This window comes from Flavobacterium sp. R1_16, from assembly GCF_057652095.1.
Map to the genome: position 1 here is coordinate 57,672 of NZ_JBYFCG010000008.1, position 57,671 is coordinate 115,342.

Annotated in this window: 53 protein-coding genes and 1 tRNA gene (2 of these 54 cut by a window edge); 25 read left to right on the forward strand and 29 right to left on the reverse strand. The window is 32.5% G+C overall.

The genetic code is table 11. The features are described from left to right. Positions 1-477: the 3' end of a serine hydrolase domain-containing protein gene (locus tag AC23L6_RS11875; protein ID WP_487562651.1), read on the forward strand. It extends 864 nt beyond the left edge of the window; the window shows 477 of its 1,341 coding nt (coding positions 865-1,341); the start codon falls outside the window, past its left edge; its stop codon occupies positions 475-477. A gap of 63 nt (positions 478-540) precedes the next feature. Here the strand turns inward: AC23L6_RS11875 and sufD are convergent, their stop codons facing one another. Genes sufD through AC23L6_RS11895 form a run of 4 tightly spaced genes read right to left on the reverse strand, consistent with a single transcriptional unit; the run spans position 541 to position 4,427 of the window. Beyond that, the gene (gene sufD / locus AC23L6_RS11880) at positions 541-1,857 is read right to left on the reverse strand and encodes a Fe-S cluster assembly protein SufD (protein ID WP_487562650.1); all 1,317 of its coding nucleotides are present in this window, start codon (positions 1,855-1,857) and stop codon (positions 541-543) included. 1 nt (position 1,858) lies between these two features. Next, positions 1,859-2,605, reverse strand: a complete 747-nt coding sequence (gene sufC / locus AC23L6_RS11885) for a Fe-S cluster assembly ATPase SufC (RefSeq protein ID WP_487562649.1) — start codon at positions 2,603-2,605, stop codon at positions 1,859-1,861. Between the two features lie 33 nt (positions 2,606-2,638). Next, positions 2,639-4,087: a Fe-S cluster assembly protein SufB gene (sufB, locus tag AC23L6_RS11890; protein ID WP_487562648.1), complete on the reverse strand. Its 1,449-nt coding sequence runs from the start codon at positions 4,085-4,087 to the stop codon at positions 2,639-2,641. 10 nt (positions 4,088-4,097) lie between these two features. Then, entirely contained in the window at positions 4,098-4,427 is a 330-nt protein-coding gene (locus tag AC23L6_RS11895; protein WP_487562647.1) for a HesB/IscA family protein, read from the reverse strand. A 196-nt stretch (positions 4,428-4,623) separates the two neighbouring features. Here AC23L6_RS11895 and AC23L6_RS11900 point away from each other — a divergent pair, with 196 nt between their 5' ends. The 8 genes from AC23L6_RS11900 to AC23L6_RS11935 all read left to right on the forward strand — a co-directional run bounded on the left by AC23L6_RS11900 (position 4,624) and on the right by AC23L6_RS11935 (position 13,531). After that, entirely contained in the window at positions 4,624-5,484 is an 861-nt protein-coding gene (locus AC23L6_RS11900) for an MBL fold metallo-hydrolase (protein WP_487562646.1), read from the forward strand. A gap of 70 nt (positions 5,485-5,554) precedes the next feature. Then, positions 5,555-7,156, forward strand: coding sequence for a S8 family peptidase (locus AC23L6_RS11905; RefSeq protein WP_487562645.1), 1,602 nt, complete (start codon positions 5,555-5,557; stop codon positions 7,154-7,156). Between the two features lie 58 nt (positions 7,157-7,214). Continuing rightward, a complete protein-coding gene (locus AC23L6_RS11910) occupies positions 7,215-9,116 on the forward strand; it encodes a M1 family metallopeptidase (RefSeq protein WP_487562644.1) in 1,902 nt (633 codons plus the stop codon). Positions 9,117-9,198: 82 nt separating this feature from the next. Then, positions 9,199-9,498, forward strand: a complete 300-nt coding sequence (locus AC23L6_RS11915; RefSeq protein ID WP_487562643.1) for a nucleotidyltransferase family protein — start codon at positions 9,199-9,201, stop codon at positions 9,496-9,498. Then, positions 9,491-9,826 (forward strand): HepT-like ribonuclease domain-containing protein, encoded by a 336-nt coding sequence (locus tag AC23L6_RS11920; protein WP_487562642.1) that lies wholly within the window; start codon positions 9,491-9,493, stop codon positions 9,824-9,826. The genes AC23L6_RS11915 and AC23L6_RS11920 overlap by 8 nt, the downstream gene beginning before the upstream one ends. A 605-nt stretch (positions 9,827-10,431) precedes the next feature. Next, positions 10,432-10,833 (forward strand): ribonuclease P protein component, encoded by a 402-nt coding sequence (gene rnpA, locus AC23L6_RS11925; RefSeq protein WP_487562641.1) that lies wholly within the window; start codon positions 10,432-10,434, stop codon positions 10,831-10,833. A 245-nt stretch (positions 10,834-11,078) separates the two neighbouring features. Continuing rightward, a complete protein-coding gene (locus AC23L6_RS11930) occupies positions 11,079-12,716 on the forward strand; it encodes a S41 family peptidase (RefSeq protein WP_487562640.1) in 1,638 nt (545 codons plus the stop codon). After that, positions 12,716-13,531, forward strand: a complete 816-nt coding sequence (locus AC23L6_RS11935) for an OmpA family protein (protein ID WP_487562639.1) — start codon at positions 12,716-12,718, stop codon at positions 13,529-13,531. Before AC23L6_RS11930 ends, AC23L6_RS11935 begins: the two co-directional genes overlap by 1 nt. On the opposite strand, the gene AC23L6_RS11940 is transcribed toward AC23L6_RS11935, so the two are convergent. The 4 genes from AC23L6_RS11940 to AC23L6_RS11955 form a co-directional block, all read right to left on the reverse strand. Further along, a complete protein-coding gene (locus tag AC23L6_RS11940) occupies positions 13,532-13,978 on the reverse strand; it encodes a GNAT family N-acetyltransferase (RefSeq protein WP_487562638.1) in 447 nt (148 codons plus the stop codon). Positions 13,979-13,981: 3 nt separating this feature from the next. Beyond that, positions 13,982-14,971 carry a DUF4837 family protein gene (locus AC23L6_RS11945; protein WP_487562637.1) on the reverse strand — a complete coding sequence of 330 codons (990 nt, stop codon included), beginning with the start codon at positions 14,969-14,971 and terminating at the stop codon, positions 13,982-13,984. Between the two features lie 135 nt (positions 14,972-15,106). Continuing rightward, complete coding sequence (locus AC23L6_RS11950; RefSeq protein WP_487562636.1) at positions 15,107-17,389, reverse strand: LysM peptidoglycan-binding domain-containing protein; 2,283 nt, start codon at positions 17,387-17,389, stop codon at positions 15,107-15,109. 237 nt (positions 17,390-17,626) lie between these two features. Continuing rightward, positions 17,627-18,814: a phosphoglycerate kinase gene (locus AC23L6_RS11955; protein WP_487562635.1), complete on the reverse strand. Its 1,188-nt coding sequence runs from the start codon at positions 18,812-18,814 to the stop codon at positions 17,627-17,629. A gap of 206 nt (positions 18,815-19,020) precedes the next feature. Between AC23L6_RS11955 and AC23L6_RS11960 the strand changes: the two genes are divergently transcribed. Next, positions 19,021-20,169, forward strand: coding sequence for a DNA polymerase III subunit (locus AC23L6_RS11960; RefSeq protein WP_487562634.1), 1,149 nt, complete (start codon positions 19,021-19,023; stop codon positions 20,167-20,169). Between the two features lie 5 nt (positions 20,170-20,174). After that, complete coding sequence (locus AC23L6_RS11965) at positions 20,175-20,558, forward strand: DoxX family protein (protein ID WP_487562633.1); 384 nt, start codon at positions 20,175-20,177, stop codon at positions 20,556-20,558. 31 nt (positions 20,559-20,589) lie between these two features. Here AC23L6_RS11965 and darG read toward each other — a convergent pair whose 3' ends face one another. From darG to AC23L6_RS12005, 8 genes are all read right to left on the reverse strand, one after another. Beyond that, positions 20,590-21,624: a type II toxin-antitoxin system antitoxin DNA ADP-ribosyl glycohydrolase DarG gene (darG, locus tag AC23L6_RS11970; protein ID WP_487562632.1), complete on the reverse strand. Its 1,035-nt coding sequence runs from the start codon at positions 21,622-21,624 to the stop codon at positions 20,590-20,592. Next, positions 21,624-22,247 (reverse strand): type II toxin-antitoxin system toxin DNA ADP-ribosyl transferase DarT, encoded by a 624-nt coding sequence (gene darT, locus AC23L6_RS11975; protein ID WP_487562631.1) that lies wholly within the window; start codon positions 22,245-22,247, stop codon positions 21,624-21,626. Before darT ends, darG begins: the two co-directional genes overlap by 1 nt. Before the next feature lie 158 nt (positions 22,248-22,405). After that, a complete protein-coding gene (locus AC23L6_RS11980) occupies positions 22,406-24,679 on the reverse strand; it encodes a helix-turn-helix domain-containing protein (protein WP_487562630.1) in 2,274 nt (757 codons plus the stop codon). Between the two features lie 115 nt (positions 24,680-24,794). After that, the gene (locus AC23L6_RS11985; RefSeq protein WP_487562629.1) at positions 24,795-25,376 is read right to left on the reverse strand and encodes an OmpH/Skp family outer membrane protein; all 582 of its coding nucleotides are present in this window, start codon (positions 25,374-25,376) and stop codon (positions 24,795-24,797) included. A gap of 249 nt (positions 25,377-25,625) precedes the next feature. Then, entirely contained in the window at positions 25,626-26,480 is an 855-nt protein-coding gene (locus AC23L6_RS11990; RefSeq protein ID WP_487562628.1) for a class I SAM-dependent methyltransferase, read from the reverse strand. Positions 26,481-26,627: 147 nt separating this feature from the next. Beyond that, on the reverse strand, positions 26,628-28,499 hold the full coding sequence (gene mnmG, locus AC23L6_RS11995) for a tRNA uridine-5-carboxymethylaminomethyl(34) synthesis enzyme MnmG (RefSeq protein ID WP_487562627.1): 1,872 nt from the start codon (positions 28,497-28,499) through the stop codon (positions 26,628-26,630). A gap of 52 nt (positions 28,500-28,551) precedes the next feature. Continuing rightward, positions 28,552-28,971 (reverse strand): rRNA maturation RNase YbeY, encoded by a 420-nt coding sequence (gene ybeY, locus AC23L6_RS12000; protein ID WP_487562626.1) that lies wholly within the window; start codon positions 28,969-28,971, stop codon positions 28,552-28,554. Beyond that, positions 28,964-32,305 carry a hypothetical protein gene (locus AC23L6_RS12005; RefSeq protein WP_487562706.1) on the reverse strand — a complete coding sequence of 1,114 codons (3,342 nt, stop codon included), beginning with the start codon at positions 32,303-32,305 and terminating at the stop codon, positions 28,964-28,966. The genes ybeY and AC23L6_RS12005 overlap by 8 nt, the downstream gene beginning before the upstream one ends. A 152-nt stretch (positions 32,306-32,457) precedes the next feature. On the opposite strand from AC23L6_RS12005, the gene gltX reads away from it, so the two are divergent. After that, positions 32,458-33,969: a glutamate--tRNA ligase gene (gltX, locus tag AC23L6_RS12010; RefSeq protein ID WP_487562625.1), complete on the forward strand. Its 1,512-nt coding sequence runs from the start codon at positions 32,458-32,460 to the stop codon at positions 33,967-33,969. 10 nt (positions 33,970-33,979) lie between these two features. Here the strand turns inward: gltX and AC23L6_RS12015 are convergent, their stop codons facing one another. Further along, the gene (locus tag AC23L6_RS12015) at positions 33,980-34,639 is read right to left on the reverse strand and encodes an outer membrane beta-barrel protein (RefSeq protein WP_487562624.1); all 660 of its coding nucleotides are present in this window, start codon (positions 34,637-34,639) and stop codon (positions 33,980-33,982) included. A gap of 78 nt (positions 34,640-34,717) precedes the next feature. On the opposite strand from AC23L6_RS12015, the gene AC23L6_RS12020 reads away from it, so the two are divergent. After that, entirely contained in the window at positions 34,718-35,698 is a 981-nt protein-coding gene (locus tag AC23L6_RS12020) for an SPFH domain-containing protein (protein ID WP_487562623.1), read from the forward strand. Between the two features lie 15 nt (positions 35,699-35,713). Here AC23L6_RS12020 and AC23L6_RS12025 read toward each other — a convergent pair whose 3' ends face one another. The 4 genes from AC23L6_RS12025 to AC23L6_RS12040 all read right to left on the reverse strand — a co-directional run bounded on the left by AC23L6_RS12025 (position 35,714) and on the right by AC23L6_RS12040 (position 39,122). Next, positions 35,714-35,995 (reverse strand): DUF6327 family protein, encoded by a 282-nt coding sequence (locus tag AC23L6_RS12025; RefSeq protein WP_487562622.1) that lies wholly within the window; start codon positions 35,993-35,995, stop codon positions 35,714-35,716. Positions 35,996-35,998: 3 nt separating this feature from the next. Further along, positions 35,999-36,349 carry a competence protein gene (locus AC23L6_RS12030; protein WP_487562621.1) on the reverse strand — a complete coding sequence of 117 codons (351 nt, stop codon included), beginning with the start codon at positions 36,347-36,349 and terminating at the stop codon, positions 35,999-36,001. Between the two features lie 37 nt (positions 36,350-36,386). Further along, complete coding sequence (locus tag AC23L6_RS12035) at positions 36,387-36,716, reverse strand: YtxH domain-containing protein (protein ID WP_487562620.1); 330 nt, start codon at positions 36,714-36,716, stop codon at positions 36,387-36,389. A 303-nt stretch (positions 36,717-37,019) separates the two neighbouring features. Beyond that, positions 37,020-39,122 carry a glutamine--tRNA ligase/YqeY domain fusion protein gene (locus tag AC23L6_RS12040; RefSeq protein WP_487562619.1) on the reverse strand — a complete coding sequence of 701 codons (2,103 nt, stop codon included), beginning with the start codon at positions 39,120-39,122 and terminating at the stop codon, positions 37,020-37,022. A gap of 116 nt (positions 39,123-39,238) precedes the next feature. Here AC23L6_RS12040 and folB point away from each other — a divergent pair, with 116 nt between their 5' ends. Both folB and AC23L6_RS12050 read left to right on the forward strand, forming a co-directional pair. Further along, entirely contained in the window at positions 39,239-39,598 is a 360-nt protein-coding gene (gene folB / locus AC23L6_RS12045; protein WP_487562618.1) for a dihydroneopterin aldolase, read from the forward strand. A 107-nt stretch (positions 39,599-39,705) separates the two neighbouring features. Beyond that, a tRNA-Cys gene (locus AC23L6_RS12050) sits at positions 39,706-39,776 on the forward strand. 422 nt (positions 39,777-40,198) lie between these two features. On the opposite strand, the gene AC23L6_RS12055 is transcribed toward AC23L6_RS12050, so the two are convergent. The 5 genes from AC23L6_RS12055 to rnr all read right to left on the reverse strand — a co-directional run bounded on the left by AC23L6_RS12055 (position 40,199) and on the right by rnr (position 45,498). Next, positions 40,199-40,693 (reverse strand): hypothetical protein, encoded by a 495-nt coding sequence (locus AC23L6_RS12055; protein ID WP_487562617.1) that lies wholly within the window; start codon positions 40,691-40,693, stop codon positions 40,199-40,201. A 253-nt stretch (positions 40,694-40,946) separates the two neighbouring features. Next, on the reverse strand, positions 40,947-41,804 hold the full coding sequence (locus AC23L6_RS12060) for a hypothetical protein (RefSeq protein ID WP_487562616.1): 858 nt from the start codon (positions 41,802-41,804) through the stop codon (positions 40,947-40,949). A 120-nt stretch (positions 41,805-41,924) separates the two neighbouring features. Then, entirely contained in the window at positions 41,925-42,599 is a 675-nt protein-coding gene (locus AC23L6_RS12065; protein ID WP_487562615.1) for a LysE family translocator, read from the reverse strand. A 41-nt stretch (positions 42,600-42,640) separates the two neighbouring features. Beyond that, positions 42,641-43,312 carry a head GIN domain-containing protein gene (locus AC23L6_RS12070; RefSeq protein ID WP_487562614.1) on the reverse strand — a complete coding sequence of 224 codons (672 nt, stop codon included), beginning with the start codon at positions 43,310-43,312 and terminating at the stop codon, positions 42,641-42,643. Positions 43,313-43,317: 5 nt separating this feature from the next. Then, the gene (rnr, locus tag AC23L6_RS12075; RefSeq protein ID WP_487562613.1) at positions 43,318-45,498 is read right to left on the reverse strand and encodes a ribonuclease R; all 2,181 of its coding nucleotides are present in this window, start codon (positions 45,496-45,498) and stop codon (positions 43,318-43,320) included. Positions 45,499-45,607: 109 nt separating this feature from the next. On the opposite strand from rnr, the gene AC23L6_RS12080 reads away from it, so the two are divergent. The 4 genes from AC23L6_RS12080 (at position 45,608) to AC23L6_RS12095 (ending at position 49,974) form a co-directional block, all read left to right on the forward strand. After that, positions 45,608-45,841 (forward strand): DUF2007 domain-containing protein, encoded by a 234-nt coding sequence (locus AC23L6_RS12080; protein WP_487562612.1) that lies wholly within the window; start codon positions 45,608-45,610, stop codon positions 45,839-45,841. 655 nt (positions 45,842-46,496) lie between these two features. Then, a complete protein-coding gene (gene rpiB, locus AC23L6_RS12085; protein ID WP_487562611.1) occupies positions 46,497-46,928 on the forward strand; it encodes a ribose 5-phosphate isomerase B in 432 nt (143 codons plus the stop codon). Between the two features lie 2 nt (positions 46,929-46,930). After that, a complete protein-coding gene (locus AC23L6_RS12090; RefSeq protein ID WP_487562610.1) occupies positions 46,931-47,836 on the forward strand; it encodes a cation diffusion facilitator family transporter in 906 nt (301 codons plus the stop codon). 14 nt (positions 47,837-47,850) lie between these two features. Continuing rightward, positions 47,851-49,974, forward strand: coding sequence for a Tex family protein (locus tag AC23L6_RS12095; RefSeq protein ID WP_487562609.1), 2,124 nt, complete (start codon positions 47,851-47,853; stop codon positions 49,972-49,974). A 71-nt stretch (positions 49,975-50,045) separates the two neighbouring features. Here the strand turns inward: AC23L6_RS12095 and AC23L6_RS12100 are convergent, their stop codons facing one another. The 3 genes from AC23L6_RS12100 to tatA (AC23L6_RS12110) form a co-directional block, all read right to left on the reverse strand. Beyond that, a complete protein-coding gene (locus tag AC23L6_RS12100) occupies positions 50,046-50,651 on the reverse strand; it encodes a porin family protein (RefSeq protein WP_487562608.1) in 606 nt (201 codons plus the stop codon). A gap of 141 nt (positions 50,652-50,792) precedes the next feature. Continuing rightward, positions 50,793-50,987: a twin-arginine translocase TatA/TatE family subunit gene (tatA, locus tag AC23L6_RS12105; RefSeq protein ID WP_487562607.1), complete on the reverse strand. Its 195-nt coding sequence runs from the start codon at positions 50,985-50,987 to the stop codon at positions 50,793-50,795. A 10-nt stretch (positions 50,988-50,997) separates the two neighbouring features. Next, positions 50,998-51,189, reverse strand: a complete 192-nt coding sequence (gene tatA / locus AC23L6_RS12110; protein WP_487562606.1) for a twin-arginine translocase TatA/TatE family subunit — start codon at positions 51,187-51,189, stop codon at positions 50,998-51,000. A gap of 76 nt (positions 51,190-51,265) precedes the next feature. On the opposite strand from tatA (AC23L6_RS12110), the gene AC23L6_RS12115 reads away from it, so the two are divergent. The 6 genes in view from AC23L6_RS12115 to rfbA are tightly spaced (at most 42 nt apart) and all read left to right on the forward strand, a layout consistent with a single transcriptional unit that may run on beyond the window. Further along, the gene (locus AC23L6_RS12115; RefSeq protein WP_487562605.1) at positions 51,266-52,153 is read left to right on the forward strand and encodes a murein hydrolase activator EnvC family protein; all 888 of its coding nucleotides are present in this window, start codon (positions 51,266-51,268) and stop codon (positions 52,151-52,153) included. A 4-nt stretch (positions 52,154-52,157) separates the two neighbouring features. After that, positions 52,158-53,645, forward strand: a complete 1,488-nt coding sequence (locus tag AC23L6_RS12120) for a GH3 family acyl-acid amido synthetase (RefSeq protein WP_487562705.1) — start codon at positions 52,158-52,160, stop codon at positions 53,643-53,645. Between the two features lie 6 nt (positions 53,646-53,651). After that, entirely contained in the window at positions 53,652-54,533 is an 882-nt protein-coding gene (locus AC23L6_RS12125) for a carboxypeptidase-like regulatory domain-containing protein (protein ID WP_487562604.1), read from the forward strand. A gap of 42 nt (positions 54,534-54,575) precedes the next feature. Then, on the forward strand, positions 54,576-56,267 hold the full coding sequence (locus tag AC23L6_RS12130) for a DUF6909 family protein (protein ID WP_487562603.1): 1,692 nt from the start codon (positions 54,576-54,578) through the stop codon (positions 56,265-56,267). 10 nt (positions 56,268-56,277) lie between these two features. Continuing rightward, positions 56,278-57,264, forward strand: coding sequence for a hypothetical protein (locus tag AC23L6_RS12135; protein ID WP_487562602.1), 987 nt, complete (start codon positions 56,278-56,280; stop codon positions 57,262-57,264). A 14-nt stretch (positions 57,265-57,278) separates the two neighbouring features. Next, positions 57,279-57,671: the beginning of a glucose-1-phosphate thymidylyltransferase RfbA gene (gene rfbA, locus AC23L6_RS12140; RefSeq protein WP_487562601.1), read on the forward strand. It continues 465 nt past the right edge of the window; 393 of the gene's 858 nt are visible here — the first part of the coding sequence; its start codon is at positions 57,279-57,281; its stop codon lies beyond the right edge, outside the window.

Genomic DNA, 57,671 nt, shown 5'->3' on the forward strand with positions numbered 1-57,671 from the left:
TTATTGAGTGGGATTTTACGAAAACAATTTAAAACACATCAAGAGTATTTAGATTTTTGGTATTCGGCTTTGATTGACAAAATTGGCATGAACTCGATGGTGGTAGAAACCGATATGGCGGGAAATTTTGTGGGTTCGTCCTACAGTTGGGCAACAACTCGAGATTGGGCAAAATTTGGTTTGCTTTATTTACACAAAGGTCATTGGAACGGCGAACAATTGTTTGATGAAAGTTGGGCAAAATACGTTGCAACACCAACCAATACTTCTAACGGAAATTATGGTGCGCAATTTTGGTTAAACGCTGGAGGACAATTTCCAAATGTCCCTAAAGACATGTATTACTGCAGCGGTTACCAAGGACAAATGATAGCTATTTTGCCAAGCCATGATTTGGTAATAGTACGCATGGGATTGAGCGAAGAATTTGATTTTAACAAGCTATTGAGTGAAGTTATATCATCTATCAACAAATAGAAAAGAGCGCAAGGTTAAAACTTTGCGCTCTCAATATATTTATGCTATTCGCTCCTAATTCTTCTACAAATCAAACCCTAAACTCACACCCAATTTATCTGCAATAATCCTAGTAATTCGTTTTTTTAATTCTGGTATTTTAATGCTTTCAATCACATCGTTAGAAAACGCATACATCAACAAGGCTTTAGCCTCTTTCTTAGGAATACCGCGTTGTTGCATGTAGAACATGGCGCTTTCATCTAGCTGACCAATCGTGCAGCCATGAGAACATTTTACGTCGTCGGCGAAGATTTCTAACTGTGGTTTTGCGTTGATAGTGGCTTTGTCGCTCAATAAAATGTTGTTACTTTTTTGAAAAGCATTGGTCTTTTGAGCTTCTTTTTCAACGAAAATTTTTCCGTTAAAAACTCCCGTTGAACGATCTGAAAAAATCCCTTTATAATCTTGATGACTTTCGCAATTAGGCTGCTCATGACGCACCAAAGTATAATGGTCTACGTGTTGATTGTCGCCAATAATCGTAATGCCGTTTAAATGACTTACGATTCTTTCACCATAATGGTAAAAATTCAGATTGTTTCTAGTCAAATTTCCTCCAAAAGAAAAGGTATTTACAGAAACCGTACTTTCCATTTTTTGAGAAACATAGGTATTGTCAATCAAATTGGCCTCTAGATTGTCATTTTGAATTTTGTAATAATCAACAATCGCGCGTTTTTGAGCAAAAATTTCAGTAACCGAATTGGTCAAAACAGCATTTTCGTTCAAGCTTTGGTGTCTTTCAATAATTTGCACATGTGAATTTTCGCCCACGATGATTAAATTCCTTGGTTGCACCAATAATGCAGCTTCTTTATCTGTAGAAAAATACATAATTTCAATAGGTTTATCAGCTACTTTACTTTTCGGAATATTGATGTAAGCTCCTTCATTGGCAAAAGCCGTATTCAACGAAGTCAAACTCTCGTCTTTACTGGCTATTTGGTTGAAATAAGCATCAATAACCATTTTATATTTTGGCTTATTTAATGCCGAAGACATCAAACAAACATCAATCCCGTCGTGAGTAGTTGAAGATAAAAATGAACTAAATACGCCGTCAATAAAAACTACTTTGTAGGTATCAATTTCGTGAAGGAAATATTTCTTTACTTCTTTGAATTCAATTGCGTTTTCCTGCTTTGGGAATACCGAAAAATCATTTTTTAAAATAGCATTTAGCGAAGTGTATTTCCATGCTTCTTCTTTTTTGGTAGGGAAGCCTTTGTTTTCGAAATTTTTAAGGGCTTTAATACGAACGTCGTGCAAATCAGATTGCACATCAATTCGTTCCTCAAAAGCCATAAATGACGATACTAATTTTTCTTTCAACTCCATTTTAATTCTCTGCTTTAATCCAATCGTATCCTTTTTCTTCTAATTCATAGGCTAATTCTTTTCCGCCTGATTTTACAATTTTTCCATTGTATAAAACATGAACAAAATCAGGAACTATATAATCTAAAAGTCTTTGATAATGCGTAATTACAATCACTGCATTGTCTTTACTTTTCAATTTATTGACACCATTAGCAACAATTCGCAAGGCATCAATGTCTAAACCAGAATCGGTTTCGTCAAGAATAGCTAGTTTTGGTTCTAGCATGGCCATCTGAAAAATTTCATTTCGTTTCTTTTCACCTCCAGAAAAACCTTCGTTTAATGAACGTGATAAAAACTTACGGTCTATTTCTAATAATTCTGATTTTTCGCGAATCAATTTCAGCATTTCATTAGCGGGCATTTCTTCTTTTCCGTTGGCTTTACGACCTTCATTGATAGCGGTTTTCATAAAGTTTGTTACGGAAACTCCTGGTATTTCAACAGGATATTGAAACGAAAGAAAAACACCTTTATGTGCTCTTTCTTCAGGTGCTAAATCGGATAAATCTTCCCCTTCTAATTCAACAGAACCTTCAGTAACTTCATAATTTTCATTTCCAGCTATTACGGCTGAAAGTGTACTTTTCCCAGAACCATTAGGTCCCATAATTGCATGAACTTCTCCTGCTTTTACTTCAAGGTTGATGCCTTTTAATATCTCTTTGTCTTCTACAGAAGCGTGTAAATTTTTTATTGATAACATTTTGTAAATGTGTTTATTCTGATTTATGATTAATTATCCTACTGAGCCTTCTAGCGAAATTTCTAATAATTTCTGAGCTTCTACTGCAAATTCCATTGGCAATTTATTCAACACGTCTTTGCTGAAACCGTTTACGATTAAAGCAATCGCTTTTTCGGTTGGAATTCCTCTTTGGTTGCAATAAAAAACTTGGTCTTCGCCAATTTTACTGGTTGTCGCTTCATGCTCAATTTTTGCCGTAGGATTTTTACTTTCTATATATGGAAAAGTATGTGCTCCGCAATTATTACCCATAAGTAACGAATCACATTGAGAAAAATTTCTAGCATTTTCAGCTCTTGCGCTAACCTGAACTAAGCCTCTATAACTGTTATTGGATTTTCCCGCTGAAATTCCTTTGGAAATAATGGTTGATTTAGTGTTTTTACCTAAATGAATCATTTTAGTTCCTGTATCCGCTTGTTGATAATTATTGGTTACAGCAATAGAATAAAATTCACCAACAGAATTATCTCCTTTTAAAACTACCGAAGGATATTTCCAAGTTATAGCAGATCCCGTTTCCACTTGTGTCCATGAGATTTTTGCATTCTTTTCGCAAAGCCCTCTTTTGGTTACAAAATTATATACGCCGCCTTTTCCTTCTTTATTTCCTGGATACCAATTTTGTACGGTTGAATATTTAATTTCTGCGTCTTCTAATGCTATAAGCTCCACTACTGCCGCATGCAATTGATTTTCATCTCGACTTGGTGCAGTACATCCTTCAAGATAGGAAACATAACTTCCTTCGTCGGCTATTAGAAGTGTTCGTTCAAATTGACCTGTACCAGCTTGATTAATTCTAAAATACGTGGATAATTCCATTGGGCAACGAACGCCTTTTGGAATGTAACAAAAAGACCCGTCAGAAAAAACGGCTGAGTTTAAGGCTGCATAAAAATTGTCTTTTTGTGGTACAACGGTTCCCAAATACTTCCTCACTAAATCTGGATACTCCCGAATAGCTTCGGAAATACTCATGAAAATAATACCTTTTTCTGCTAATGTCTTCTTGAAAGTGGTCGCTACCGAAACAGAATCGACTACGATATCCATAGCGATATTGTTCATTTTCTTTTGCTCGTCGATAGAAATTCCTAACTTTTTGTACATTTCTAAAAGTTCAGGGTCTACATCATCCAATGTTTTGTTTGGATCCACTTTCTTAGGTGCTGAATAGTACGAAATGGCTTGGAAATCAGGTTTTTCATAGTGAACATTAGCCCATTCTGGCTCAACCATTTCTTGCCATGCCCAAAAAGATTCGATACGCCAATCGGTCATCCATTGTGGTTCTTCTTTCTTTAAAGAAATGGCGCGAATTATGTCTTCATTTAAACCAATTGGAAAGGTTTCAGACTCTATATTCGTGTAAAAACCGTACTCGTATTCTTTATTTTCCAGTTCGACTTTTAAATCGTCTTCTGTATATTTTGCCATAGTATTTTATTTAAAGAGAAAAACTCTCTCCACATCCACAAGTTCTGCTTGCATTTGGATTATTAAACACAAAACCTTTTCCGTTCAATCCACCAGAAAACTCTAAAACAGTTCCCACTAAATATAAATAGGATTTCTTCTCAACGGCAATTTTGACATTGTTTACCTCAAAAACTTTATCATTTTCGCCTATTTCTTTGTCAAATTTCAATTCATAAGATAATCCTGAACAACCACCGCTTTTTACGCCTACTCTAACATAGTCATGGGCTGCATCAAATCCATCGTCTTTCATCATGTCGACGATTTTTTTACTTGCTATATCTGATACTTGTATCATTTCTTATTTTGATTTTGTCTAAATTAACAGCAAAGATATTACAATTAATGCTTTTTGCCACATTCCATAACATTTTTATAACTAATAATTCAATAGAAAAAGTTTATGCTATAAGATAAAAAGAAAATAGATTTGTTTAAATTGCATGTTTGTAACTCAATTATGGATTTTTATTTCTCCATACAAAATAATCACTATGAAACTATATCCTATAGAAACTGGAAATTTTAAACTCGATGGCGGCGCTATGTTTGGCGTAGTTCCCAAAACCATTTGGAATAAAACCAATCCTGCCGATGAGAATAATTTAATAGAACTTGTCGCAAGATGTCTACTAATTGAAGATGGCAATCGTTTACTATTGATTGATACGGGAATGGGAAACAAACAATCGGATAAATTTTTCGGTTACTACTCGCTTTGGGGAACGCATTCTATGGACAAATCCTTAGCAAAATTTGGATTTCATCGAGATGACATTACCGATGTATTTATGACGCATCTCCATTTTGACCATTGTGGCGGTAGTGTACAATGGAACAAAGACAAAACAGGATATGAGGTGGCTTTTAAAAATGCAAAATTTTGGACTAACGAAAATCACTGGGAATGGGCTACAATTCCTAATGCCCGAGAAAAAGCTTCGTTTCTACCTGAAAATATTTTGCCAATGCTTGAAAGCGGACAACTTCACTTTATTAAAAGACCTGAAACCGATTTTCTTGAAAAATCTGAATTGGATTTCGGTATTTTTTTCGTTGACGGTCACACCGAAAAAATGATGATTCCTCACATCCAGTATCAAGACAAAACCATTTGTTTTATGGCTGATTTATTACCGACTGTTGGACATATTCCTTTGCCGTACGTCATGGGTTATGACACAAGACCGCTACTAACCATGCCAGAAAAATCTAAGTTTTTAAATGCTGCAGCTGAAAATAATTATTATTTATTCTTGGAACATGATGCACATAACGAAATTATAACTGTTGAAAAAACCGAAAAAGGAGTTCGATTAAAAGAAATATTCCAATCGGACGAAATCTTAAAATAGCGTTAACTTTTCGAGAAATATAACAAAATGATATAATTTAGGCCAAAATTTTAACTTTAATCTCTTTTACATGAAAATAGTACACACTTTTTGCTTGAGTGCTTTTGGTTTTTTGCTTATCACAGGTTGTGGTACATCAAAAATGGTTTCTACTAATGCGGCTAATATTGATAAAATTCCTTTAAAAATTAGCCCAATAAAAGAATCCGATTTGAAGCGTTGGAGTCATTTGGATTTAATAAAAGATACCATTCCTGGAATGAGTGTGGATAAGGCTTATGCTGAATTATTAAAAAACAAAAAAGGAGTAAAAGTAATTGTAGGAGTTGTAGATTCTGGAGTAGATATTGATCATCAAGATTTAAAGGGTGTGATATGGACTAATCCCAAAGAAATTGCAGGTAACGGAATTGACGATGATAAAAATGGCTATATTGACGATATTCATGGATGGAATTTCTTAGGAAATGCTGTAAACGAAAGTTTAGAAATGACTCGTATCGTTAAAAAAGGAGATGATGGCTCAACAACGTACAAAGAAGCTAAAGCAGAACTTGACAAAAAAATTGAAGATTATAAAGGCAAGAAACAACAGGTTGATTTTATTTTTAATGCTCATAAAACCGTTAGTGACTACCTAAAAAAAGAGAATTACACTATTGATGAAGTTAAAGCAATTACAACAACTGATCCTGCGTTAACTCAAAGTAAAAAAGTAATGATTAGCATCATTGGTCAAACTGGTCCAGAATTTATGCCAGATTTAAATGATTTCAAAGAGCAAGTGTATGACATGTTGAATTACAACTTAAATGTAGAATTTGACGGAAGAAAAGTGGTAGGAGACAATCCTGAGGACATCAATGATAAAAATTACGGAAATAATATTGTTTATGGACCCGACAAAGAAAAAGCACTTCACGGAACTCACGTAGCGGGAATTATAGCTCAAATTCGCAACAATAATTTAGGAGGAGATGGAATTACAAACAATGCACAAATTATGGCTGTTCGTGCCGTTCCAAATGGAGACGAATATGATAAAGATATCGCATTAGGAATTCGTTATGCTGTTGATAATGGTGCCAAAGTAATTAACGGAAGTTTCGGTAAAAGCTTCTCACCTCACAAACAATGGGTGTACGATGCCATAAAATATGCTGAAAGTAAAGATGTTTTAATTGTTCATGCTGCTGGAAACGATGGTCTTGATATTGATTTGGCACAAAACAAAAACTATCCAAATGATTCTGATGACAACAAAACTGAGTTTGCAAGCAACTTCATCACTGTTGGAGCTTTGAGCACAACCTATGGCTCTTCGCTAGTTGCTGATTTTTCAAATTACGGTAGCTTCAATGTAGATGTATTTTCTCCTGGTATGGAAATTTATGCAACTGTTCCTAACAACAAATACCGATACGAACAAGGAACATCAATGGCTTCGCCAAATGTTGCTGGAGTAGCTGCTTTAATTCGTTCCTATTATCCAACTTTGACTGCCAAACAAGTAAAACAAATCCTTATGGATTCTGGAACAACAACAAGTTTAACGGTAGTTCTGGGCGAAAATCAAGAAAAACGTCCTTTTGCTAATGCTTCAAAATCTGGAAAAATGGTAAATGCATACAATGCTTTGATGATGGCAGAAAAAATGGCTCCTAAAAAATAATCAAAGTTTAATTTTATAATGGAAGGACGAAAAACCCTTCCATTTTTTATATACAATTATGAGAAAATTCTTTTTATTACTCTTGGTTTTTATTGGTATAGAAACCGTTTCAGCTCAAAATGCTGCTTATTGGCAACAACATGTCGATTACAAAATGGATGTCGTGATGGATGCGAAAAACTATCAATATAAAGGAACTCAAAAATTAATTTATACCAATAATTCACCCGACACCCTAAAACGAGTTTTTTATCATTTATACAACAATGCTTTTCAGCCAGGAAGCGAAATGGATGCGCGTCTCCAAAGTATTGTTGACCCTGATGCTCGAATGGTGGTTAAAACCAAAAATGCAGAAGGAAAGGAAATCAAAGAAAGTAGAATTGCAAAGCTGAAGCCCAACGAAATTGGCTATCTCAAAATATCTAACTTCAAGCAAGACGGCATTGCTACTCATGCAAAAGAAGTAGGGACTATTCTTGAAGTAGATTTAGCCCAACCCATTTTACCAGGAAAATCAACGGTTTTTACTCTAGATTTCGACGGACAAGTTCCTGTTCAAATTCGTCGTTCAGGTCGAAATAATGCCGAGGGAGTAGAATTTTCTATGGCGCAATGGTACCCAAAAATTGCTGAATTCGATTTTGAAGGCTGGCACGCCGACCCCTATATTGCTCGAGAATTTCATGGCGTTTGGGGCGATTTTGATGTGAAAATTACCATCGACAAAGACTATGTTCTGGGCGGAAGTGGCTACTTACAAAATCCTAACGAAATAGGTCATGGGTATCAAGATGCTGGAATTAAAGTGACCTATCCTAAGAAAACCAAAACACTAACTTGGCATTTTATAGCGCCAAATGTGCATGATTTTACATGGGCTGCCGATAAAAATTACCTTCACGATGTAGTAAAAACCGATTTTGGAACGACGCTACATTTCCTCTACAAAAACAATCCAAAAATCATTGACAACTGGAAAAAAGCTGAACCATTAACCGTTCAATTAATGCAATTTTACAATCAAACGGTTGGGAAATATCCTTACGACCAATATTCTGTAATTCAAGGTGGCGATGGTGGAATGGAATATGCCATGTGTACTTTAATTTTAGGCGAAGGCACTTTTGACGGATTGATTGGAGTTATCGCCCACGAAATGGCACATTCATGGTTTCAACATGTTTTGGCATCTAATGAAAGTAAACACGGATGGATGGACGAAGGATTTACTTCCTATTTAGAAGATTTAGGAATGAACGAAATTGCAGAAAAAAAAGCAGACAATCCACATGAAGGTTCCTACAACGGCTACTATTATATGGTGAAATCTGGCAAAGAACAACCACAAAGCACCCATTCAGACCGCTATGATGTGAACCAAGTGTATAGTATTACTTCGTATAGTAAAGGTGATATCTTTTTATCGCAATTGGGGTATCTCATCGGGAAAGAAAACTTGATGAAAACGCTAAAAAAATATTATGCTGATTTCAAATTCAAGCATCCAACACCCAATGATATCAAGCGCACGGCAGAACGCGTTTCTGGAGCCAACCTAGATTGGTATCTAACCGATTGGACGCAAACTACAAATACCATCGATTATAGCATCAAGGAAGTAATCGAAAATCCAGATTATGCTGTGGGCGACAAAACAAAAATCACTTTAGAACGAATTGGCAGAATGCCGATGCCTATTGACCTTTTAGTTGAATATACAGATGGCACCAAAGAAAGTTTTTACATTCCGCTACGCATGATGAGTTTTATTAAAGAAAACCAAAATCCACAGATTCACCGAACAGTTTTGAACGATTGGGCTTGGGCTTATCCTACTTATACTTTCTTTATAGAAAAACCTAAAACCACTATCAAGAAAATCACTATTGACGATAGCGGATTACTAGCTGACGTGAATAAAGGGAATAATAGTTATCCTGCGGTGGTAAAAAAATAAAAATCTAAACTTGTGATGATTAAAAATCATTTATAGTTGATGTTTGCGGGTTGTGAAAAATGATTTTGTATATTTGAACTCCATGAATCTAATTACTCAAAATATCGAATCTATAAAAGCACTCTGTAAATCCCACAAAGTAAAGAGCCTTTATGCCTTTGGTTCAGTGCTTACTGATAAATTCAATGATGAAAGTGATATTGACCTGATTGTAAATTTTAGTGATATCCAATTATTAGATTATTCAGATAATTATTTTGATTTGAAATTTTCTCTTGAAGACACTCTCAAAAGGCCTATTGACCTGCTTGAAGAAAAGGCTATCAAGAACCCTTATTTTAAAAAAGCAATCCAAAAAAACATGCAATTGATTTATGGATGATTATATTTATGCATGGCTTTTCGACATCAAAACTTCAATTGACGAAATTGAAAGTTACTTTCCAAATGGAAAAGTGTTCCAATACTATCATGAAGATTTAAAAACCAAACGCGCTGTTGAAAGAAATATTGAAATCATTGGTGAAGCGATGAATCGTATCATGAAAATTGACCCTGAAATCAAGATTTCTAATTCCCGAAAAATTGTTGACGCTCGAAACAAAATAATTCATGGTTATGATGAAATATCTGATGATGTAATTTGGGGAATTGTTGTTAATAGTCTTCCCGTTTTAAAAAGTGAAGTTGAAAATCTATTACCTGATTAACTTATAATCATAGACAAAAGCACATTACTTCTAGATGTGAATAAAGGGAACAATAGTTATCCTGTGGTAGTAAAAAAATAAACGTGTGTTTTTGAAAGAGTAACTCAACAAAGCATAGTTTATCTATCTCAATTGATTTACTGTTTTTTACTATAAATGCTTCATCACAATTTATAAAAGAAAGAAAAGTGGCTATTGACGGAAATGTTGAAAGTGATTTAAAAATCACCAAATCTCAATCCCAACCATTCAAAACTCAAAAGTAACATTACGAAGCCTAATAGTGATAAACGGAAATACTAAAGTAATCGGCGGAAGAAAAAATAGAACCCCCCTAAGAACATTTTCAACACAAGGAAACTTCAAAGTGATCAAGGGAAATTCCATAGTGTTATTTCGAAACTCAAAAGTAACCTGCGGAAGCTTTACAGTGACATAAGGAAACTCAATAATGATCGGCGGAAGCCTCATAAATACTCGTAAAACATAAAAAACAACCAGAAAAATTCCACCAAACAAAATCATCAACAAACTCCTTTTAAACGATTTAAAAAATGTATTGGGTCTATTTTGTACCTTTACCCGCCTAGCGCATATAACAAAAGATGAACTTTAGCTATCCAAAATCCGAGAAACTCAAAAGCAAAAAAACCATCGATTTACTTTTTTCAAAAGGGAAATCGGTGTCAAAATATCCGTTGCGTTTGGTTTACATAGAATGTGATTTTGATACTGCTGAATCCAAAGAACTCGAGACGGAACATAAAATAAAAATGGGGGTTTCGGTTTCTAAAAAATATTTCAAACGTGCTGTTGATAGAAATTATTTCAAGCGTCTTTTGAGGGAAGCCTATCGCCTCAACAAACATTTACTCATTGACCATCTCGAAAAACCTCATGCGTTTATGTTTTTCTATCAAAGTAATGACCGTCTATCCTATCACGAAATTGAAACCAAAACGATTCAATTATTTGAAAAATGCATACAGAAACTTAAAAAAGAATAATATTGTTTTGTCTTTCTTTTCCATTGTATCTTGATAAATTAATATCGGAAAATGCTTTTCACCATTAAGATATTTAAGTTTCATTAAGTAATCTAAGCCTTAATTGTCTTAATCCCTTAATGGTTCAATTACAATCAAATTGTGTTAAGATTATTAGAATTGGTTAAAACTATTCTCATAAACGGTTATATTTGAAGTTATTTCGTAATTTCGTTTGCCTAAATTTTCAAAAAGAAGTCAGAAACATGTACGCATTTTTTAAAAAAAGATATATTATCCCAGTCCTAGCGAGCGTTTTCTTGTATGTAGGTGTAAGTTTTAGAGAAGACTTTTTTGAAGTTGCTAAGCAAATAGAAATCTTTACCACGCTATTCAAAGCCGTAAATTCCAACTATGTAGATGAAACCAATCCCGGCGAACTGATGGACAAAGCCATCAAAAGCATGTTGGCCGATTTGGATCCTTATACCAATTATTTCAACGAACAAGACGTTGTTAAATTCAAAATCAACAACACGGGAGAATACACTGGAATTGGCGCTGTAATTACCCGTAAGGAAGGGAAACTAATCATCAAAGAACCCTATAAAAACTTTCCTGCCGATAAAGCAGGTTTAAAAGCGGGTGACGAAATTATCCAAATAGGCGATGTCAACCTAATCGATTTTAAAGACGATGCTTCTCAGTTGCTGAAAGGTGCTAAAAATACCAAAATCGACATCAAATACCTCCGTCAAGGCAAGACATTAACCACTCAGCTTACTCTAGACGAGGTTGAAATTAAAGCCGTGCCATTCTTCGGGAAAGTGGATGATAAAACAGGATATATTGTACTATCACAATTCAACAAAAAAGCTTCGTTAGAAACTAAGGAGGCGCTGGAACAATTGAAAAAAGATGGTGCTGAACGTATTATTTTAGATTTAAGAGGCAATCCAGGAGGACTATTAAACGAGGCGGTGAATATTTGCAATTTATTCGTGCCGAAAGATGAAATCATAGTGACCACCAAATCAAAAATTGAAAAGCACAACAACACCTATAAAACCACTCGAGAGCCTATTGACACTGAGATTCCTTTAGCAATTCTTGTTGACGGAAAAAGTGCTTCTGCTTCAGAAATTGTTTCGGGTGCCTTACAAGATTTAGACCGCGCGGTAATCATTGGAAGTCGCAGTTTTGGCAAAGGATTGGTACAACGCCCTATCGATTTAACTTATGGAACACAAATAAAAATTACCATTTCACGCTATTATACGCCTTCTGGACGATGCATTCAAGCCTTAGATTATTCTAGAAAAGACAAGGATGGAAAAGCCATTCGAACTGCATCCGAAAACTATAATGCTTTTAAAACCAAAAAAGGCAGAACCGTTTATGATGGTGGTGGAATTCTTCCTGATATTGTTCTTGAAGAAACTAAAACGAGTAGCATTGCGGAAGCCTTACTTAAAAATGATGGAATTTTTAATTTCGTAACCAACTATTATTATAAAAATCCAACTTTAGGAAACACTATTCCAACAATTTCTGATGCTGATTTTATGGAATTTAAAGCATTTCTTAAAAAACAAAATTTCAATTTTGATACTGATACAGAAATTGCCTTGAAAAAGACATTGGATGCTGCTAAAAAAGAAAAAATTGAAAGTACTATTGCACCTGAATACCAACAATTATTGACCGCTTTGCAAAAAAGTGAAGAATCACAATTGAATGAAAACCAGAAAGAAATTAAAAAATTAATTCTTGAAGAAATCATTAAACGCTATCAATACAAAGAAGGATTGTATCAATATTACATCAAAAACAATTTGGAAATTAAAAAAGCCACTTCCATTTTGAACAACATTCCAGAATACAATAAAATATTAAAATTATAATGATTCGATTTTTAAAGATTTTACCGCTTCTAGTCTGTGGATTTGTATATGCTCAAGAAGAAGTAGTGCAATCCGTTTATTTTGAATTTGATAAGTTTAATCTTGACGAAAAACAAGGGAATGCTGTGGTTGATTTTATCAAAAATACAGATTCAACACGAATAGAATCCATTCAAATTTTTGGCTATACAGATGATGTTGGTAAAGAAGCCTACAACTTTAAACTGTCTACCAATCGCGCGAATACCATTAGAGAAAAACTAATACATAGTGGCATTAAAAACAAAATTATTGTTACCATCGAAGGCAAAGGACGCATCCTTATTGAAGATGATGTTGTAGAAAATCTTCCTGAAAAACGCTCTAAAAATCGTCGAGTAGATGTGGTTTTGAATTTAAAACCCTTGCCTAAAATCGAAATTCCTGGTTTCTACAATAGCATTCAAAAGAAGCACATCGTGGGGGATCATATCTATTTAGAAAATTTATTGTTTGAACGTGGAAGCAGTAAACTCACTTTTGAAGCTAAAACACAGTTGGATAAAATTGCAAAATTGTTGTTGAAATACAGAACCTTGGAATTTGAAATTCAAGGGCACGTTTGTTGTACTCCTCCTTATCAAAAAGAAGCCATTGATATGGAAACACGTAAAAGAAACCTGTCACACAATCGCGCCGAATCCGTCTACAAGTATCTTAATTTTAAAAAGATTGCCAAAACCCGTATGACTTTTAAAGGCTATGGGAACACCGTTCCTCTTGGAAAAGGCTCGGAATATGACCGAAGAGTGGAGTTAGTAATTACTAAAATCTAGTTATTCTCTTTTCATTTGAATATGAGGAATATCGTCCTCTAAGTACATCTCACTCGTTTGCACAAAACCATGATTTTCGTAAAATTTTTGAAGGTACAACTGAGCCGAAATCGTGATTTTGTTTTGGTTGAAATGCGTTTCGATACCTTTAATAGCTTGTTGCATCATTTCATGACCCCATTTTTTATCTCTGTAACCAGCGCCGATAACTACTCTTCCTATTGACGCATTTTCAAAGTAATCTCCAGATTTAAAAAGTCGGGCATACGCAACAATTTTACCATCACACTTTCCTAGCAGATGTAGCGCTTTACTATCTTTACCGTCTATATCTTGATATACGCAATTTTGCTCCACAATAAAGACTTCTGCGCGCAATTGTAGCAAAGAATACAATTCCTTTGTAGAAAGGGCTTCAAATGGCTTAATTTCCCAAATCACATTCATACATTATTCCTTTTCATTTTTCTTTAAAAATTCTATTGACTTAATAATGGATTCCATTTCAAACATTAAATCTCTTTTTTCCTTTGATGGGTCATAACAAAAACCTTCTAGAACTAAAATACGCTTGTTTTTAGAGTCAATAATAGTGTAATTAATAAAAGGTCCAGACATATAATCGTTTTTGAGCTCCCAAGTTCCTTTGGTTTCAAATGTTTCTCTGCCTTTTAATCGTATTTTAAACAGATACGGGGAATAGGAATCTTCTGTTACCATACGTGTATTTGGAATGGTACCGTGAATATAAAGATTGCCTATAGAATCTCTTTTTCTTGTAATCACTTTTACAATATTAGACCATGGTCGTATACTGCGAAAAGGGATTTCATAAATTAAAATACTCGTGTTACCGCTGGTGATTTCTTTTTTTAGCCAGATAAATTTTCTTCTCTCTAGAACATAATTATATCCTTTTGGGACATGTAAATCAATATTGAATTTGCGTTGGATTTTCTTGGTTTCAATTCTTGAAGTATCAATGATTCTCTGGTTTTCTTTGATTTCAGTTTGACGAATTTTATCAATAATTGTTGGAGCGTGTTGCTCTATTAATTCTAAAATACTGGCAGCAGTTTTTCCAGAAATATGGAATACGTTTTGCGGCGTTGCAAATTCATTTTCCACAATTTGAAAACTGTTTTTGGCTTCTTTTTTTATGACAATACTATTTCTAGTTTTGGTAACAAAACCTTCTAGTAATTTAACAGGATACTGATTGATAGTAAAAAGAGGTTCTTCTTGAGGTAAACCAATAACGGGTGATGCAAATTTATTTCTGATACTATCGCCTACTTCTCCATTCCATAATTGATCATCGATGATAACTGATATGGTATTTATTTTTGCTGACGTATCGCCTTTTGAATCCTCTTGTTTCTGTGAACAAGACCAACACAACAGAATGACTGGTAGCAATAAAAAAAGGGCTTTATTCATATGAAGATATTTATTGTTTTTTATCGGTCATATGTAATTCGCATCTTATTTGGTGTATACGATTAATAAAAATGGGGCTCATTTCATGATTTACATTCTATGAAATAAGCCCTAAATTTATGTAGATTTTTTATATTATCCGTTTATTTTCAATTTCATTCCAGGTTTTAATTCGTTTCCGCGAATTCCATTCCATTTTTTGATGTCGGAAATGGTTACTCCAGGATATTTTTTGGCAATACTAAAAAGGGAATCTCCTTTTCTAACATAGTAATGGTCTTCTTTTTCGTTTTTAGAAACCTTCTCTTTTTTAGAATGCTTCTCTGCCACTGCTTGATTAGTATCAACAACCAATTTTTTAGCAACTATAATTTTATCACCCAATTGTATGGTGTCGTCAGATAAATCATTCCAAGTTTTTAAATCCGATACTGCAACATTATTTTTCTTAGCAATACTGCTTAAATTATCTCCTTTTTGAACAACGTATTCAACATTCTTGATTTCGGTTTTAGGTGCCGATTCTTCTTTATCTTCATTGATAATATCGGCAATTTTTAATTTGCTTTCTAATTGAATGGTGTTGTCTGACAAATCATTCCATTGTTTCAAGTCGTCTATAGACACATTGTATTTCTTAGCTATTGTGCTCAAATTATCTCCTTGTTGCACAACATAAAAACTATCTTGTTTTTCTGAAACATCGCTTTTTTGTTCTTTTTTCAACTTATCGTTTGAAGCTATAGCATCAGACTTCACTTCTTTCTTAACGGTAGTTACTACTCTTTCGTTAGTAATGATTTTTAAGCTTTTACCTAATGGAATATTGTTACTTTTCAACTTATTCCATTTTTTGATTTCAGCTACCGTTACACCATATTTCTCAGAAATTTCTCCAAGATTGTCGCCTTTTTTCACCTTGTGAGTTTTAGTAACATCTTTGAACGTTACCACTTTCTCCTCTTTGTAAACTTTTGGTTCTTTTACCTCTTTGGTTTCAACTGATGCTACATCTGAATTTTTTTGAACTGCTATAGTATCCACCTTCTGCTTCTTTTCTTTGTATGCTATCGTCTCAGAAGTCATGATTTTTAGGTTTCGACCTAAAGGTGCTTTATTGTTCTTGAGTTTATTCCATCTTTTAATATCCGATATAGCAACATTATACCTGTCAGCAATTTCACTCAAATTATCTCCACGTCTCACTTTGTGATATTTGGTTCGAGTAACCACTGAACTGCTATCACTTGATTTCAAAGAATCTCTGTAAGCATAGGCTTGCTGTTGACGTGTAAATGGTTTTTCTCTTTTGTCTAATTCATATTGAGCATAGGCATAAATTTTATCCTCATTTGAAGTAAAAACAGCTACCTTTTGTGAAGGTAATGTCAAGAAATGTTTCTTGTCGTTATAAGCAGGAACAACTCCCAGTTTGTATTGAGGATTCAATAAATGTAACTGAGCAACTGGAATATCAAGCAAATCAGAAATTTGTTTGAAACTCAATTGTTTTTTAATCATGATAGTATCCGTTGCAAATTGCTTAACAACAGCTCTTTCAGGTTTAATGCCATGAGCTTTGTGATATTCGTAAATGTACATCGTTGCTAAAAATGCTGGTACATAACCTTGAGTTTCTTGAGGAAGATGCTTTCTGATGTTCCAATAATTTTGTTGACCGCCTGAACGACGAATAGCCTTTGAAACATTTCCTGGTCCTGAATTGTAGGATGCCAAAACCAAATCCCAGTCGCCAAAGATTTTGTACATATTGGTCATGTATTGAGCAGCAGCTTCACTTGCTTTAAGTGGATCACTTCGTTCATCTACATAGGAATCAATGTTAAGATTGTATTGTTTTCCTGTTTGATACATAAATTGCCACAAACCCGTTGCTCCCACTCTAGAAACCGCTTTTGGATTCAACGCTGATTCTACAACGGCTAGATATTTAATTTCAAGTGGAACATTTTGTTTGGCTAGAGCTTCTTCAAAAATTGGAAAATAATATTCAGAAATAGCCATTAATCTTTCGAATGATTTTTTTCTATTCTTGAGAAATGATTTTATGATATTTTCTAACCCTTGGTTGTATTCAATATTAAAAGGAGATCTAGCATCCATTTCCTTCAATCTGGCCTTTAACAATTCTGTAGGCAATTCATAATCTACCTTCTCATCCAGATTTATAGTTTTAATATCTTTTTCTAGATCATTGTATAAATCTAGGCTTGTTAATTCCTTGAGCCAAAGACTATCAACGCATGAAGCAATATTATCATTTATAAATGTTTTTTTGATAGAATCTAGATACGTCCTGCTAGATTGAGACTTTGCTGAATTAAGTGAAAAACTCTGGGCGAAAGTGTTTCCTGCTATCAGCAAAGAGGCGATTAGAGTGATTTTTTTTAAATTCATAAATTATATTTTTATTGTTTTCAGTAGGTAAAAACAATGATGTTTCTGAAATTTTATTTTGCTTTTTTTGATGAATACAAACAACTTTTTGGTGTCAATTTCTCACAAGTTGCTATATTTCAAATAATTGTAATTCTGCAAACATAAGAATCTTATGGCAAATAAACTTAATCTTATAACTTAAATTTGTCCTAAATATTGTTAAAAATGCATTTTTTAATCCAATTTGGATGAAATTTATCCTAAAATAGCATCAATTCCCGGTAAAATTCTTCCTTCTAACATTTCTAACATTGCACCTCCACCAGTAGAAACATAACTCATTTTATCCTCAAGCCCAAACTGTTTCACTGCTGCAACAGAATCGCCTCCACCAACAAGTGAGAACGCTCCATTTGCCGTGGCTTCAGCGATATGATTTCCTAATTCAATGGTTCCTTTTGCAAATGTTGGCATTTCAAAAACACCTAACGGTCCGTTCCAAAGAATTGTTTTAGATTCTAAAATTACTTTTTTGAAATTCTCTAATGATTTTGGTCCAGCATCTAAACCTTGCCATCCGTCTGGAATTTCACGTACATCAACAACTTGCGTTTGAGCATCATTTGAAAAAGCATCCGCAGCCACTACATCAACTGGGATGTGAAGTTGAACCCCTTTTTCTTTAGCTAATCTTAAAATTTCAAGAGCCAAATCTTGCTTGTCAACTTCGCAAATAGAATCTCCTACTTTTCCTCCAAGTGCTTTGACGAAAGTATAGGTCATACCTCCACCAATAATCATGTGATCTACTTTGTCTAAAATATTTTCGATAACCGTAATTTTTGAAGATACTTTTGAACCTCCAAGAACCGCAGTTACTGGTTTTTCGCTATTTTTCAAAACTCTATTTAAACTTTCTATTTCTTTTGCTAGTAAAGTTCCGAAACATTTATCATTTGGAAAAAATTGAGCAATTATAGTTGTAGAAGCATGTGCTCTATGTGCAGTTCCAAAAGCATCATTCACATAAATATCTCCTAGTGAAGCCAATTCTTTTGCGAATGCAACATCTCCAGCTTCTTCTTCGTTGTAAAAACGTAAATTTTCTAACAATAAAACTTCTCCATGTTTCAAATCAGCTGCTGCTGCTTTTGCTACATCACCTCTACAATCCGTAGAAAATTTGACAGATACTCCTAATACTTCAGAAGCTGTTTTTAAAATATGTTCTAATGAATATTTCTTCTCGATTCCTTTAGGTCTTCCTAGGTGCGACATTAAGATTACGCTTCCTCCGTCGGCTAAAATTTTATCAATAGTTGGCTTTGCTGCTTCGATTCTAGTGGCGTCTGTTACATTAAAATTTTCATCTAACGGCACGTTGAAATCAACACGGATTAAAGCTTTTTTATTTTTAAAATTAAAATCATTCAAAGTTTTCATTATCTATATTTTTTTAAGTTTATTTTTATTGGATTCACAAAGGTAAGATTTTTAAGTAACATAAAAATTGGAATTGTTTCAAAATAAGGGCATTTCATTAACGAAAACGTTGTAATTTTTAAAACAAGAAAAAATCAACTTCATAATATTACAATAATGCAGATTTGTAAATTGATAACTTTAGAACTTTTAGATATATTTGCTTTATGCTATTTTCAGAAATTTTAGGACAAGAACACATTAAAAGTCATTTGACAAAAAGCGCCGCTTCGGGCAGAATTCCTCATGCACAATTGTTTGTTGGCCCTGAAGGAAGCGGAACATTGGCTATGGCGATTGGTTACGCACAATATATTTTGTGTAACAATATTGGAAATGAAAATGAAGGCGGAAATGAATCCTGTAATTTAAAATTTCAATCTATTTCTCATCCTGATTTGCATTTTATATATCCTACCGTTACTACTGAAGATGTAAAAAGCAAGCCCAAAAGCATTGATTTTATTAATGATTGGAGACAATTTGTTAGTGAAAATCCTTATGGAAGTTTATTCGATTGGTACCAAATTTTGGGCGTTCAGAACAAACAAGGTGAAATTCGAGTAGAAGATGCTCAGGAAATTCTAAAATCGTTAGCCTTAAAATCCTATGAAGGTGGTTATAAAATCATGATCATTTGGATGGCAGATAAGATGAATATTTCTGCATCCAATAAATTATTAAAGTTGTTAGAAGAACCTACAGATAAAACAATGTTCATTCTAATTTCTGAAAACGAAGAAGACATCATTCAAACCATTCGTTCCAGATGTCAGGTGTTGCATTTTAATGCCTTACCCGAAAAAGTAATTACTGAGGCATTAATTTCGAACAAAAATATCGAACCGAGAACAGCTTCAAAATTAGCACATCAAGCACAAGGTAATTACAATAAAGCCTTGCAATTGCTTCAAGAGAATAGCGAAGACGTATTTTTTGAAAAACATTTTGTCGATTGGGTTCGGGCGGCTTTTAGAGCTAAAGGTAATGCCGCAGCAATCCAGGATTTAATTACTTGGAGCGAACATATTGCTGGTTTAGGACGAGAAACTCAGAAAAAATTCTTACACTACTGCATTGAAATGTTTCGTCAAGGGTTGTTATTGAATTATCAAACTACAAGTTTGGTATATATGGAACCTAAAATTGAAAAGTTTAAACTGGAAAATTTTGCACCATTCGTTAACGGAACCAATATAAATGATATCTTTAAAGAACTTTCCGATGCCATGTATCATATTGAGCGTAACGGAAATGCTAAAATTATTTTGACTGATTTGTCGATAAAACTAACTCGTTTAATTCATAAAAAATAAATCGTATGTTTAATGTTGCCTCAATTTTGGTTTTAGTTTTGCTTGCAGTAACTTTTATTCAATCTGGTTATGACAAAGCTATTTATTGGAAAGATAATTTGGCTTGGCTAAAAGAACATTTTGCCAATACTAAACTGCGAAATCATGTTCCGATGGCATTGTTTCACATCTTGGTTTTAGAATTAATTTCTGGGATTTTATGCGTGGTAGGTTGCATTCAATTGTTAGTAAACAACGGAAGAACTTTTGGGCTTTATGGCGGTATTTTTTCTTGTATTACCTTAATCATGTTGCTTTTTGGACAACGTTTGGCCAAGGATTATGACGGTGCTAGAACAATTGTAATTTATTTTATTCCTGCAGTTATGGTGGTGTATTGGTTGAGTTAGGTTAGTTAATTTTAAAATTAAAGAGTTATTCTCACAACCGAGACAGCTGATGTTTTTCAATATTTTCAGTTGCAATTTTAATAAATTTTGCAAATCCTTTTTTTCTGTCACTCCATTTTTCTAACTCATTGATAATTACTTCTACATCTTTAGTTTTCTGTGTTTCCATAATATAATCTATAGTAGATAAAAGTTCTAATCCAAAGGACGAATAAAATCCACGTAAAAATTCTTTAGTCTTATCAACAATTAATTTGTAGTTGGCATTTTCGTTAGAATTTAAAAACTCTGTTATTTCTTTTTCGGTATTTGCTCGAAGTCCAATTTCTTCGAATGGTTTTTTATCTTTAGAACTGTATCCTGTAACATAACTCCCGTTTAAATGATATAAGACATGCTTAACTTTTCCTGAATATGGTCCGTAAAAATTAGCTGAGTATTGTAGCTTAAAATTATCTTGTGCGCCAAATCGCTGTAAAAAATACGCTACCTTTTCAGCTGAAAATTCCGATACAAATTCGCCGTTTTTAACTAAATCAAACAATACGGAAAGTAACATAGCTCTTGCAGGGGTTAGTTTGACTCTTTCAGACTTTAAAATTTCTTCAATAGCTGAGTTTGGCTGAAAAATAGTAATCTCCGCATCAATATTTCTTAAATAATATTGCATCATGGCTTTTACTTTATTCCATTCCAAACCACCATTACCTGCCCCCAATGGAGGAATTGCTAATGATTTAATATTCTTCTGTTTGATTAACTCAACAAGTTTTTTCAATCCTTCTTCTATATAGATATATTCTGAAGGTTTTCTCCAATCAGTTTTTGTGGGAAAATTAATAATCGTTCTTCTTCCACTAAGCAAGGAGTCTTCTTCAACAACAAGTAAATCACCAATTTTAAAATCTCCATCTTTACAAGCTTTACTATATACTTTGTAATTGTATGGATACTGATTTTTAAATTGTAAAGCAATTCCTTTACCCATAACACCAACAGTATTAACGGTATTTACTAAAGCTTCTGCTTCGCTTTCTAATAGATTTCCTGTAATAAATTTTAACATTAAAAATAGTATTGACTTCTAATAAATATTCTTTCCGAATCTATTCCTAAGTTTACAAGCTTATCTTTTGCTATTTGATTATAAACTGCAAAAGCTCCTATTGCTTCAATAGGTATATCTTCCTCAACTAAAAATTCTGCTTCCTTTCTTCTTTTTTTATCTAAATCCTTAGGATCTTTCCAATATGGATCTTTTATTGTTTTATAATCTAAAATTTCTTCTAATTTACTAATGTCATTAACACTAAATACACTCGAAAAAGCGTCAATTGCATGACCATCCGTGAAAATGAATTGCAACCCCATTTCTAGGATTTTAGCAATGGAAGTAATACAATAAATAATATTTTCAGGAGCGGTTATTTGAACGCCATTAAATCCTTTTTGAATAACATAAAGCATTGGCATTCTGTTCCAAAAATAAAAAGGAATATAATTACCCAAAGTATTTCCATTTGATAAAAAGTGATATTTTCTACTACTAATCAAACTACTGTCCCCGATGCTTTTATAGTTTGGATTAGCATTTGGAGAATCAACTTTTGTTAAACCAAATTTCAAAAGGTGATCTACATTGTCAATATGCAACATTCGAAAAAGGTAAGTTTTCTCTAAATCAGCCACTTTTAACTATTTATAACCGAAAATTCAGCACCGACCAAACTTAATGATTTAATAGTACAATACAAAATTAAATTTGGAACAAGTCTTAACATAAATTAAATTAATATTGATAAAAGTATATTGTTTGTCTCATTTACTTTAATATATTAAGAAGGGATTCAACTAGCCAAACTCGCCTTAAACAATTTCAATTCGTCCCAAGTAAACGTATCTCCATATTTTTCTTTCAATGGATTTAATGAATCCTCTTTATAGCCTTTAAAAGCTTGGGCCAATTCGTTGATTTTATCTTCTGCTAAAACATCAGAAATGCTTATGGTTTGATTTTCAATCAATTTAGCCAAATGCGAATGTATCGTTTGGGTTGTTAATTTTCTAATTGCGGCAATTTCTTTGACAGAATTACTCTGTTGCCACAATTCATAGGTTTCTTGAACAGTAGATTTCTTTGGTTCTTTGGTCTTAGTTGCTTTTTTTGAAGTGTAACGTTCCACGTCTAATTCGTCTTCGATAAGGGTTACATTTGCTTTTTTGAACTCGTCTTGAATGCGTTCTAATTTTCTGATTTTATAGTACTTAATTTCTTCGGAAATCAATTTTTCTTTAGAGATGGACTCACCTGATGCTATGGTTTGAATCAGTAATTTGGTCTTCATTAATTGTAAAACTGCTTTCGTTTGAACTTCTTCTAAAACAATTAATTCATCGAAATAGGCTTTTGCTTTTTTAATGCGCTTCACTTCTTCCAATTTCCAGAGAATCTCATGAACCAAATTGTCCATTGGTAGAAAGAAATAATCAAATGCCGCTTGAATTCGCTCGGATACAAAATGGGTATCGAAATTTTCGGCCGCAAAAAGCTTATCCAATTGCAACAAAAATTTTCTTGCTGGATCGACTAATTCAGCAATAATTGAAGCATTTTTCTTTGCCCAAATGGCATGTTTTGATTTTACAGCACCTTCGGTTTTGTCGTCATAACTAAATTGATGATTCCGCCATTCCTGTGCCAATTCGCTCCAATCAAAAGTATTTTTCAGATAGGAATGGATGAAATTTTTAGTTTCTAATTTGAGTGTGTTTTCTAAAACATCTTCATTGGATTTATTCAACGCATACTCCATCACATCTTGATCGTTAGAAATACCGTTCATTCTGAGCGGAGCAAGCAAAATCAACCCTTTTAGCGAACGCAATCGCGACAAGGCTACATACGCTTGCCCTGGCAGAAAAACTTGTGAAACATCCAATACCGCTTTGTCAAAAGTTAGGCCTTGACTTTTATGAACTGTGATTGCCCAAGCTAACTTTATTGGATAATGAACAAAGGTTCCTAGAACTTCTTCTTCGATTTCCTTGGTCATTTCATTCACCTTATAACGAATGTTTTGCCACTCGTATTTTTCGACTTCAATGATTGTATTTTCATCTGGAAAGTGTACCAGAATTTCCGCTTCGGAAAGTGATTGAACAACGCCCATTTTCCCATTGAAATATTTCTTTTCAAACGACAAATCATTTTTTACAAACATGACTTGTGCTCCTACTTTTAACTCTAAAATTTCTTCAACAGGATAAATTTTATCTGGAAAATCACCAACGATTTCTGGCTTATATTTCATTAATCTTCCATCTAAATCTTTCAGAGACTGCACATTAATAGCATCTGCTTTTGCATTATGAGTGGTTAAAGTAATATAACCTTCGTTGGCTTTTAAATCAAAATTAGGTTGTACATACTGATTCAGATTTTGAATGTCTTCATTTGAAATCGTATTGTTGCGAAGATTGTTCAAAATAGCAATAAACATATCGTCTGTTTGACGGAAAATTTTAGAAAGCTCAATGTATAAAGGTGGATTTTGTTGAATTACATGCGAATGAAAAAAGAATTTTCCTTGATAATACTTTCTCAATATTTTCCATTCCTCATCGCGAATTACAGGTGGCAATTGCAACAAATCGCCTATAAATAGTACTTGAACACCACCAAAGGGAATTTTTCTTTTTCGGATAGTTTGCATCATAAAATCCATGGCATCCAGCAAATCAGCACGAAGCATACTCACTTCATCAATGATAAGTAGCTCCATATTACGAATAACAGCTTTTTTCAAGCCACTCATCTTAAAGTGTCTCACCAGAGTGTTTTTGGTTTCAAATTTGACAGAATCTGAAAAATGAGGCGCTATATAATCTGGTATAAAACCTCCAAAAGGCAGTTGAAACATAGAATGAATGGTTACTCCAGCAGCATTCAAAGCAGCTATTCCTGTGGGAGCAACGACTACGACATTTTTATGTGTAGTTTGAATTATTTCTTTTAAAAGGGTGGTTTTTCCTGTTCCTGCTTTTCCAGTCAGAAAAATGGAGCGATTGGTTTGATTGATGAATTGTAGGGTGTACTTTCCGGCGTTAGATAAATTTTCCATTTGGCGTATAAAATTAAAATATAAAAGTAAAAAGAATCCTCGAAAAAAACTCTATTTCAATAAAAAAGCCTTCATTCTTAATAGAGTGAAGGCTTTAATTGATTTTGACATCAATTTATTTCTTTTTTTCCGTTGTTTCAGTTTCTTTTTTAGCTTCAACTTTTGAACCCGATTTGTATTTGTCGTTTAATAATTTCACGATTTCTTTTGTAATATCATATTTGTCTTGTGCGTACAAAATAGAAACCGCATCTCCTGTTCCATATATGTAATCATAGCCTTTTTCTTTACCATACTCCTTAATGAATTTTTTTACATTCTTTACTAATGTATCCATCTCTGTTCCACTTTCCTCCTGTAATTGTCTTACCAAAGCTTGCTGCGCATAGCTTAGCTCTTGTTCTCTTTTTTGTAATTCTGCACCTTTTTGTTGTGCCCAAGCTTGTCCGTTGAGTTGTGCATTTTTTTGAAAATTTGATGCCTCATATTTAAAACGAGCCACTTCATTTTCTAATTCCTTCCCCATTTCATCCGATTTGGTTTTGTATTTAGCTTCTATATCTTTTGCTTCAATGTATTCTTCAAGTAATTTAGACGTGTCTACGTAGGCTGTTTTTACTGCTGCAACTTCTGTAGTTTTTGTATTGCAAGAAACAATAGAAATTGCTACAGCAATAATTAGAATAGATTTTTTCATTTTATGATTTTATATTAATTTTTTTCGTTGGAACCAAATGTATAAATTTTTTACATTATAAATTTTACATCTTAAAAATTATATTATTTCTTAACCTTGTTTTGGTATAAGAGGAATTTATTATACAAAACTTTTAAATAATTAAAAATTATTGATTTTAAATCTAAATAAAGCGTTTTAACGATTGATTTTTGTTTTTTTGAGCAAATGGTTGTTTAGTGGTAAAATCGTTAATTGACGGTTTTAATTTCAATTTTTATGGTTTTTAATTACATAAATGTGTGATGAATATTCCATTTTCTGATTTCCGACCCAATTCGATTTTAAACCTATGTAAAATGCTTTTAAAAAATTCATTCTTCCAGATTTATATTTCTCAGATAATAATGAAACATAAAAAGAGTCAAATTTCATTGGCAATACTTTTATAAGTTGCAAGCCTTCCTTTTTGAAAAGAGATTGAATAGCTGTTTTGGAAAAATGCCACAGATGTCTTGGAACATCATAAGCAGCCCAAAAAGCACCATAATATTTAGCATCAAAAGAATTAAAATTTGGAACAGCAATTAGTATTGTTCCCCCAGGTTTTAATAATCGATTCAATTCGACAATTTGTTTTTCGACATCGGGTACATGTTCTAAAACATGCCACATGGTGATCACGTCAATAGAAGCGTCATCTAAGTCACTTGTATTCTCCACAAAAGCAACTCCTTTTTTTAAGGCTATATCTTTTGCTTTTTTGTTAGGTTCTACTCCAACGCACTGCCAACTATCTTTTTTTGCAACGCTCAAAAATTCACCAGTTCCAGCACCAATATCAAGCAAAGTACCTTTTGAAGTTTGCAAACTATTTATCAAATTGAGCTTATTCTTTAATGCAATACTTTTAATGAAATGATAAACTTTTTCGAATAAAGAACGCTTTCCATCGGTATGTGAAATATAATCTTCACTTTCGTAATAACTGGGCAAATTTTGTTCGCTGGGTTGTGGATGGGTGTAGACTAAGTCTATTTCTTTATCATGATATAATTTAAAAGTTTCCTTTGAAACAGAATGATCTTTTACTGTTAGAAATAGCTGATGATTTGAAATATCCATTATTTTTATAAAATTTCTTTTGCTTTTTATGTTACTTCATTAGTAACTTCTCTTCTTTTAACCAAAGAATCTCTGGTTTAATCACATGAAAAGCATTGTTATACTACTGAATTAAAGAGTTTTTATTATTCGTTCCACGTGAAACACTTATCTTCCCATGTAAATAAGTAACACGGAAATGTCGCTAGGAGAAACACCACTAATTCTTGAAGCTTGTGAAATAGTTATAGGTCGAATAGTGCTTAATTTCTGTTTTGCTTCAATAGACATGGATTTAATCTTATTGTAATCAAAAAATTCTGGGATTTTAACATCCTCTAAACGCGTTAATTTGTCTGCATTATTTCTTTCTTTTTCTATATATCCAGAATACTTAACTTGTATTTCAGCTTGCTCTAAAATCTCTTGATCGATATTATTATCGTCTATATATTCTTTCACTTTTTCAAACTTCATCATATCTTCTAATTCAATTTGAGGTCTGGAAAAAATCTTAAACATCTTATCGGATTGAGATACTAAAGCGGTTTCTTTTGCTTCAAGTATAGGATTTGCCTCAAGATGAGTAACGCTTGTTTCTTTAAAAAAAGTAACCATTTTTTCAGATTCTTTCAGCTTATATTCCATTCTACGAAGACGTTTTTCAGTTGCTAAACCAATTTCATATGACTTTGGTGTTAACCTAAAATCAGCGTTGTCTTGACGAAGAAGTGTTCTGTATTCTGCTCTTGAAGTAAACATTCTGTATGGTTCTTCAGTACCTTTTGTAATCAAATCATCTATTAGAACACCGATATAAGCTTCATCCCTTTTTAAAATCATTGGTTCTTTTTCCTGAACTTTTAATGCGGCATTTATACCGGCCATTAAACCCTGTGAAGCAGCTTCCTCATATCCTGTAGTACCATTAATTTGACCAGCAAAATACAGCCCTTCAACTAATTTAGTCTCCAGAGTGTGTTTCAATTGAGTAGGTGGAAAATAATCGTATTCGATGGCATAGCCTGGTCTAAAAAACTTTACTTTCTCAAACCCAACTACAGAACGTAGTGCTTTATATTGAATGTCTTCGGGTAAAGAAGTTGAAAAACCATTCACATAAACCTCAACCGTATTCCAACCTTCGGGCTCAACAAACAACTGATGTCTTTCTTTGTCAGCAAATCGATTGATTTTATCTTCGATTGAAGGACAATATCTTGGACCAAGACTTTTTATTCTCCCATTAAACATAGGTGATCTATCAAAACCTTCTCTTAAAATATCATGAACTTCTAGAGAAGTATAAGTCATGTAACAAGATTTTTGATAAATTAGTGGAGAAGTAATATCAGAATATGAAAATTTATCGGGTTTAGCATCGCCTTTTTCTTCATTCATTTTAGAATAATCTAAAGAACGACCATCAACTCTTGGCGGGGTTCCTGTCTTCATTCTTCCAGCCTCGAAACCCGCTCTAATTAAATCTTCCGTAATTCCGTATGCTGCACTCTCGCCTGCTCTACCTCCGCCAAATTGTTTTTCTCCTATATGAATCAATCCATTTAAAAAAGTACCATTAGTCAAAACAACTGTTTTAGCTTTTATTTCAACTCCTAAAGAAGTTCTAATCCCATTAATCTTGCCATTTTCAATAATAAGTCCCGAAACCATTTCTTGGTAAAAATCGAGATTAGGCGTTTGCTCCAGCATCAATCTCCATTCTTCAGCGAAACGCATTCTATCACTCTGAACCCTTGGCGACCACATAGCCGGGCCTTTAGATTTATTGAGCATCTTAAATTGAATAGCTGTTTTATCAGAAACAATTCCTGAATAACCACCAAGAGCATCAATCTCACGAACAATTTGTCCTTTAGCAATTCCGCCCATGGCAGGATTGCATGACATTTGTGCTATGTTTTGCAAACTCATAGTAACCAACAAGGTTTTACATCCTAAATTTGCAGCAGAGGCGGCAGCTTCTGAACCAGCATGACCTGCACCAACCACAACCACATCATATACGTCTTGAAACATTTGGAATTTACTTTTAGTTTGTATTCTAGAATCTGATTAAGATTCGGTTTATTTATTGTTCCACGTGAAACATTTTTATTTTTTCATCTTCCTTACTCCGCATCAAAAGCTCGTCTTTTTCAGATTTGTCTTTATATCCACAATAATGTAACACGCCATGAGCCATTACGCGCTTAAGCTCTTCATCAAAAGAAACATTGAAATCAACAGCATTTTCTTTCACTCTTTCGATTGAAATAAAAATATCTCCGTGTAATTCATTTCCTACAGAATAATCGAAACTTATAATGTCAGTAAGTGTGTCGTGATTTAAATACTGTTGGTTAATTTCAACTAAATACTCGTCATCACAAAATATATAGTTTATATCTCCTTCCTTCTTCTTTTCTGATAGTATAACGCGTGACAACCATTCAATGATTTGATTTTCATTGTCTAATTGAAATTCTGTTTCATAATTAAAACTAATCATTGCTTTTGAAATATTCTTGAACTCTCTTATTAAAATTGGAGCGCAAAGGTAAGCTTTGTCTATTTAAAATCTCAATACTATTTATGTATTCTTGCAAACTATTGGGTAATGCATTGTTTTTGCCGTTAAAATCCTTCTTGTTTGTTTGTGATTGCCTTTTCTGTTCTTCACCTTGCTCTTGAATCGCTTTTTCAAGTTTAAGCAACTCTTGCTGTACTTTCAGTACCTTCTGAAAAACCTCATTTTTAAAACCTTTGTTTAATAACTGCTTTTCAATATCTTTCATTTCATCAAGAGTTCCTTGTCCATTTCCGCCCATTCCTTTCTTGTTAAGTTCATTTTGTATAGCTTCTCGAAGTTGCTTTTGTTCTTTATATATTTCCATAATATCTCTTGCATCGCCTTCACCATCTAAACCGTTTTCTCCTTGTTTCTGACCTTGACCATCTCCAGAACCCGGTTTTCCTTCCTTTCCAGATTTTCCTTTATTGCCCTCTCCTGATTTGTTTCCTTCACCTGGCTTTTCACCTTTTTTCATACCTTCTTTCATCTTCTCTCCAATTCCTTTCTGTTTTTGAATAATATCAGGCAACTGCATACCTTGTCCTTGACCCTTTCCTGGTTTAGGTTTACCTTGTCCCATTCCTGATAATGACATTTGCATGCTGTTTAAAATGTCACTCAAAAAATCAGCTAACTTATTTGATGCTGAAATAGCGTATTGCTGGTGAGATAACCCTTTAGGCATTTGAGCTTCGACTAGATTTTCTATGGATTTATCAATATTATAATGAACATTTCCTATTTCCTTTGTTACATCTTCGGCGATTTTTGGATTGCGCAATGACATAGCAAATAAACTATCGTCAACATGCTTGAACTGTTGTTTTAAATCTTGTTGCAATTTCAAGTTTTTATTAAAAGAGGGCGAACCTCGTTTAAGACCTTTGAATTGACCCATGAGCTCCTCTTGTGAAAATGAGAAAACTAATAAATTATCTAAAATTTGACGAAGCATTTTAACATCTTCTTCCAGTTCCTCCATTTCACCTTCCGCCATACTTTGTTCCATCTTCATAGACATTTCTTTCATCTTTTTTGAAGCACTTTTTTGTTTTGGCTTAGCCTTTCCTTTGTTTTCCTTCTGTAACTCTTCTGAAGCTTTTTTTAAATCTTCATCGATACTCTTTTCTTTTTCTGCATCTTTTGGAATATCTAATGGTGATTTTAATTCCTTATTTTCCTTATCTAAGTCTTTTAAATCTTCTTGAATCTTATCGAATTCTTTGTTAATTTCCTCTTGTTTATCAGTATTATTCTCCTTTTCATTATCGGATAATTTATCTTGCTTTTCAGACAATTTATCTAATTTATCCGCCAACTGTTCTGCTTTTTTCTCCACATAATATTTCTTAGTCAACTCTACAAGCTGTTCTAAATTTTTAGTTTGATTTTTACTATTTTGCTTGAACTGATCCAACTTTTCCAGTAACTCTTCGTTTTTGATTTTATCATTTAATTCCTTGAGTTCATCTAAAAGCTTTTTATTCTTCTCTAAATCAGTATTGGCTTTATCTAAACGTTTTTGCAACTCCTCATTAAATTCATCTTTTTTGTCAGTTTTAAACTTCTCTAGATTATCCTTCATTTTCTCAGAAAACTCTTTCATCATTTCATCTTGTTGTTTCTGACGCTTGATAAAATCATTTACTTTCTGTTGGTCTTTAAACTCTAGATTATCTTTTTCTTTTCCAACTTTTTGCAATTTTTCTATTTCAGAAATTTGCTTATCCTGATTTTTTAAAGACTTCTGTAGACTATTGATATTGCTATTCTGCTGTTGCAAAATCTGATCTTCTTTTTCCTCATCAGTAGCTATTCTATTGGAAAAAACAGAAGATTTTGTGCTTTTAAAATTATGAATTGCATCGTTATCAAAAACCTCAAAATAATACTCATAGGAAACGCCTTGTTCGACGGGAAGATTGCTTGGAAAAGAAAAAATAAATTGATCGTAATTAGAAGTTTTGACCGATATTATTCCACGTTTAGCCGTTTGTGGTTTGTCTCTTTCATAATAAACTACTTGAAGTTTAGTCAATCCATAATCATCTGAAATTTGACCAAAAAGATAATTTTTATCCACCTTTAAACTATCTGGAGCATTGTTGACACTAATCGTAGGAAATTGATCCTTAATAACCGAAATCTGATAATTCAATTTCTCATAATCCTTTACTTTATCATTTGATGTACGTATTTGATATTCTGTATTTTGAGAAATGTTTTTAGATAAAGTAAACGTATTTTCGGACTTTGAAAATGGAAAACTCGACTTTAAATCAGACCAATTTACACTTTGAGTGGCTTGAGTACTCATTCTCCAAGTGACGCGTGTGCCTTCGGGAATAATCGCATTTCCTGTACCTTTTATAATTTCGGGATTTTTCTTTATGTACAACGGAAAATTCAACAGCATTTCAAAATTGGCGATTGAAGGAACCGCAACAACATTAAGTTGAAAATCCTTTGAAGAAACAGCATTAGCTTCAACATGAAAGGAAATGCCTTCGGTAGGATTAGTAATTTTAAACTGAAATTCACCCGTTCCAGTAGTTTCCATGAAATAACTCTCGTTATTAATAAAAATCATGGCGGTTTCTGGAAGTATCTTTCCTTCTGCTTTAATGCGAAAAACAAAATCTTTGTTTTGTTCCGTTTGTAACTTATCGTTTAAAACAACAAATTCAAATGGTGCTGGTGGAAGAAATTGTTCTTTAAAATGCACCACTCTATTTAAACTTTGAGAAATAATCGTACTATTTCCCGATAAATAAAAGAAGGCAAAAAATAATATCGGAAGAATGGCTAACGGTAAAAACTTCTTATTGGCATTGAAATTAACAGCATTCCCAAAAGGAATCGGTTGCAAAGCATTTGCTTTTTGCTCAATAGATGCCACTAATAGTTCTGATTGATTTTTATCCTCTGCTAATTGAAGAAAGTTAATCAGTTTATCACTTACTTCCGAAAAATGATTGCCTATAATTGTAGATGCTTCTTTATAGTCAATTCCTCTTTGAAGCTTAAACAATCTAAATAATGGAAAAAGAATAAATCGAAACAACAGAAAAAACTCAACAAAAACAAAAGTCCAAAATAAAATCGTTCTTCCTATTGGTTTTAACCAAAGAAAATACTCCACAAAAAGCGTAAAAAGAAAATACAACAAGCCTAAACCTATAAAGAAAATGATTCCTCTAATGAGTTCATTAGTGTAATATTTCTTAATAAAAGCTTCTAATTTTTGATAAATGACATTCGAAGATTCCAATGATTTCAATTTGTTTTACTAACCGATAAAAGTACAATTTTATCTGAATTGCAAAACGTTAAAAAAATCTCAACTTTTATAGGTCTTAAAAAGGCTTCTATCCTATTTAAAATAAACCGCTGAAAACGTATCTTTGCACAAAATTGTATCCAATGTCGAAACAAGTTCGTGTGCGTTTTGCACCAAGTCCAACGGGACCTTTACATATTGGCGGTGTTCGAACCGCTTTATTCAATTATTTATTTGCTAAAAAAAATAACGGAATTTTTTATTTGCGTATTGAAGATACCGACCAAAACCGATTTGTTCCTGGCGCAGAAGAATATATTATGGAAGCTTTGGAATGGCTTGGAATTGCTCCAGATGAAACTGTTGGCAAAAACGAAAAATTTGGACCTTACCGTCAATCCGAAAGAAAACAGTTGTACCAACAATATGCTGATGCATTGATTGAATCTGGAAATGCTTACTATGCTTTTGATACTGCAGCCTCATTGGATTTTCATAGAAAACAACACGAAGAACAAGGAAAAACATTTATTTACAACCATCACAATAGAGAAAAATTAGATACTTCGTTAGTGATTTCTGCTGAAGAAACGGCTAAAAGAATTGCAAATGGTGAAGAATATGTAATCCGTTTTAAAACTCCTGTAAATGAAACCTTGCATTTGCATGATATCATTCGTGGGGATATTAAATTTGAAACCAATTTATTAGACGACAAAGTTTTATTCAAATCAGATGGAATGCCAACCTACCATTTGGCTAACATTGTAGACGACCATTTGATGGAAACATCTCACGTCATACGTGGTGAAGAATGGTTGCCTTCAATGCCTTTACATGTTTTGTTGTATCGAGCATTTAAATGGGAAGCACCTGAATTTGCTCATTTACCTTTGATTTTAAAACCTGTCGGAAACGGAAAATTATCCAAACGTGATGGCGATAAACTAGGATTTCCTGTTTTTCCACTAGATTGGACAGATCCAATCTCTGGGGAAAAATCCTCTGGTTATAGAGAAAAGGGATTTTTTCCAGAGGCAGTTATCAACTTTTTAACATTATTGGGTTGGAATGATGGCACTGATCAAGAGTTATTTTCTTTGTCAGAATTAGTGGAAAAATTTGACTTAAACAGAGTACATAAAGCTGGAGCTAAATTTGATCCTGAAAAAAACAAATGGTTCAACCATCACTACTTAATCCAACAAAATGATAGTGATTTAGCAAAAGCATTCGCTGGTATTGTAAAAGAAAAAGGATTTTCTGTATCTGAGGATATTTTAATAAAAATCGTTGCCGCAATCAAAGAAAGAGCCCATTTTGTTTCAGATTTCTGGGATTTGGCAGATTACTTTTTCATAGCTCCATCGTCTTACGATGAAAAAGCATCAAAAAACTGGAATTCAGCAACACCTGCTTTAATGCAAGAATTGATTTCGGTTTTAGAAAACATTGGCGATTTTATATCACTAAATATCGAAACGACTGTAAAAGATTGGATGACCAAAAACGAAATCGGAATGGGAAAAGTCATGCAGCCTTTTCGTTTGAGCTTGGTTGGAGCTCTAAAAGGCCCACATCTTTTTGATATTGTGGAACTACTTGGAAAAGAGGAAACGATTAAGAGATTGGAAAAAGCTATTGCTACTCTTTAAAATCTATAAACTAAAGATTGAACAATATCTGGCCACTTAGAATTCCAAGATGACCAGTAAATTTACTTGAATTGTTTTGTTGTAATTCTGGTTTTTGATTCAAATTATTCAGAATATTATTCACTCCATATTGGTAACAAATTATGGCGCGAATACGTCTGTTTCCCGCAGAAATTCCAGCATAAAGATTCCCGTTAAATGTGTTGATATCAATAATATCTTTTGCTGTTAATGTGGTTCCTGAAACAATATTATCTTCAAATCTAGAATCAATTTTCAGCTTTCCGTTTACTTGCAAAACAGGACCAAAATCCAATGAAACGTGATCTTTAACAATATTATAGCTCAATAATAATCGAATTTGTGCACTAGCCAAAGTATATTTCAAATCTTGTTTTTTTAAGAATGGACTACTTAATGTAGCTACAGTAAAATTGTTTTCAGAAAATTGCATTCCAAAAATCATACTAAAATCATTGTAGTAATTTCCTCTAACAGACAAGCCTCCTACCCAACCCAATTCTGGTTTGGTATCAAAATTTTTCGTTGTTAATGTAGTCTGAGTTACACCAAGTGTAATGCCTATTCGGTTTCCATCCCTATACCCATATTGTGCAGTAGCAATTACGGAAAGCAATAAAAAGGCTGATACTAGATATTTCTTTTTCATATAATTAAGGATATCGTCGACAAACCTAAAATAAATTTTGTAATTTAACCCAACTTTATTAACTTAATTTAAATCGTTATGGATATTGCATTGATTGTTCTTTTGGTTTTTGGTTTATTTATTTTCTTTTCCTCTTTTTTTACAGTCAAACAACAAACTTCGGTTATCATCGAGCGTTTTGGAAAATTTATAAGCGTTAGAAATTCTGGATTGCATTTAAAAATTCCTTTAATCGACAGAATTGCCGGTCGTGTTAATCTAAAAATTCAACAGCTGGATGTCATCATCGAAACCAAAACAAAAGATAATGTTTTTGTGAAAATGAAAGTTTCTGTTCAGTTTAAGGTCATTCAAGATAAAGTATATGACGCTTTCTATAAATTAGAATATCCACATGATCAAATTACCGCTTATGTCTTTGACGTGGTTCGAGCTGAAGTTCCAAAACTAAAACTAGATGATGTTTTTGAAAGAAAAGACGATATTGCCATTGCGGTAAAACGTGAACTTAATGAAGCCATGACCACTTACGGTTATGACATTATCAACACTTTAGTTACTGATATAGACCCCGATATTCAGGTAAAAAATGCAATGAACCGAATTAATGCTGCCGACAGAGAAAAAACAGCTGCCGAATTTGAAGGTGAAAGCACAAGAATTAGAATTGTTGCCAAAGCTAAAGCAGAAGCAGAAAGTAAACGCCTTCAAGGTCAAGGAATCGCTGACCAAAGAAGAGAAATTGCACGTGGTCTTTTAGAAAGTGTCGAGGTTTTGAACAGTGTAGGGATTAATTCTCAGGAAGCATCGGCTTTGATTGTGGTAACCCAACATTATGATACGCTACAAGCTATAGGAGCTGATGCCAATTCAAATTTAATTTTACTTCCAAATTCCCCTCAAGCCGGAAGCGATATGTTGAATAATATGGTGGCGTCATTTTCGGCATCCAACCAAGTAGGCGAAATGATGAAAAATAATAATAAGAAAACAAGGCCTAAAAAAGAAGATGAAAATCTAGGAACAAAATCCACTGAAACTCCTGAAGAAGAAGTTTAAAAGAAAAAGAGGCCGTTAAGCCTCTTTTTTTATGTTTTTGGATATCCATTTTTTAATGTAAGGAACAACTTTATTCAAAACAAATGGTGTTGCCATGCTTAGTACAACTCCATAAGGCCCTTTGAGAGCTGAACCTGACGAACTGATTAAATTAGTCACAATACCTATAGGCGTCAAAGTTTCTTTGGTTTTCTGTACACTTTGCATCATTTTGCGATAATGAATTTCTTTCTCTAATTTCAAAATTGCTAATTCACTATCGATTTCTGCGTACGAAGAATATTTTTTAGTTGCCATACATTAATCGTTAAAAAAGATTTCTGAGAACTTCTCTAAAATTGGACCTTCAACAATCTTATCTTTTATCAAGAAAAAGATAACTGAAAAAATCAAATATACTCCACCCATTATGAGAAATCCGTAGGGATAACTACCAAGTAAATTACCTATGGCTAAAGCAGCTGCAACCGAAAAAAACAACAAGACCATACTCAAACACAAAACAATTAGTGCAAATTTCAAAATCATGGTTGTGGATTTCATGGCCACTTTAAAACCCCATAATTTATAATAAGCCAAATTGGTTTCAAAAAAAGCCTGAGCCTGGTCCTGTATATTTTCAGTATGCTCTTTTAATTCTTCAAAAGCCATAATCGTGGTTTTAGGTTTTTGCTATTCTAAACTTGAACTAATTTTGAAGTTTAGCATTTTGTTCTTTTAGGTCGGCTAATTTCGTTTCTAAAAAAGAAATTACATCTTCGCTTTTGTGATTCATATTAGAAACCAAATCTTCATAGGTTTCTTCCAAATCATATTTTGCGTGTGAAAATTTATCTTTAATTCCTTTTGATGCTTTTTGCAATTTGCGTAGCAAATTATCTTTGACATCATCATAACCGTCTTTAATTTTTTCTCGAGTTTTAGAACCTTTATCGGGAGCAAACAAAATTCCTATTCCTGCTCCAATTGCAGCTCCTGCTAAAAGAGCTATCAATACATTTCCTGTGTTGTTTGACATGACTTTATTATTTAAATTAATACTAGTCTAAAGTTACGAAATACTATAGCTATCCTCTGTTAATAAGATGTTAAAAGGATTTCACTTTTTGACAAAACAATCAAAATAAAGCCTTTGGTGGAAAGAAAAAATAATAAATATCATTTGTGTTGCGGAATTAATAAAATGGTCTTAAAATCGATTTAAAAAGGTTGTTTTTAATTAACAAAATCGATATAATTTTTATTTTTAATAAGAATTTACAATTATTAGAAAAAGCGCTTTTGTTAAGCGCTTTTCATATTCAAAATCTATAGTTGGGCCTTATATTTTAATAGCGGTAAGTAGTACTAAAACTTTTTCGTTTTTTTCTACTTTTCTTAGTTCAGTTAATTGAATTTTAAAATCATCAAAATGATTTACATCGTTAACCAAATTTTGAATACCAAAAATTCGAACGGAAGCCAATTGACTTTTTAATGACATGGAATATAATTTTACCAAAGACTCTTTTTCAATATCTTTATAGGAAATAGTATTAGAATGATGTAAAATCAAATTAGCAAACAAAAGTGAATTATTATCGTTCTTGATGTTCTTCACAATTGTTTGTACTAATAAACTAAAATTATCAATACTTTTAATGTTAGAAACAATCGTTTCAAGAATCGAAACTGCAGCAGTTTCCTCTTTCTCTTTCACATATTTATTGATTTCTTTTTGGGTAGCTATCAATACATTTTCTTCTTTTTTGCCCTTTTCTTCCCAACTATCTTTTAACCCAACGGTTTTATTAAAAACGAGTTGAGTCGCCGTTGAGTCTTTATCTACTGTGAAATAACCCAAACGTTGAAACTGAAATTTATCTTCGTTTTTAGCCTCTTTTAAACTTGGCTCCACAAATCCTTTTACAATTTTTAAAGAATCTGGATTTACAAATTCTAAAAAATCTTTCTCTTTATGACTATCGGGAGCTTCGTCCGTAAATAATCTATCGTACAGTCTAACTTCAGCTTCTAGCGCATGCGCAATTGACACCCAATGTAATGTTCCTGAAACTTTGCGCTGACTGGCTTCTGTTCCGCTTCCGCTAAGACTTTCTGTGTCATAGGTAACGTGAATTTCTGTAATGTTGCCTTGAGCATCTTTAACAACACTTTCGCCTTTAATGATATAGGCGTTTTTCAATCGTACTTCTTTTCCAATACTTAAACGGAAAAATTTTGCGGGAGCTTCTTCTAGAAAATCGTCCCTTTCAATGTATAATTCTCTTGAAAAAGGTACTTTTCTAAAAGTTATTTCTTCATCTTCGGGATTATTTTCTGCTTCTAACCACTCTTCTTTTCCTTCAGGATAATTGGTAATAACTAATTTTACTGGGTCAAGAACAGCCATTACTCGAGGAGCAATTTTATTTAAATCCTCACGAACACAGTATTCTAATACAGAAACGTTAATCAAATTATCGCGTTTGGCAATTCCGATAGTAGCAGCAAAATTCCGAATAGAAGCTGCTGTGTAGCCTCTTCGTCGCAAACCAGAAATGGTAGACATTCTTGGGTCGTCCCAACCTGTAACATGATTTTCTTTTACCAATTGCAATAATTTTCTTTTACTAACAACAGTATGGCTTAAATTTCTACGAGCAAACTCTCTTTGTTTTGGACGAACATTAGAAGCATCATATATCTGGTCTAAAAACCAATCGTATAACTCTCTATGAGGCAAAAATTCTAAGGTACAGAAAGAGTGTGAAATTTGTTCAATATAATCGCTTTCGCCATGAGCCCAATCATACATTGGATAGATACACCAATCATCTCCTGTTCTATGGTGATGTTTGTGTAAAATACGGTACATGATAGGATCACGCATCAACATATTTGTCGATTTCATATCAATTTTAGCACGTAATATGTGAGTGCCTTCGGGAAATTCACCTTTTTTCATTCGTTCAAAAAGATCTAAATTCTCTTCAACCGAACGATTTCTGTAAGGGCTATCGGTTCCAAAAGTGGATGGAGTTCCTTTTTGTTGTGCCATTTCTTCAGAAGTTTGGCTGTCAACATAGGCTTTTCCTTTTTTGATAAAATCAACAGCCCAGTCGTACAACTGCTGAAAATAATCCGAAGCATATCGCTCTTCCGACCACTCATATCCCAACCATTGAACATCTCTTTTTATGGCGTCTACAAACTCTTGCTCTTCTTTTGCGGGATTGGTATCATCAAAACGTAAATTAACAGGAGCTTTGTAATCAATTCCTAATCCAAAATTCAAGCAAATAGCACTGGCGTGACCAATGTGTAAATACCCATTGGGTTCTGGCGGAAAGCGAAAACGTAATTTGTCTTGAGACAAACCATTTTTTAAATCCTCTTCAATAATTTGCTCAATAAAATTAAGTGATTTTTCTTCGGTTGACATTTTTTGTTTAATTTTAGCAAAGATAAAAAAAGCTAGTTAAAATGGTTTAAAGTTTAAGGTTTAAAGTTGCTCTAGTTAACTTTAAACCTTAAACTTTAAACTTTGAACAAAAAATTATGGGAATTATAAAACTAAACAATATTCGTACTTTTTCGTATCATGGTTGTTTGCTCGAAGAAGGAAAAATAGGTTCTGATTATTCTGTTTCTATCGAAGTAAAAACAGACTTACGAAAATCGAGTATTTCAGATGATTTGAAAGATACGGTAGATTATGTACTTTTAAATAAAATAGTGGTAGAGGAAATGGCGATTCGTTCGCATTTATTAGAACATGTGGCTCACAGAATTATCACCCGAGTTTTTAAAGAAGTTCCCTCTATTTCCAGAATAATTTTGGCGGTTTCTAAACTCAATCCTCCTATTGGTGGTGATGTTGAGGCGGTTACCATTGAATTGGAAGAATACAGAAATTAGGTACGAAATGCGAGGTTAGAGGTACGAAATGAAGAAACTAAAAGTTTTTAAACTTTAATCTTTTAAACTTTAAACTTTTTATTTACATTTGCCGACCGTTCAATGATGGCGTCGTGGCCGAGCGGCTAGGCTGGGCTCTGCAAAAGCTCCTACTCCGGTTCGAATCCGGACGATGCCTCTAAAATTAACCTCTCTTTTTGAGAGGTTTTTTTATGTTTGTCATTCTGACGAAGGAAGAATCTAAAAAATTAGATAAAGATAATGTTCGAATCCGTACGATACCTCAAAAAGAGATACATTTCTGTATCTCTTTTTTTTTATTTCTTTTTTAGAAAAAATGAATTAAAGTTATAGTTCGGATCCAGACGATGCCTCAAAACCTTCAAAGACACGAACAAAGTGAACTGGCGAAGCAAACTTGAAAGTTTTTATGGTTAATTTGTGTTTGATAATGTTTTAACGTTTTGCCGCTACACGAGGTTTGGGATTAAAGATGCGAGGTTTTTCGGTTAAACACAAATTTTCCAAGTACAAAACCATCTTTAAATTCAACCTAATGCCCAAATCTCGTGTAACGGCTGTTAGCCGTTGTTTTTTATTTCACAGATAATTTAAAGTCAATATTGCTTGTATTTCACTCAAGTGTCCATAATTTGATATACCTAAATACTTAAAATTCTCTTCGACGAAACCTTTTAATTCATAGTAATTTTTATGGTACGTTTGAGATATTACAGCAACATTTTTATTATTGCTCAACAGATGTAAATATTCAAAATTTTCAAACTTCCCTTTCACAATTCTCTTTTCAAATCCATCTATTTCTTTGAAACTTTTGATATTATGTTTTTTAAAAAAATCAATTGTTTCTAATTTATTATTTGAAAATTGAATTGAAAGCAATCTAGTTTTGAATTGATACAATATAATTAGCCAAAAAATCAATGTTCCAAAGAATCCATATAATATTTGTTCTGTATGTTTTTCAAAATCATTCTTAAATAATCCATCAAGTAATCCGATTAAGAAAAACACACAGGAAAAAACCATTAGAAATGGTAATAAGTAAATTCTAAAATTAAATTCTGATTTCATATCTATTTCTGTTTTTTTAGTAAAATAACGGCTAACTTGTATATATGTGTGATAAAATCACACCTATCAACCTAAATCTAGGCAAATTAGTCTGATAAAAGTCAACATGTTTCTTATTCCAAATATAATTCATTAACACTACTATTTAAAAAAATTTAAGTATAAAATGTTTAGAACTTACTAATCCATCCTCTCTAAAACTTCTTTAATTAGTTTTTAATAAGGAAACTTGAAGGTTTTATGATTGACTTTTTTAGTCTTTAATTTCGGTCTTTGTAAACTTAGTCACTAGTGCTACTCCTAACCAGTATAGTAATAAGAACGGAAATCCAGGTATAAAAAATAAATGTAAAATTTCAAATCCTTTTGGAATATTATATTGAGTTACAAATATGACAGTTGCTGAAACAATTCCCATCACGCTAAAAAGTATATTAAGTATTGGATTCCAAATTTTGATTTGTTTCAATTTGTATAACTGTAGCGAAAGCCAAATGATTAATAGGTATTGTAAATAGCGTCCAATGACTACAATTGTAATCACAGTTGCATCGTCATAATTCTTACTAAAATCTTCAACTCGTTTACCTTGATTTATCCAATCTCTTAATCCTTCAGGATATAAAAAATGATGGGTAAACTCCCAAATAATCTCAACAAAAGCAAGTGTAGCAAGCACCGCTATAATCCATTTTGTTGAATCCTTTATTTTTAATGATTTTCCTTTGAGAAGAAAATAGAAAAAAGTTCCAAATAGTATCGCTCCAAAAAAGAGCAAACTATACCGTAGATGTTCTCTTTCAGGGTGTTCAAGCATTTTGATACTTAGATCGGGTGGAGAAGCTAAACCAACTATTCCAAAAATTGGGCATAAAAGTAAAAAAAGGAATACACCCGCAACTACTATTGTATTGTATGATTGATGGAAATATTTAAGTAGTACTAAATCAATTGAAGCTAAAACTATTGAAACTCCTGCCCAAATTAATACATAGGTCCAAAAACTGTTGGCTTCTGTATAGGGCGAATATTTACCTATGGAAATCCCTAAGATAAATGGAAGTATAATTAAAAAAAAAGTGGTCAGCGTTATTAAAATTTTCTTTGCCATGGTGTAGTACTTTTAAATTTTAAATGTCTAACTTATTCGAGATGCCGTTCAAAATCAGATTATAATTTATTTCAAATATAATCAATTAAAAACTAATTAGTTATAAATTTTTAGAACGTACTAATCAATCTTCTCTAACACTTCTTTAGCTAGTTTTTGATCGGAAGGGAACCAACCTTGAAACATCAATACACATCCAAAAATGATGAGTAAAATACTGGTGATTTTCTTCATTTTGAGGATATTGTTAGGAGTCATTTTGTGTTTTAATTGTTTGGCGAGTACTATTTTTCCAATGTCTATGAGTAAATAAGTACCAATTACTGAGGAGAAAAAAACAATCATTCTAGAAGTTTCAAGCTGTAATTTTGGTCCTATCGAAATGATAACAGCTAACCAAAAACCCAATACTCCAACATTAATAAAATTCAAGAAAAAACCTTTCATAAAAAGACTTCCGTAGTTTTTCTTGATAATTTCTTTGTCTATTAATTCGAATTTTACTTTTTGCTGTTTTTTTAATTTTGACAATGAAATGATTCCGTAAACTAGCATTACTATTCCACCAAAAATAAAAAGTGCAGGCTTGTCTTTTATACTTTGAATCAATCGATAACTTCCTAAATAGGCAACAGCAATAAAGAAAACATCTGCAAAAACTACTCCTAAATCAAAAACAAAAGCAGCTTTAAATCCTTTTATCGCACTGGTTTCTATCAAAACAAAAAATACAGGACCAATCATGAAACTTAAAAAAATTCCTAAAGGTATTCCTGAAAAAATATCTTGAATCATGGGCTGATTTTGTGAATTGTTTCAAAAATAAGGAATTATTTTTACTTTTCTGTAATTGTTCCTCCAGCAATTATTTTTTGATTAATCTGTTTTGGTTTGCCAAAAATTTGAATTATTCCTCCAGCTCGAACTTTAGCATCAACAAATTCTTTAGCAAAAATATCGGCTTCGCCACCAGCATTTGCTGTAATAATAGTCTGTTCAGTGTTTAATTTTCTAGCTTCTAAAATTGCTCCTGAATTGATTATCACTTCTTGATTTTTAGCTTTTCCTTCCAGATAAACCTTAGCACCGTTTGACGCTTTTACCGAAACTCGGGCAACATCTAAAAGCAATTTTATTTCAGAACCTTCTTTGGCAATGATATCAAAATTAGTGACATCGAATGTAGCTTCACTTGCAATTCTGGAACCTTCATTGGCCTCAACAGCATCAATATTTTTATAATAAACTGTTGCGGAAATGTCGTCTCCTTTAAGCAGTTTTGCTAGAGGCATTCTGATTTTTAATTCACCATTTTTAGTGACTAATTCTACTTCTTGAGCTCCTTCTCCATTGAGAATAATTTTATTTTCATTGGCTGGAACCAACAAAACATCGATTTGATCAAATGAAGTTACCTTATTAAAATCACCTAGATTTTTGGTTACACTATCTTGAGAAAAAATAAACTGACTCAAGAATACTGCTACGACTACTACAAATTTTTGCATGTTTTTTATTCGTTTTTTCTAATAAAATTAAAATCCAATTGTTTCTTAACTAAATCGGCATTTTTAACTTTAACGTAAACTTCGTCACCTAATTGTAATATGTTTTTAGAAATTTCGCCCACTAGTGCATATTGTTTGTCATCAAAGGTGTAATAATCGTCACGTATTTCACGAATTCTACACATTCCTTCACATTTATTTTCGACGATTTCAACATAAATTCCCCATTCGGTTACACCAGAAATAACGCCTAAAAACTCTTGATCTTTATGGTCTTGCATGAATTTGATTTGCATGTATTTCACGCTGTCTCGTTCTGCATTGGTTGCTAAACCTTCCATGTTAGACGAATGAACACATTTTTCTTCATACAATTCAGCATCAACCGATTTTCCTCCGTCGATGTAATGTTGCAATAATCGGTGTGCCATTACATCAGGATAACGACGAATAGGTGAAGTAAAATGTGAATAATAATCAAAAGCTAATCCGTAATGGCCGATATTTTCAGTAGAATATTTGGCTTTACTCATACTTCGAATGGTTAATGTATCTATTAAATTTTGCTCTTTTTTCCCAACAACATCTTGCAATAAGGTGTTTAAAGATTTTGAAATTTCACCTTTTGATTTTAAATTGATGCTGTATCCAAACTTAGAAATCACCGTTTGAAGATTGAATAATTTATCCTCATTAGGCTCATCATGAATTCTATAAATGAAAGTTTTCTTTTGTTTCCCAATGAATTCAGCCACTTTTTTATTGGCTAGAAGCATGAATTCTTCAATTAAATGATTGGCATCTTTCGAAATTTTGAAATAAACACCTTCAGGTTCGCCTTCTTCATTCAAATTAAATTTTACTTCAACTTTATCAAAAGAAATGGCACCATCACTCATTCTGTGTCTTCTGAGAATTTTAGCCAATTCATCTAGTTTTAAAGTAGCGTTGACAATTTCATCGGATACTTGATAGGTTTTTCCTGTAATTGAAATTTCAGCTGGAATGGTATTCCCTTTAGTTTCTATAATATTTTGTGTTTCTTCATAAGAAAAACGTTGATTAGAATGAATCACCGTTCTTCCAAACCATTGATTGATTAATTGTGCTTTTTCGTTCAATTCAAAAACAGCCGAAAAGGTATATTTTTCTTCATTTGGTCGTAAAGAACAGGCAAAATTTGACAATACTTCCGGTAGCATTGGTACTACTCTATCGACTAAATAAACAGAAGTGGCTCTTTTATATGCCTCGTCATCCAGAATGGTTCCTTCTTGCAAATAATAGGAAACATCGGCAATATGAACGCCAATTTCGTAATTTCCGTTGTCTAATTTTTTGAAAGACAAGGCATCATCAAAATCTTTAGCATCTTTTGGGTCAATAGTAAAAGTGAGTGTATCGCGCATATCACGACGATTTTTGATTTCGCTTTCTTGAATGCTTGTATCTAATTTTTGAGCAAAAACTTCAACTTCAACTGGAAAATCATAAGGTAATCCGTACTCGGCCAAAATGGCGTGAATTTCAGTATTGTGTTCTCCTTGTTTTCCTAAAACTTGTTGTACAGAACCAAATGGTGAATCTGCTTTTTTAGGCCAATCTTCAATTTTTACTACAACAACATCACCATTTTCAGCTCCGTTGTATTTGTCTTTTGGTATAAAAATATCAGTGTACATTTTAGGATTAGCAGTCGATACAAAAGCAAAATTCTTTTGAATATCTATAACTCCTACGAATTCTGTTTTATTTCTTTCTATGATTTCAATGACTTCACCTTCAGGTCTTCGCCCTTTTCTTCTATTATAAATATAGACTTTTACTTTGTCTTTGTCAAAAGCATGATTTAAATTATTGGTAGGAATAAAAACATCTTCTTCCAGTTCAGGGCAAATAAAAAAAGCGGTACGACGACTGGTCATATCAATTGTACCTTCATAATAATCTTGACTGATTGCTTTTACTAAATATTTTCCAGGTTCTGATTCAATGATTACTTTTTGAGCTGCTAGAATTTTTAAATCTTTTATAATTTCATTTCTACTTTTAGTATCATCCAGCTCTAAAATAGCAGCTATTTGTTTGTAATTGTAAGGTTTGTTGGCATTTTGAGAAAGTATTTTTAAAATCTTTTCAGAGAATGTTTTTCCTTTTTTTCCAAACTTTTTTGTTCTATTACTCATAATTCTTTTCTTAAAAGTTGAAAATTACGAAATAAGAAAATAGAAAACAGAAAATGGAGTATAGATTTATTGAAAATATAACTTTTGTATCTTTACAAAAAGTACTTCTATGACTGAATTTATTACTGTAGCCACCTTCAATTTTGCTCACGAAATCATAGTTTTAAAATCGATTTTAGAGAATGAAGGTATTCCGTATTTGTTTCAAAACGAAAATTTAATTTCAATAGATCCTTTAGCCAGTTTCGCTTACGGTGGCATTCAACTTAAAGTACACCCTAAAGATTTTGAAAAAGTAAAAGATATTTTAAGTAACCTAAATACTAATCTTGAAATTGTTTAAAAACCTCTAAAATTTAAAATCGGTACTCTTCAATCAAAAATCTAAATAGTTTTCAACATCTATTAAAAACAACAAAAAGAAAAAATTGAAATTAAATTAATTTATGGTGATTATTATAGCGTGTTAATAGTTACAATAACTTTGTTTTAAAAATGGTGTTTTTTAAATTATCTTTTTTTATAAAGAATTATTAACAGCTTTTTCAGAATATAAATCGTTCATTTTAAACTCATTTCAAAAAACAATAAACAACTGTTAACAATTTAAAAAAAGGTGTTTTTGTAAATAAGTTTAACAACTCAATTTTGTTAATAAACACTCATTTTTTGAAGATAAAAAATCTAAAAGTTAATCCAACTAAATTAGTTTTTTTCATCTTGGTTTTGGATTACAATTTTATCTGATACAAACAAGAAATAGTTCTAAAAATCGTTATTGATTTATTAACATTTTATGTTAATTTAAAGTTAACTGATTATCAAGCAATTAGTTTTAACTATCAACAATTGTTAAATTATACTATCTGTAATTAATTAAAATATTGATTTATAGTAGTTTGTGATTTTATCTACGATTTGTTTTATTTACTATAAAAAGTTAGACAGTAGCTATTAGTTTTGGTAAATTTGCAAAATACAATCTAAAAAACAACCAAATGAAAATAGCTATTGGAAACGACCACGCAGGACCAGATTACAAAAAAGCAATTGTATTAATGCTTGAGTCAAAAGGATACGAGGTCATAAATTATGGTACCGATTCGGAAGATTCTGTAGATTATCCTGATTTTGGTCATCCTGTTGCTGATGCTGTTTCTGAAGGAAGAGTAGATTTTGGAATTGTCATTTGCGGCAGCGGAAATGGAATTGCAATGACCGTAAACAAACATCCAAAAGTAAGAGCCGGATTGTGTTGGACGAAAGAAATTGCGTATTTAACACGTTTGCATAATGATGCTAATATTGTAAGTATTCCAGCGCGTTTTACTTCAATTCCACAAGCTGTAGAAATAGTAGAAACGTTTCTAAATACCGCTTTTGAAGGTGGTAGACACCAAAATCGTGTGAATAAAATTGCTTGTCAGTAAAAATGTCACATGAGCACTACCACCATCATCACGAAGTAAACGACAAAAATCTTTCCGTTTCTATTTTTTTGAATATCGGAATTACTTTGGCTCAAATTATCGGTGGATTTATTTCAGGAAGCTTGTCTTTGCTATCAGACGCGTTGCATAATTTTAGCGATGTAATTTCATTAGTTCTTAGCCTATTTGCGCATCGTTTGTCTAAGAGAAAAGCAAATGAAATACGAACTTTTGGTTACAAACGAGCTGAAATTATTGCAGCTTTTATCAATTCGGCTACTTTAATTTTTGTAGCTTTTTTTCTGATTTATGAAGCAATAATTCGTTTTAGTCATCCCGTACAAATTAGTTCTGAATTAGTAATTTGGTTATCAATTTTAGGAATTGCATTCAATGGATTTTCAGTTCTAATTCTCAAAAAAGATGCTGATCACAATTTGAATATGAAATCGGCCTATATGCATCTTTTTACAGATATGATGGCTTCGGTAGCTGTTTTGGTTGGTGGAATTTTAATGAACTATCTTCAATGGTTTTGGGTGGATAGTGTGATTACTTTTGCTATTGCCATTTATCTCATCGTGATGGGTTTTGGCATTTTGAAATCGACCACAAAAATATTAATGCTTTTCACACCTGAAAATCTCGATATTAATGTAATCGCAAATGCTATTCACCAAGTTACAGGGATTCATCAATTGTATCACATTCATTTATGGCATTTAAATGATCATGAACTTCACTTTGAAGCTCATTTGGATTGCAAAGAAGATATTACAGTTTCTCAATTTAATACATTGGTTACTCAAATTGAAGAAGTTTTGCATCACGATTTTCATATTAATCACTGCACTATTCAACCAGAATTTGATAAAAATGATGTTAAAGACTTCATTGTTCAGGATTAACGTTAAATTATACTATGACCAACATACAATACATTTCCAAAACGGTTCAAACAGCAACAATAAATATTCAAAATACGGTTCAATTATTACAAGAAGATTGCACCATTCCTTTTATTTCTCGTTACCGAAAAGATCAAACAGGAAATTTAGACGAAGTTGTAATCGAAACTATCGCTAAACTTTCTAAACAATATGATGAAATTGTAAAGCGAAAAGAAAGTATTTTAAAATCGATTGAAGAGCAAAACGCACTTTCTACTGAATTGAAATCGAAAATTGAAAATAGCTTCGACCTCCGAGAATTAGAAGATTTTTATTTGCCTTTCAAGAAGAAGAAAAAAACCAAAGCCGATGTCGCTCGTGAAAATGGATTAGAACCTTTGGCTAAAATTATTATGGCACAAAATAATGATGATATCGATTTTATTTCTTCTCGTTATTTGAATGAAAAAATACGCAATGAAGATGAAGCTTTGCAAGGCGCACGTGACATTATTGCCGAATGGATTAATGAAAATAGTTATGTTAGGAAACAATTGCGTAGACTTTATCATCGGAAAGCTTCGATTGTCACTAAAGTGGTAAAAACAAAAAAAGACGACCAAGATGCCCAAAAATTCAATCAGTATTTTGATTGGTCTGAGAATTTAACCAAAGCACCTTCACACCGATTGTTAGCGATGCTTCGCGCTGAAAATGAAGGTTTCGTAAAAATAAAAATTGAAGTCGAGTCAGAAGAAGCTCTTGAAATAATAGAAGAATTAATTATAAAAAAGAATAACGATACAACCCGACATTTACAATTGGCGATTGAAGATAGTTATAAAAGATTATTGAATCCAGCGATTTCTAATGAAGTGTTACAAGAAGCTAAAGCCAAAGCTGATGCGAATTCCATTCAGGTTTTCGCTACCAATTTAGGACAATTGTTACTAGCTCCGCCCTTAGGAGAGAAACGAATTTTAGCCATTGACCCAGGATTTAGAAGTGGTTGTAAGGTGGTTTGCTTAGATGAAAAAGGAGATTTGTTGTACAATGAAACCATTTATCCGCATGCACCTCAAAAAGAAGAAACAATGGCGATGAAAAAAATTCGTTCGATGGTCAATTCCTATAAAATTGATGCGATTTCTATAGGAAACGGAACTGCTTCGAGAGAAACAGAATTTTTTATCAAGAAAATAGTATTCGACAGACCAGTTCAAGTTTTTGTAGTTTCAGAGGCAGGAGCATCGGTTTATTCTGCATCGAAAATTGCTAGAGAGGAATTTCCGAATTTTGATGTTACTGTTCGGGGTTCGGTTTCCATTGGAAGACGATTGAGTGACCCATTAGCCGAATTGGTAAAAATTGACCCAAAAGCGATAGGAGTAGGGCAGTACCAACACGATGTCGATCAAACCAAGTTGAAAGAAGAATTGGATTCAACGGTAATTCGATGTGTGAATTCTGTTGGAGTAAACATCAATACAGCAAGTAAACATTTGTTGAGTTATGTGAGTGGAATAGGAGAGAAGTTGGCCGAAAATATTGTAAATTATCGCTCGCAAAATGGTCCTTTTGAAGACAGAAAACAACTCAAAAAAGTGCCGCGTCTAGGAGATAAAGCTTATCAACAAGGAGTAGCTTTTATCCGAATTCCGAATGCTAAAAACCCGTTGGATAATTCAGCAGTGCATCCTGAATCCTACGAAATTGTGGAGAAAATGGCGAAAGATTTAAAACTTTCTGTAAACGATTTGATTGCCAATCCTTCAAAAACAGCATTGATACCACTCGAAAAATATGTCACAGCCAATATCGGTTTATTGGGTTTAAAAGACATTATTAAAGAATTAGAAAAACCAGGACTTGATCCTAGAAAATCAGCGAAAATATTTGAATTTGATGCCAACGTAAAATCAATAAAAGACTTAAGAACAGGAATGATTCTTCCGGGAATTGTGAACAATATTACCAATTTTGGCTGCTTTGTCGATATTGGAATCAAAGAAAGTGGACTGGTCCATATTTCGCAACTCAAAGCAGGTTTTGTAAGTGATGTAAATGAAGTAGTAAAACTCCATCAACATGTTCAGGTAAAAGTAGTTGAGGTTGATGAGGAAAGAAAAAGAATTCAGTTGACCATGGTAATTTAGCAATAAAGTTCATAAAAAAACCAGCTTCAAGTTGTTGTTGAAGCTGGTTTTTGATTGTAAATTAAAATTTTTTACAGTTGAATTACTCCACCAAGGTTAAAGCTATAACCAGCATTAACAATTCGAGCTTCTGAGGATTTATTAATGTTAGTCAAACCATTAAAAAATTGTGTGTCAATTAAAATACCAAATTTTTTATTGATTTCTATTTTGTATCCTATACCATAGGTAAAACCCAATTGAAAGGATTCAATATCGCTAGTTGGAATTTTGCTTTCTTTTCCATTTATAACAATATTCGCATTTGTTAAAAAAGAAGGACTTAAACCAAAATTCAAATTCCATTTTCTAGTACTACCAAAATGCCAGTTGGCATTAATTGGGATACTTAAATAATTTAATTTATCTTCATAAATATCTCCAGCATCTCGAACTCTTCCACCCATTTTGTCGGCAATTAATCCTGAACGTAAACTCCACCTATTGTTAAAATAATAATCAACGGTAGCTCCAAATTCTACACCAGAGTTGTATTTCGTAGCATCATCTTCATTATTTTCATAAAAACTAGAGGTTCCAATTTTTGGGGTAATTTCAATTGTTCCTTTTTCTTTAATTTGTGCATTGGCAAATCCAAAAGAAATTAAAGCTGTTAAAACCAATAACGTTTTGTTCATGTTGTTGTATGTTAAAGTTAAAAGGCTAAAGTAAAAATTAATGTGTAATATGGTAATAAAATTGTAATTATTTGGTAAATAAAAAATTCCAAACTCTATTGTGAAAAACAGAATTTGGAATTTTTTGCAAAGAAAAAAAGATTATTTTTTGTCTTCTTCTTTTTTATCAGCGGGTTGGTCGTCTTTCGCAGCGTTTTTAAATTCTTTTACACCACTTCCTAAACCTTTCATTAGTTCTGGAATTTTTTTACCTCCGAAAAGTAATAAAATAATAGCCAAAACAAGTATGATTTGCATTGGACCTACTTCTCCTAAAAATATTGTTAATGCGGTCATTAGATTAGTTTTAAATTTTTTCTTCTTTTTTGTCAGTAGGTTGATCGTCTTTCGCAGCGTTTTTAAATTCTTTTACACCACTACCGAGACCTTTCATCAATTCAGGGATTTTTTTACCTCCAAAAAGCAATAGTATTACTGCTAAAACAAGTATAATTTCTGTTGGACCAAATTCTCCGAGAAAAAGTACTAATGATATCATATTTTAGTATTTAATAAGGCAAAGATAACAACAAAAAAGGATATCAATCATAAAACAACCATAAATTTATATATTTGTGAAACAAATCAAAACCATGTCTGAGAAGCGTCTTAAAAGACAATTATTAAAGAAAAAACTCTTTACAAAAAACCGATTGGTTATTTTGAATGAAGATACTTTCGAGGAAATGTTTTCTTTAAAACTAACCTTAATGAATGTTTTTGTAGTTGCAACTATTGGAGCAATTTTAATTATAACTTTCACAACGTATATTATTGCTTTTACACCTCTACGCGAATTTATTCCCGGATATGCTTCGAGTAAACTCAAAAAAGACGCAACAGAATTGGCTATAAAATCAGATTCATTGGCTTATGCCTTAGAAAAAAATGAAGCTTATATTGCCTCTATTAAAAAAGTGTTGACTGGAGATTTAGAGTATGCAAAATTCAACAAAGACTCCATATTAGTTTCAAAAACAGAATTTCCAAAAGAAGCTGATTTGCAGCCAACAGAAGCCGATTTACAATTGAGAGCTCAGGTGGAAAGAGAGGATAAGTATAATCTTTTTGAAAAAGCACAATCTAGAGAAAGTATTGTTCTTTTTCCACCAGTCAAAGGGTTAGTATTAGAAAAATTTAGTCCTAAAAAAAAGCACTTTGCTGTTGATATAGCCACAACAAATAACACACCAATAAAAGCCATTCTTAACGGAACTATTGTATTTGCCGATTGGACTCCGTCTTCTGGCAATGTAATTGTTTTAAGACATAATAACGGATTTATTTCGGTATATAAAAATGTAGCGTCATTAACGACTTCTCAGGGCGATGTTGTAAAAACTGGAGAAGCTATAGCCTTAGCAGGGGCAACTGGACTGGAATCCGATGGCATTCATTTGCATTTTGAATTATGGAAAGATGGTTATCCTATAGACCCTACACAATTTATAGAGTTTGAATAAAATGATATCAATAAAAGCAATTGCCGCCAAAATATTTGCCAAGAGCGTATACCGAAGCACTATGAATTGGGCCAGAGAGCCTGTTGAATCTCAGCAAAAAGTTTTTATGGATTTAATTCATCAAGCCAAAGAAACACAATTTGGTATTGATCATAATTTTGAAAATATAAAAACGTTTCAGGATTTTGCCAGAGAGGTTCCAGTTCGCGATTATGAAGAGTTAAAATCGTACATCGACAGAGTTGTCAATGGAGAACCCAACATACTCTGGAAAGGAAAGCCATTGTATTTTGCAAAAACATCAGGTACGACCTCGGGAGCAAAATACATTCCATTAACAAAAGAATCGATGCCCTATCATATCGAAGCGGCGAGAAATGCCATTTTGCATTATATTCACGAAACAGGAAATGCAGATTTTGTTGATGGAAAAATGATTTTTTTACAAGGAAGCCCAAAACTAGAGGAAAAGAAGGGAATTCAATTTGGTCGATTATCAGGAATTGTCGCTCATTTTGTTCCAAAATATTTACAAAAAAACAGAATGCCAAGCTGGGAGACCAACTGTATTGAAGATTGGGAAACAAAAGTCAACACCATTGTTGAAGAAACATTTCATAAAAACATGACGGTGATTTCCGGAATTCCATCTTGGGTTCAAATGTATTTTGAAAAGTTGTATCAAAAAGGGGGTAAGCCTGTTGGGGAAATTTTTAAGAATTTTAATTTATTCATTTACGGCGGTGTCAATTATGAACCTTATCGAGCAAAATTTGAGAACTTAATTGGCAGAAAAGTTGATAGCATAGAGTTATTTCCTGCATCGGAAGGTTTTTTTGCATATCAGGATTCACAAAAGGAAAAAGGAATGTTACTTCTTTTAAATGCTGGGATTTTTTATGAATTTATCAAAACAGATGAATTTTCATCATCAAACCCGAGAAGATATACCATTGGAGAAGTAGAAATAGGAGTCAATTATGTCCTAATAATTTCAACTAATGCTGGGCTATGGGCATACAATATAGGCGACACAGTTCAGTTTACTTCTTTAGAACCGTATCGAGTTATAGTATCAGGTCGTGTTAAGCATTACATATCCGCCTTTGGAGAACATGTAATAAGCAAAGAAGTTGAAAGTGCCATGCAGCAAGCCGTTGATGGTACTTTAGTTAGAATTAATGAATTTACAGTTGCACCACAAATTACTCCTAATAATGGATTACCTTACCACGAATGGTTTATTGAATTTGAGAAAGAGCCTGATGATTTAGAGGATTTTGCATTAAAAATTGATAGGGCAATGCGCAAACAGAATATTTATTATGATGATTTAATTGCTGGAAAAGTGTTGCGAGAATTAGTGGTAACAAAAGTTAGGAAAAATGGTTTTCAAGATTATATGAAATCCATTGGCAAATTGGGAGGACAAAATAAAATTCAACGATTGAGTAACGATAGAAGTGTGGCAGAAGTGTTAGAGAAACTGTAAACAAAAATGAAACAAAAAATATTTTTTACAGTGTTATTTTTAACATCTGTTTCTGCTTTTTCTCAAATAAAAGGAGTTGTAAAAGACAGCATTACTGGAAAAGCAATCTCGTACGTAAGTATTTGGGTAGAAAATGAAAATAACAGAACCACCTCAGAAGAAGACGGGACATTCTCAGTAAATGTCTCACAAAAAAGCAAGAATTTAATTTTTTCAGCTTTAGGTTATACCAAGAAAATAGTTAAAATTTCAAATAGTTCAGAGGTTTATTTACAACAAATTCCGTATCAACTAGAAGAAATTGTAATTTTAAAAAGAAAAGAAACCAGACAAATTGAAATAGGTAAAACCGACAATGAAATTTTAGAAGCTTTTGATAACGGTCCAAGGATTGATACTAAATTTTTCCCTTATTTACCTCAATACAAGAAAACTAAATTCATAAAACAGGTAACCATTTTTACAGACAGTAAAATAGATAATGCGAGTATTAAAATTCATTTTTACGGTGTTGATTCAAATGGATTTCCAGGTGAAGAACTTTTAGGTAGAGATTTTATCGTTTCTGTAAATAAAGGAGTGAATAAAACCGCTTTTAATGTTACAAAATACAATTTGAGAATGCCAAATAATGGAATTTTTGTTGGGTTTGAAAAGTTAATTATTGAAAATAATAAAGTAGAGAAAATTGTTAAAAACGTAAATTCAAATTCGACACAAACACAAAAAATTTATTATCCATTTGTGCTCTATAATTATGTAGAAAGAGAGTATTTGTATACTTTTTCAGGTGGAAAATGGAACAGAAAGACGATGGAAAATGATTTGGATTCAAAACAGACCACTAAGATATATGAACCAGCAATTAATTTGATTCTTACCAACTAAAAATAAAAACCTTACATTTGCAGGTTATAAATTATAAAATTAATGAAAGAAATTAAAAACATAGTACGATCAAGAGCACAAGAATCATCAAGTGCAGTAGAAAAATTATACATCACAATGCGCCATTTGTTCAATAGAGGATTCTATAAACCAATGGGGGTTTCGGGAGAAACATTAAGAGAAGCATTATTATCCCTAAGGCCTGAAATATATGGCTCAATTGCAGAAGAAAAAGTAGAATTGAATGGTCTTTTGTATGTAATTGAGCGTCTTCCAATAGGAATCGAAGAATGTAAATTTATTAATTTGACTTCTGATGAAGGGTATTCAAAATCTCATTTTAAACCAATTATTCCGCCAAAAAGAAAACGAAATTGTTATCGCATCGATGACGAACAAATGAATATTGAAATTACGAGAGGACGATCAGATATTTATGATATTTTGACACACTTGACTTTTATTTTCATAGAGTCTCATAAAATAAAAGACAGAATACTTATTGATGAAAGTGGTGAGGTTACTCGTGATTGGCAAAAATTAGAGCAGGCTGTTTTACAAGAAAAAAAACTTGTTCAAGTTGAAAAAGAAAAAACAATTTCTCATGTTGCTAATATTCTAGGAAGAACATTTTCGGAAGTATTAGATATTTATGATGCCTTTGGTACAACAGACAAACCAGATCGATTTCTACATGTTATATATTGGTTAGGAAAATTGGCGTTAGAGGAAGTTGTTGACAATACTAAGCGAACTATTACTTTTAGTCCTATATTAAGAGAGCGCTTAGGACATCATATTCACGGAGAAATTTGGGCAACAAATATTAAACAAGTTTTGAAAGCAAACCAGCTTTTAGACCGCCCCATCCATATTATTAGCGCTAATATGCATAGTGTGATGAACTCTATTTTTGCGACTCATATTTTAAAAACTAAATTCAAAGACCAATCGGATTTCTTTATATATGAAGAGTTGAGTAAGAGCGGAGCTCATGATTTGCGAAATAAAGTTGAAGATTTTGCGAAGCAATATGGGATGATTTCTTTACCAGATTTTTCAGGAACTAATATTGATGTACAAATTTTTGATACAGCAAAAATAGATTTTAAAAAATCAGCTTTTCCAACTGCAAAATTAGCAGATGCTAAACCAGTTATTATAGTAATGGATTACGCTTTTGGCGAGCAAGCTTATGAAACTATAGATGAATTATTAAAGCCATTTCAAGAAACAAAAGATAAAAAAGTGTTTTTGAATGTGGAATCTGTTTCCATTATGGGTAAAGCTGGAATTCTGCAAGGAGGAAAAGGTGATATAATGATTCCATCGGCGCACATCAATGAAGGAACAGGGGACAATTATACTTTCCAAAACGAGTTGACCAAGGAAATGTTAGAAGGAAATGACATAGATGTATATGCAGGACCTATGGTTACAGTACTTGGAACTTCTCTTCAGAATAAAGATTTATTAAAATTTTTCCATGAATCAACCTGGGGAGTAATAGGACTAGAGATGGAAGGCGCCTATTATCAAAAAGCAGTTCAATCTGCCTCTAAAATCAGGAAAAGTATTAATCCAGATGTAAAGGTAAGATATGCTTATTATGCATCAGATAATCCTTTAGAGACAGGTAGCACGTTGGCCTCAGGAGGTTTAGGAACAACAGGAGTAAAACCAACCTATTTAATTACAATAAAGATTTTAGAACAAATATTTAATATAAAATAAGACAACAGAAATGAGCGAGAAAAATCAAAAAAATCAAGCAGAACAAGAGATAGATGTATCTATAATTTTTCAAAAAATAAGTGGCGTTTTCCAAAAGATTAATGCATCTATTTTTAGAAGTATACAGTTTGTAATTAAGCATATTTTGATAATTGGAATTTTGTTATTATTTGGTGTTGGTATAGGATTTTATTTAGATAAGAATATAAAGGTTTATGATAACCAAATAATAGTTTCGCCTAATTTTGAGAGTACAGATTATTTATATTCAAAAATTGATTTAATAGAATCAAAAATTAAAGAAAAAGACACAATATTTTTAAAATCAATAGGAGTTCAAGAGCCAGATAAACTTTCAAGAATTCAAATAAAACCTATAGTAGATATTTATAAATTTATAAGTAATGGAAGTGAAAAAAATTTTGAATTACTAAAATTAATGGCTGAAAATGGAGATATAACTAAAATAGTCGAGGAAAAAACAACTAGTAAAAACTATAATTACCACTTAATTTCTTTTAGTACAAAAAAATTAACTAGTAATAAAAAGACTATTGAACCTATATTGAAATTTTTAAATAACAATAATTTTTATGGTAAGGTTCAACAAGAGAATATAAATAATATAAAAGTAAAAATGAAAGCGAATGAGGTTATTATTGCACAGATAGACGGATTTTTAAATAGTTTTTCAAATACTACAAACGGAAACACTAAAAGCGATAAATTAGTTTATTACAATGAGAATACTCAATTGAACGATGTAATTGAGACAAAAAACAAATTAATTACCGAGCAAGGGAATTTACGTGTGGATTTAGTGAGCTTAGATAAAATAATTAAAGATAGTAGTAGTACAATTAATATTGAAAATACTAAATCCGTCAATGGTAAATTAAAAATTGTCTTACCAATTCTTTTCATTTTCATTTTCATTTTCATTCATTTTTTCATAAATTTTTACAAAAAACAAATGGAAAAAACATTCAGTAAGTAAATAACCAGAAAGCCATGAAAGGAATAATATTAGCTGGTGGATCAGGAACAAGACTTCATCCATTAACGTTAGCAGTTAGTAAACAACTAATGCCGATTTATGATAAACCAATGATTTATTATCCGTTATCAACTTTGATGATATCAGGTATAAGAGAGATATTAATTATTTCAACTCCTCATGATTTACCCTTATTTAAGCAGTTATTAGGTAATGGAGAAAAATTAGGATGTCGATTTGAATATGCAGTTCAAGAAAATCCTAATGGATTAGCAGAGGCATTTATCATTGGAAAAGAATTTATAGGAAATGATAAGGTAGCTTTAGTTCTTGGAGATAATATATTTTACGGAACAGGTTTATCCGATTTATTACTAGCTAATAATGATCCAGACGGAGGAATTATA

Coding starts and splice junctions, on each gene's coding strand:
- AC23L6_RS12055 (WP_487562617.1), bottom strand. CDS start 40,693: ATGAAATCAGAATTTAATTTTAGAATTTACTTATTACCATTTCTAATG.
- AC23L6_RS12020 (WP_487562623.1), top strand. CDS start 34,718: ATGGATATTGCATTGATTGTTCTTTTGGTTTTTGGTTTATTTATTTTC.
- AC23L6_RS11895 (WP_487562647.1), bottom strand. CDS start 4,427: ATGATACAAGTATCAGATATAGCAAGTAAAAAAATCGTCGACATGATG.
- AC23L6_RS11960 (WP_487562634.1), top strand. CDS start 19,021: ATGCTATTTTCAGAAATTTTAGGACAAGAACACATTAAAAGTCATTTG.
- AC23L6_RS11945 (WP_487562637.1), bottom strand. CDS start 14,971: ATGAATAAAGCCCTTTTTTTATTGCTACCAGTCATTCTGTTGTGTTGG.
- AC23L6_RS12100 (WP_487562608.1), bottom strand. CDS start 50,651: ATGAACAAAACGTTATTGGTTTTAACAGCTTTAATTTCTTTTGGATTT.
- rnr (WP_487562613.1), bottom strand. CDS start 45,498: ATGAGTAATAGAACAAAAAAGTTTGGAAAAAAAGGAAAAACATTCTCT.
- AC23L6_RS11965 (WP_487562633.1), top strand. CDS start 20,175: ATGTTTAATGTTGCCTCAATTTTGGTTTTAGTTTTGCTTGCAGTAACT.
- gltX (WP_487562625.1), top strand. CDS start 32,458: ATGTCGAAACAAGTTCGTGTGCGTTTTGCACCAAGTCCAACGGGACCT.
- tatA (WP_487562607.1), bottom strand. CDS start 50,987: ATGACCGCATTAACAATATTTTTAGGAGAAGTAGGTCCAATGCAAATC.
- AC23L6_RS11930 (WP_487562640.1), top strand. CDS start 11,079: ATGTACGCATTTTTTAAAAAAAGATATATTATCCCAGTCCTAGCGAGC.
- darG (WP_487562632.1), bottom strand. CDS start 21,624: ATGTTAAAATTTATTACAGGAAATCTATTAGAAAGCGAAGCAGAAGCT.
- rpiB (WP_487562611.1), top strand. CDS start 46,497: ATGAAAATAGCTATTGGAAACGACCACGCAGGACCAGATTACAAAAAA.
- sufC (WP_487562649.1), bottom strand. CDS start 2,605: ATGTTATCAATAAAAAATTTACACGCTTCTGTAGAAGACAAAGAGATA.
- AC23L6_RS11985 (WP_487562629.1), bottom strand. CDS start 25,376: ATGAAAAAATCTATTCTAATTATTGCTGTAGCAATTTCTATTGTTTCT.
- rnpA (WP_487562641.1), top strand. CDS start 10,432: ATGAACTTTAGCTATCCAAAATCCGAGAAACTCAAAAGCAAAAAAACC.
- AC23L6_RS11900 (WP_487562646.1), top strand. CDS start 4,624: ATGAAACTATATCCTATAGAAACTGGAAATTTTAAACTCGATGGCGGC.
- AC23L6_RS11935 (WP_487562639.1), top strand. CDS start 12,716: ATGATTCGATTTTTAAAGATTTTACCGCTTCTAGTCTGTGGATTTGTA.
- AC23L6_RS12040 (WP_487562619.1), bottom strand. CDS start 39,122: ATGTCAACCGAAGAAAAATCACTTAATTTTATTGAGCAAATTATTGAA.
- AC23L6_RS11955 (WP_487562635.1), bottom strand. CDS start 18,814: ATGAAAACTTTGAATGATTTTAATTTTAAAAATAAAAAAGCTTTAATC.
- AC23L6_RS12070 (WP_487562614.1), bottom strand. CDS start 43,312: ATGCAAAAATTTGTAGTAGTCGTAGCAGTATTCTTGAGTCAGTTTATT.
- AC23L6_RS11905 (WP_487562645.1), top strand. CDS start 5,555: ATGAAAATAGTACACACTTTTTGCTTGAGTGCTTTTGGTTTTTTGCTT.
- AC23L6_RS12025 (WP_487562622.1), bottom strand. CDS start 35,995: ATGGCAACTAAAAAATATTCTTCGTACGCAGAAATCGATAGTGAATTA.
- AC23L6_RS12090 (WP_487562610.1), top strand. CDS start 46,931: ATGTCACATGAGCACTACCACCATCATCACGAAGTAAACGACAAAAAT.
- sufD (WP_487562650.1), bottom strand. CDS start 1,857: ATGGAGTTGAAAGAAAAATTAGTATCGTCATTTATGGCTTTTGAGGAA.
- AC23L6_RS12065 (WP_487562615.1), bottom strand. CDS start 42,599: ATGATTCAAGATATTTTTTCAGGAATACCTTTAGGAATTTTTTTAAGT.
- folB (WP_487562618.1), top strand. CDS start 39,239: ATGGGAATTATAAAACTAAACAATATTCGTACTTTTTCGTATCATGGT.
- tatA (WP_487562606.1), bottom strand. CDS start 51,189: ATGATATCATTAGTACTTTTTCTCGGAGAATTTGGTCCAACAGAAATT.
- AC23L6_RS11950 (WP_487562636.1), bottom strand. CDS start 17,389: ATGAATTTAAAAAAAATCACTCTAATCGCCTCTTTGCTGATAGCAGGA.
- AC23L6_RS12015 (WP_487562624.1), bottom strand. CDS start 34,639: ATGAAAAAGAAATATCTAGTATCAGCCTTTTTATTGCTTTCCGTAATT.
- AC23L6_RS12035 (WP_487562620.1), bottom strand. CDS start 36,716: ATGTCAAACAACACAGGAAATGTATTGATAGCTCTTTTAGCAGGAGCT.
- AC23L6_RS12125 (WP_487562604.1), top strand. CDS start 53,652: ATGAAACAAAAAATATTTTTTACAGTGTTATTTTTAACATCTGTTTCT.
- AC23L6_RS11910 (WP_487562644.1), top strand. CDS start 7,215: ATGAGAAAATTCTTTTTATTACTCTTGGTTTTTATTGGTATAGAAACC.
- AC23L6_RS12095 (WP_487562609.1), top strand. CDS start 47,851: ATGACCAACATACAATACATTTCCAAAACGGTTCAAACAGCAACAATA.
- AC23L6_RS12030 (WP_487562621.1), bottom strand. CDS start 36,349: ATGGCTTTTGAAGAATTAAAAGAGCATACTGAAAATATACAGGACCAG.
- AC23L6_RS12060 (WP_487562616.1), bottom strand. CDS start 41,804: ATGGCAAAGAAAATTTTAATAACGCTGACCACTTTTTTTTTAATTATA.
- AC23L6_RS11940 (WP_487562638.1), bottom strand. CDS start 13,978: ATGAATGTGATTTGGGAAATTAAGCCATTTGAAGCCCTTTCTACAAAG.
- AC23L6_RS11990 (WP_487562628.1), bottom strand. CDS start 26,480: ATGGATATTTCAAATCATCAGCTATTTCTAACAGTAAAAGATCATTCT.
- AC23L6_RS12130 (WP_487562603.1), top strand. CDS start 54,576: ATGAAAGAAATTAAAAACATAGTACGATCAAGAGCACAAGAATCATCA.
- sufB (WP_487562648.1), bottom strand. CDS start 4,087: ATGGCAAAATATACAGAAGACGATTTAAAAGTCGAACTGGAAAATAAA.
- AC23L6_RS11980 (WP_487562630.1), bottom strand. CDS start 24,679: ATGGAAAATTTATCTAACGCCGGAAAGTACACCCTACAATTCATCAAT.
- AC23L6_RS12080 (WP_487562612.1), top strand. CDS start 45,608: ATGACTGAATTTATTACTGTAGCCACCTTCAATTTTGCTCACGAAATC.
- AC23L6_RS12135 (WP_487562602.1), top strand. CDS start 56,278: ATGAGCGAGAAAAATCAAAAAAATCAAGCAGAACAAGAGATAGATGTA.
- ybeY (WP_487562626.1), bottom strand. CDS start 28,971: ATGATTAGTTTTAATTATGAAACAGAATTTCAATTAGACAATGAAAAT.
- AC23L6_RS11915 (WP_487562643.1), top strand. CDS start 9,199: ATGAATCTAATTACTCAAAATATCGAATCTATAAAAGCACTCTGTAAA.
- mnmG (WP_487562627.1), bottom strand. CDS start 28,499: ATGTTTCAAGACGTATATGATGTGGTTGTGGTTGGTGCAGGTCATGCT.
- AC23L6_RS11920 (WP_487562642.1), top strand. CDS start 9,491: ATGGATGATTATATTTATGCATGGCTTTTCGACATCAAAACTTCAATT.